General features: G+C 44.6%; 51 protein-coding genes and 1 other annotated feature (1 of these 52 running past the window's edge). Of the genes, 31 read left to right on the top strand and 20 right to left on the bottom strand.

Annotation, left to right across the window (positions count from 1 at the left end; translation table 11 throughout):
* A protein-coding gene (fldB, locus tag R7F67_RS00255; protein ID WP_005381790.1) for a flavodoxin FldB crosses the window boundary here: on the bottom strand, positions 1-66 show its 5' end (the start). Its footprint begins 453 nt before the window's first position; only the first 66 of its 519 coding nucleotides appear in the window; its start codon is at positions 64-66; its stop codon lies beyond the left edge, outside the window.
* Positions 67-223: 157 nt separating this feature from the next.
* On the opposite strand from fldB, the gene xerD reads away from it, so the two are divergent.
* The 7 genes from xerD (at position 224) to R7F67_RS00220 (ending at position 8,954) form a co-directional block, all read left to right on the top strand.
* Complete coding sequence (xerD, locus tag R7F67_RS00250; protein ID WP_005381788.1) at positions 224-1,141, top strand: site-specific tyrosine recombinase XerD; 918 nt, start codon at positions 224-226, stop codon at positions 1,139-1,141.
* Between the two features lie 59 nt (positions 1,142-1,200).
* Positions 1,201-1,989, top strand: coding sequence for a bifunctional protein-disulfide isomerase/oxidoreductase DsbC (gene dsbC / locus R7F67_RS00245; RefSeq protein WP_017635069.1), 789 nt, complete (start codon positions 1,201-1,203; stop codon positions 1,987-1,989).
* 43 nt (positions 1,990-2,032) lie between these two features.
* Positions 2,033-3,772, top strand: coding sequence for a single-stranded-DNA-specific exonuclease RecJ (gene recJ / locus R7F67_RS00240; RefSeq protein ID WP_017635068.1), 1,740 nt, complete (start codon positions 2,033-2,035; stop codon positions 3,770-3,772).
* Positions 3,773-3,945: 173 nt separating this feature from the next.
* A protein-coding gene (gene prfB, locus R7F67_RS00235; protein ID WP_318056722.1) for a peptide chain release factor 2 occupies positions 3,946-5,044 on the top strand; the annotation gives its coding sequence in 2 pieces (ribosomal slippage) (positions 3,946-4,020 and positions 4,022-5,044; 1,098 coding nt in all).
* Positions 5,045-5,078: 34 nt separating this feature from the next.
* On the top strand, positions 5,079-6,596 hold the full coding sequence (gene lysS / locus R7F67_RS00230) for a lysine--tRNA ligase (RefSeq protein ID WP_005382861.1): 1,518 nt from the start codon (positions 5,079-5,081) through the stop codon (positions 6,594-6,596).
* A gap of 242 nt (positions 6,597-6,838) precedes the next feature.
* Entirely contained in the window at positions 6,839-8,173 is a 1,335-nt protein-coding gene (gene vpsR, locus R7F67_RS00225) for a cyclic-di-GMP-binding transcriptional regulator VpsR (RefSeq protein WP_017635067.1), read from the top strand.
* A 529-nt stretch (positions 8,174-8,702) separates the two neighbouring features.
* Complete coding sequence (locus R7F67_RS00220) at positions 8,703-8,954, top strand: hypothetical protein (RefSeq protein WP_005381776.1); 252 nt, start codon at positions 8,703-8,705, stop codon at positions 8,952-8,954.
* A gap of 131 nt (positions 8,955-9,085) precedes the next feature.
* Here R7F67_RS00220 and R7F67_RS00215 read toward each other — a convergent pair whose 3' ends face one another.
* Positions 9,086-10,120: an NADP(H)-dependent aldo-keto reductase gene (locus R7F67_RS00215; RefSeq protein ID WP_005381774.1), complete on the bottom strand. Its 1,035-nt coding sequence runs from the start codon at positions 10,118-10,120 to the stop codon at positions 9,086-9,088.
* Between the two features lie 154 nt (positions 10,121-10,274).
* Here R7F67_RS00215 and R7F67_RS00210 point away from each other — a divergent pair, with 154 nt between their 5' ends.
* Positions 10,275-10,586 carry a DUF6482 family protein gene (locus R7F67_RS00210; protein ID WP_005381772.1) on the top strand — a complete coding sequence of 104 codons (312 nt, stop codon included), beginning with the start codon at positions 10,275-10,277 and terminating at the stop codon, positions 10,584-10,586.
* Positions 10,587-10,601: 15 nt separating this feature from the next.
* On the opposite strand, the gene mutH is transcribed toward R7F67_RS00210, so the two are convergent.
* A complete protein-coding gene (mutH, locus tag R7F67_RS00205) occupies positions 10,602-11,282 on the bottom strand; it encodes a DNA mismatch repair endonuclease MutH (RefSeq protein ID WP_017635066.1) in 681 nt (226 codons plus the stop codon).
* Between the two features lie 619 nt (positions 11,283-11,901).
* Here mutH and rppH point away from each other — a divergent pair.
* From rppH to R7F67_RS00180, 5 genes are all read left to right on the top strand, one after another.
* Complete coding sequence (gene rppH, locus R7F67_RS00200; protein WP_318056721.1) at positions 11,902-12,423, top strand: RNA pyrophosphohydrolase; 522 nt, start codon at positions 11,902-11,904, stop codon at positions 12,421-12,423.
* A gap of 2 nt (positions 12,424-12,425) precedes the next feature.
* A complete protein-coding gene (gene ptsP, locus R7F67_RS00195) occupies positions 12,426-14,672 on the top strand; it encodes a phosphoenolpyruvate--protein phosphotransferase (protein WP_005385966.1) in 2,247 nt (748 codons plus the stop codon).
* 6 nt (positions 14,673-14,678) lie between these two features.
* Complete coding sequence (locus tag R7F67_RS00190; protein WP_005385965.1) at positions 14,679-15,470, top strand: sulfite exporter TauE/SafE family protein; 792 nt, start codon at positions 14,679-14,681, stop codon at positions 15,468-15,470.
* Positions 15,471-15,557: 87 nt separating this feature from the next.
* The gene (gene lgt, locus R7F67_RS00185; RefSeq protein ID WP_005381948.1) at positions 15,558-16,379 is read left to right on the top strand and encodes a prolipoprotein diacylglyceryl transferase; all 822 of its coding nucleotides are present in this window, start codon (positions 15,558-15,560) and stop codon (positions 16,377-16,379) included.
* Between the two features lie 9 nt (positions 16,380-16,388).
* On the top strand, positions 16,389-17,240 hold the full coding sequence (locus tag R7F67_RS00180; protein ID WP_017636170.1) for a thymidylate synthase: 852 nt from the start codon (positions 16,389-16,391) through the stop codon (positions 17,238-17,240).
* 70 nt (positions 17,241-17,310) lie between these two features.
* On the opposite strand, the gene R7F67_RS00175 is transcribed toward R7F67_RS00180, so the two are convergent.
* Together R7F67_RS00175 and R7F67_RS00170 are read right to left on the bottom strand one after the other, a co-directional pair.
* Positions 17,311-18,453 carry a flavohemoglobin expression-modulating QEGLA motif protein gene (locus tag R7F67_RS00175; RefSeq protein ID WP_017636169.1) on the bottom strand — a complete coding sequence of 381 codons (1,143 nt, stop codon included), beginning with the start codon at positions 18,451-18,453 and terminating at the stop codon, positions 17,311-17,313.
* Between the two features lie 147 nt (positions 18,454-18,600).
* Entirely contained in the window at positions 18,601-19,746 is a 1,146-nt protein-coding gene (locus R7F67_RS00170; protein ID WP_025768431.1) for a Na/Pi symporter, read from the bottom strand.
* Positions 19,747-20,132: 386 nt separating this feature from the next.
* Between R7F67_RS00170 and nhaR the strand changes: the two genes are divergently transcribed.
* Both nhaR and R7F67_RS00160 read left to right on the top strand, forming a co-directional pair.
* Entirely contained in the window at positions 20,133-21,023 is an 891-nt protein-coding gene (gene nhaR, locus R7F67_RS00165) for a transcriptional activator NhaR (protein WP_005381942.1), read from the top strand.
* A 288-nt stretch (positions 21,024-21,311) separates the two neighbouring features.
* Positions 21,312-21,620 (top strand): ArsR/SmtB family transcription factor, encoded by a 309-nt coding sequence (locus tag R7F67_RS00160; protein ID WP_005381940.1) that lies wholly within the window; start codon positions 21,312-21,314, stop codon positions 21,618-21,620.
* Positions 21,621-21,924: 304 nt separating this feature from the next.
* On the opposite strand, the gene rpsT is transcribed toward R7F67_RS00160, so the two are convergent.
* A complete protein-coding gene (gene rpsT / locus R7F67_RS00155; protein ID WP_005381938.1) occupies positions 21,925-22,185 on the bottom strand; it encodes a 30S ribosomal protein S20 in 261 nt (86 codons plus the stop codon).
* Between the two features lie 305 nt (positions 22,186-22,490).
* Between rpsT and murJ the strand changes: the two genes are divergently transcribed.
* From murJ to ispH, 6 genes are all read left to right on the top strand, one after another.
* Positions 22,491-24,053 carry a murein biosynthesis integral membrane protein MurJ gene (gene murJ / locus R7F67_RS00150; protein WP_025998736.1) on the top strand — a complete coding sequence of 521 codons (1,563 nt, stop codon included), beginning with the start codon at positions 22,491-22,493 and terminating at the stop codon, positions 24,051-24,053.
* Between the two features lie 69 nt (positions 24,054-24,122).
* Positions 24,123-25,058 carry a bifunctional riboflavin kinase/FAD synthetase gene (ribF, locus tag R7F67_RS00145; RefSeq protein ID WP_017636167.1) on the top strand — a complete coding sequence of 312 codons (936 nt, stop codon included), beginning with the start codon at positions 24,123-24,125 and terminating at the stop codon, positions 25,056-25,058.
* A gap of 64 nt (positions 25,059-25,122) precedes the next feature.
* Positions 25,123-27,951: an isoleucine--tRNA ligase gene (ileS, locus tag R7F67_RS00140; RefSeq protein ID WP_017821497.1), complete on the top strand. Its 2,829-nt coding sequence runs from the start codon at positions 25,123-25,125 to the stop codon at positions 27,949-27,951.
* Between the two features lie 73 nt (positions 27,952-28,024).
* Positions 28,025-28,531, top strand: a complete 507-nt coding sequence (lspA, locus tag R7F67_RS00135) for a signal peptidase II (protein ID WP_005385948.1) — start codon at positions 28,025-28,027, stop codon at positions 28,529-28,531.
* 144 nt (positions 28,532-28,675) lie between these two features.
* Positions 28,676-29,107, top strand: a complete 432-nt coding sequence (gene fkpB, locus R7F67_RS00130) for an FKBP-type peptidyl-prolyl cis-trans isomerase (RefSeq protein WP_005381922.1) — start codon at positions 28,676-28,678, stop codon at positions 29,105-29,107.
* A 24-nt stretch (positions 29,108-29,131) separates the two neighbouring features.
* A complete protein-coding gene (ispH, locus tag R7F67_RS00125; RefSeq protein ID WP_005381920.1) occupies positions 29,132-30,097 on the top strand; it encodes a 4-hydroxy-3-methylbut-2-enyl diphosphate reductase in 966 nt (321 codons plus the stop codon).
* 46 nt (positions 30,098-30,143) lie between these two features.
* Here ispH and R7F67_RS00120 read toward each other — a convergent pair whose 3' ends face one another.
* The 4 genes from R7F67_RS00120 to R7F67_RS00105 form a co-directional block, all read right to left on the bottom strand.
* Positions 30,144-30,617 carry a low molecular weight phosphatase family protein gene (locus tag R7F67_RS00120; protein WP_054576673.1) on the bottom strand — a complete coding sequence of 158 codons (474 nt, stop codon included), beginning with the start codon at positions 30,615-30,617 and terminating at the stop codon, positions 30,144-30,146.
* A 71-nt stretch (positions 30,618-30,688) separates the two neighbouring features.
* Positions 30,689-31,417: a two-component system response regulator BtsR gene (btsR, locus tag R7F67_RS00115; RefSeq protein ID WP_005381917.1), complete on the bottom strand. Its 729-nt coding sequence runs from the start codon at positions 31,415-31,417 to the stop codon at positions 30,689-30,691.
* Between the two features lie 31 nt (positions 31,418-31,448).
* Positions 31,449-33,119 (bottom strand): sensor histidine kinase, encoded by a 1,671-nt coding sequence (locus R7F67_RS00110; RefSeq protein ID WP_005381915.1) that lies wholly within the window; start codon positions 33,117-33,119, stop codon positions 31,449-31,451.
* 193 nt (positions 33,120-33,312) lie between these two features.
* Entirely contained in the window at positions 33,313-34,797 is a 1,485-nt protein-coding gene (locus R7F67_RS00105) for a carbon starvation protein A (protein ID WP_005381914.1), read from the bottom strand.
* Between the two features lie 280 nt (positions 34,798-35,077).
* Here R7F67_RS00105 and R7F67_RS00100 point away from each other — a divergent pair, with 280 nt between their 5' ends.
* Both R7F67_RS00100 and R7F67_RS00095 read left to right on the top strand, forming a co-directional pair.
* On the top strand, positions 35,078-35,419 hold the full coding sequence (locus R7F67_RS00100) for a DUF2799 domain-containing protein (protein ID WP_005381912.1): 342 nt from the start codon (positions 35,078-35,080) through the stop codon (positions 35,417-35,419).
* A gap of 114 nt (positions 35,420-35,533) precedes the next feature.
* Positions 35,534-35,806: a hypothetical protein gene (locus tag R7F67_RS00095; RefSeq protein WP_005381911.1), complete on the top strand. Its 273-nt coding sequence runs from the start codon at positions 35,534-35,536 to the stop codon at positions 35,804-35,806.
* Between the two features lie 51 nt (positions 35,807-35,857).
* On the opposite strand, the gene murQ is transcribed toward R7F67_RS00095, so the two are convergent.
* Both murQ and R7F67_RS00085 read right to left on the bottom strand, forming a co-directional pair.
* The gene (murQ, locus tag R7F67_RS00090) at positions 35,858-36,787 is read right to left on the bottom strand and encodes an N-acetylmuramic acid 6-phosphate etherase (protein ID WP_005381910.1); all 930 of its coding nucleotides are present in this window, start codon (positions 36,785-36,787) and stop codon (positions 35,858-35,860) included.
* A 36-nt stretch (positions 36,788-36,823) separates the two neighbouring features.
* Positions 36,824-37,936: an anhydro-N-acetylmuramic acid kinase gene (locus R7F67_RS00085; RefSeq protein WP_053304359.1), complete on the bottom strand. Its 1,113-nt coding sequence runs from the start codon at positions 37,934-37,936 to the stop codon at positions 36,824-36,826.
* A gap of 99 nt (positions 37,937-38,035) precedes the next feature.
* On the opposite strand from R7F67_RS00085, the gene nagZ reads away from it, so the two are divergent.
* The 3 genes from nagZ (at position 38,036) to tyrA (ending at position 41,452) form a co-directional block, all read left to right on the top strand.
* Positions 38,036-39,019 (top strand): beta-N-acetylhexosaminidase, encoded by a 984-nt coding sequence (nagZ, locus tag R7F67_RS00080; RefSeq protein WP_005381905.1) that lies wholly within the window; start codon positions 38,036-38,038, stop codon positions 39,017-39,019.
* A gap of 207 nt (positions 39,020-39,226) precedes the next feature.
* Positions 39,227-40,303: a 3-deoxy-7-phosphoheptulonate synthase gene (locus R7F67_RS00075; protein ID WP_017636159.1), complete on the top strand. Its 1,077-nt coding sequence runs from the start codon at positions 39,227-39,229 to the stop codon at positions 40,301-40,303.
* Positions 40,304-40,324: 21 nt separating this feature from the next.
* On the top strand, positions 40,325-41,452 hold the full coding sequence (gene tyrA, locus R7F67_RS00070) for a bifunctional chorismate mutase/prephenate dehydrogenase (RefSeq protein ID WP_005381901.1): 1,128 nt from the start codon (positions 40,325-40,327) through the stop codon (positions 41,450-41,452).
* 77 nt (positions 41,453-41,529) lie between these two features.
* Here tyrA and R7F67_RS00065 read toward each other — a convergent pair whose 3' ends face one another.
* The 3 genes from R7F67_RS00065 to ettA all read right to left on the bottom strand — a co-directional run bounded on the left by R7F67_RS00065 (position 41,530) and on the right by ettA (position 44,828).
* The gene (locus tag R7F67_RS00065) at positions 41,530-42,531 is read right to left on the bottom strand and encodes a M23 family metallopeptidase (protein WP_053304360.1); all 1,002 of its coding nucleotides are present in this window, start codon (positions 42,529-42,531) and stop codon (positions 41,530-41,532) included.
* 39 nt (positions 42,532-42,570) lie between these two features.
* Positions 42,571-42,930 (bottom strand): PilZ domain-containing protein, encoded by a 360-nt coding sequence (locus R7F67_RS00060; RefSeq protein ID WP_017636157.1) that lies wholly within the window; start codon positions 42,928-42,930, stop codon positions 42,571-42,573.
* Positions 42,931-43,160: 230 nt separating this feature from the next.
* Positions 43,161-44,828: an energy-dependent translational throttle protein EttA gene (gene ettA, locus R7F67_RS00055; protein ID WP_005381894.1), complete on the bottom strand. Its 1,668-nt coding sequence runs from the start codon at positions 44,826-44,828 to the stop codon at positions 43,161-43,163.
* A 364-nt stretch (positions 44,829-45,192) separates the two neighbouring features.
* Here ettA and sltY point away from each other — a divergent pair, with 364 nt between their 5' ends.
* Positions 45,193-47,139, top strand: coding sequence for a murein transglycosylase (gene sltY / locus R7F67_RS00050; RefSeq protein ID WP_042521869.1), 1,947 nt, complete (start codon positions 45,193-45,195; stop codon positions 47,137-47,139).
* Between the two features lie 13 nt (positions 47,140-47,152).
* Entirely contained in the window at positions 47,153-47,461 is a 309-nt protein-coding gene (gene trpR, locus R7F67_RS00045; protein ID WP_005381892.1) for a trp operon repressor, read from the top strand.
* A 110-nt stretch (positions 47,462-47,571) separates the two neighbouring features.
* Here trpR and yjjX read toward each other — a convergent pair whose 3' ends face one another.
* The 5 genes from yjjX to bamD form a co-directional block, all read right to left on the bottom strand.
* On the bottom strand, positions 47,572-48,105 hold the full coding sequence (gene yjjX / locus R7F67_RS00040; RefSeq protein ID WP_025768441.1) for an inosine/xanthosine triphosphatase: 534 nt from the start codon (positions 48,103-48,105) through the stop codon (positions 47,572-47,574).
* A 24-nt stretch (positions 48,106-48,129) separates the two neighbouring features.
* Entirely contained in the window at positions 48,130-49,308 is a 1,179-nt protein-coding gene (pheA, locus tag R7F67_RS00035; protein WP_017636154.1) for a prephenate dehydratase, read from the bottom strand.
* Between the two features lie 12 nt (positions 49,309-49,320).
* Positions 49,321-49,442: a sequence feature (Phe leader region), on the bottom strand.
* 108 nt (positions 49,443-49,550) lie between these two features.
* A complete protein-coding gene (gene hpf, locus R7F67_RS00030) occupies positions 49,551-49,877 on the bottom strand; it encodes a ribosome hibernation-promoting factor, HPF/YfiA family (RefSeq protein ID WP_005381889.1) in 327 nt (108 codons plus the stop codon).
* A 313-nt stretch (positions 49,878-50,190) separates the two neighbouring features.
* The gene (locus tag R7F67_RS00025) at positions 50,191-51,684 is read right to left on the bottom strand and encodes a lytic transglycosylase F (protein ID WP_309474429.1); all 1,494 of its coding nucleotides are present in this window, start codon (positions 51,682-51,684) and stop codon (positions 50,191-50,193) included.
* A gap of 148 nt (positions 51,685-51,832) precedes the next feature.
* The gene (gene bamD, locus R7F67_RS00020) at positions 51,833-52,561 is read right to left on the bottom strand and encodes an outer membrane protein assembly factor BamD (RefSeq protein WP_005381876.1); all 729 of its coding nucleotides are present in this window, start codon (positions 52,559-52,561) and stop codon (positions 51,833-51,835) included.
* 136 nt (positions 52,562-52,697) lie between these two features.
* Here bamD and rluD point away from each other — a divergent pair, with 136 nt between their 5' ends.
* The 3 genes from rluD (at position 52,698) to clpB (ending at position 57,123) form a co-directional block, all read left to right on the top strand.
* On the top strand, positions 52,698-53,675 hold the full coding sequence (gene rluD, locus R7F67_RS00015) for a 23S rRNA pseudouridine(1911/1915/1917) synthase RluD (RefSeq protein ID WP_005381875.1): 978 nt from the start codon (positions 52,698-52,700) through the stop codon (positions 53,673-53,675).
* A 1-nt stretch (position 53,676) separates the two neighbouring features.
* Positions 53,677-54,405, top strand: a complete 729-nt coding sequence (gene pgeF, locus R7F67_RS00010) for a peptidoglycan editing factor PgeF (RefSeq protein WP_017636152.1) — start codon at positions 53,677-53,679, stop codon at positions 54,403-54,405.
* 144 nt (positions 54,406-54,549) lie between these two features.
* Entirely contained in the window at positions 54,550-57,123 is a 2,574-nt protein-coding gene (clpB, locus tag R7F67_RS00005) for an ATP-dependent chaperone ClpB (RefSeq protein ID WP_005381873.1), read from the top strand.
* The last annotated feature ends 548 nt before the right edge of the window (positions 57,124-57,671 follow it).

The raw sequence follows: 57,671 nt of genomic DNA, 5'->3' as shown, positions 1-57,671 counted from the left end.
ACGAATTTTCTCTGCTGCCATTTCGGTGTAGCAGGTCGTTGAGCCGTAAAAGAGTCCGATTTTCATTATATTCGTCGTTATTTGTGTTGCTGTTGTGGAAGATTCTAACCATAAATTGAGGAAGATTGCAGCGAATATCCTATGTGGGATGATTTTTTATGGTATTGGATTGGCAGGTGCTTTAATCTAAATACTGTAAATATAAACAGATAAGGAAGCATTCATGACGGCACAACAGCCTGTCAATCAACAAGATTTTTCGCTTGTTGAGCAATTCTTAGATGCGATGTGGATGGAGCGTGGTCTATCAGAGAACACGTTGGCTTCCTACCGAAACGATTTAATGAAGCTGCTCGTGTGGATGGAAAAACATCGATACCGTCTTGATTTTATCAGTTTGTCTGGCTTGCAAGAATATCAAAGCCACCTTGTAGACTTAGATTACAAACAGACGTCCCGTGCGCGTATGTTGTCGGCTATTCGTCGTTTATTTCAATACCTGCATCGTGAGAAGGTGCGCGCTGATGACCCGAGTGCGCTCTTGGTTAGCCCTAAACTGCCACAACGTTTACCCAAAGATATTAGTGAAGAGCAAGTGGACGCGTTGCTCGAAGCGCCAGACCCGAATGACCCTATAGAATTGCGCGATAAAGCGATGCTAGAGCTACTCTACGCGACAGGGTTGCGTGTGACAGAGCTCGTCAGTTTGACCATGGAAAATGTTAGCTTGCGCCAAGGGGTGGTGCGCGTGACTGGTAAAGGTGGTAAAGAACGCCTGGTTCCTATGGGGGAAAACGCGGTCGATTGGATCGAGACGTTCATTCAACAAGGGCGCCCTGCGTTACTTGGTGATACATCATCTGATATTGTTTTTCCTAGTAAACGCGCAAGACAGATGACTCGTCAGACGTTTTGGCACCGTATTAAATACTATGCTTTGATAGCAGGGATTGATACTGATCAGCTGTCGCCGCACGTACTGCGTCATGCCTTTGCCACGCATTTATTGAACTATGGCGCAGATCTCAGGGTCGTACAGATGCTTTTAGGACATAGTGACTTATCGACCACGCAAATTTATACTCACGTGGCGACTGAACGATTGAAGCAGATCCACAGTCAACACCACCCAAGAGCATAACAATGGTTAGATTCATCCATGTCCTCTTGGAAAAACGATTTTACATTAAGGTGAATTTCATGAGCGTATTACGCCGACTAACTCTGCTGACTTTACCATTTTTTGTTACCGCTTGTGGTGCAGAAGAAAGTCAGGCTCAAACGGAGACTCCTGCGCAACAAGTGGCGCCAGCTGCACAAAGCGGCTTTGATGAAGCAGCATTAAAAACTAAGTTCTCAAAGCTTGGTTTATCTATCGTTGATATTCAACCATCAGACGTCGCTGGCTTATTGGAAATTCAAACCAATGGCGGGATCCTGTTTGCTTCAAATGATGGTAGCCATTTTATCGCCGGTACGCTTTATGCCATTAATGATGATGGCAGTTACAAAGATGTCATAGCAGAGCGTCAAGCGCCGCTTAACGCCGAGAAAATTGCGCAGTTCTCCGATAGCATGATCGAATACAAAGCCGACGATGAAAAGTACGTTGTGACCGTATTCACCGATATCACATGTGGTTACTGTGTGCGTCTGCATAGCCAAATGCAAGGCTATAATGAGCTAGGTATTACAGTGCGTTACATGGCTTACCCTCGCCAAGGTGCAACTGGCCCTGTGGCAGAACAAATGGCAACGATTTGGTGTGCTGAAGATCCGGCGTCGGCAATGCACAACGCGAAAGTGAATCGTACATTTGATAACCCTGCGAAAGACCTGAAACAGTGTAAAGAAACCATCCAGGCGCATTACAATCTAGGTCGCCAATTGGGTATTTCTGGTACGCCAGCAATCTTCTTACCGAATGGCGAAATGGTTGGTGGCTACCTACCACCTGCAGAGCTATTGAAACGTTTAAAGCAACTATAATCCATTAGGAGCAGAGTCGGCAAAGTTGTCGGCTCTTTTAAGCATGATAGAAATTCAACGACGTCCTGAACCTGATCTTTCCCTTCTTCCTGATTCCATTCCTCCGATTCTTAAACGTATCTACATCAACCGTGGGATAACGGATCTTTCACAATTAGAAACGTCGGCCCGTGGGTTGCATTCATATCAAAAACTCGGGGGGATTGAGCAAGCTGTCGATCTTTTGTTTCAGGGGATAAAAGAACAAAAACGCATCATCGTTGTCGGTGATTTTGACGCTGATGGTGCGACAAGCTCAGCATTATCAGTACTCGCGCTGCGTATGCTTGGTAGTCACAATGTGGATTACCTAGTGCCAAATCGTTTTGAAGACGGTTATGGGTTAAGTCCAGAAGTCGTTGACCAAGCCTTAGAGCTTGGCGCTGAGATGATCATGACGGTGGATAACGGCGTCTCATCAATCGAAGGCGTGCGTTACGCAAAAGAAAATGGCATTACTGTGCTTGTTACCGATCACCACTTGCCAGGACAAGTGTTGCCTGATGTGGATGCAATGGTGAACCCAAACCTTGAGAGCTGTAGCTTTCCATCTAAAGCGCTTGCGGGTGTGGGGGTCGCGTTTTATCTCATGATGGCACTATGCGTTCATATGCGAAAACACAATTGGTTTGCAGAACAGGGGATGCAAGAGCCCAAGTTGATGGAACTGATTGACCTTGTTGCACTGGGTACCGTCGCCGACGTCGTTCCATTGGATGAAAACAACCGCATTCTTGTACACCAAGGTTTGCAACGTATTCGTGCGGGCAAAGCGCGTCCCGGCATCCAAGCGTTAATTGAGGTCGCGAAGCGCGATGCGCGTCGTTTAGTTGCGTCCGATTTTGGCTTTGCTTTAGGTCCACGTATTAATGCTGCAGGTCGTCTTGATGACATGTCTTTCGGTGTTGAACTGCTGATGTGTAACAACATCCACGCTGCTCGTCGCATGGCAAGTGAATTGGATGGCTTGAACCAAACACGTAAAGAGATTGAAGAAGGCATGAAGCAAGAAGCGATGGCTTTCTGTGAGCGCCTTCAGTTTGGTGAAGGCAATGAGCTTCCTTATGGCCTAGCCTTGTTCCAACGTGATTGGCATCAAGGTGTGATTGGTATTTTGGCTTCGCGTATTAAAGAGAAGTTTCACCGTCCAGTCATTGCATTTGCTGATGGCGGAGAAGGGACGATTAAAGGCTCGTGTCGTTCTATTCCGGGGCTACACATGCGCGATGCGTTGGATTTCATCGACACGCAAAACCCGGGTTTGATCATCAAGTTTGGTGGACACGCCATGGCAGCAGGCTTAACGATTAAAGAGCAGGATTTTGAGCGTTTCAGTCGTTTGTTTGATGAAGTGGTAAAAAAGGAACTCGATGAAGCGGCGCTAAAAGGCGTGATCATGTCAGATGGTGAACTTAAGCCGGAAGAGTTCTCTATGCATGTTGCTGAACAGCTGCGATCGGGTGGCCCTTTTGGACAAGCTTTCCCAGAGCCAATCTTTGATGGTGAGTTTAAAGTACTGCATCAAAAGCTGGTGGGTGAGAAGCATCTTAAATTGATGTTAGAGCCGCTTTATAAAGGTCACCCTACCAATGTGATGATCGACGGCATTGCATTCAATGTTGATCTACGCCGATGGCCAGATGCATCGGTTAAAACAGTACGTCTCGCGTATAAGTTGGATGTGAATGAATTTCGTGGTAATCAATCATTGCAATTGATGATCGATCATATCGAAGCTAAGTAATACCTAGATTAACCTTTCTTATAGAGTACGGTTGCCCCGAAGTGGGTGTAAAATTTTATGACCGTGCTCTCTCTCACCGCAATCTGATTTCTCATCCGAAATTTTCCTGTATCTCGGTCACATTTTTCAGTAGAATTTCTCGGTTAAATTCTATTCTAAAATGTTGAGTAAACATGTTTGAAATCAATCCAATTAAAAACCGTCTGCAGGACGTGTCTCAGCGCACAAATGTCCTGAGGGGGTATCTTTGACTATGACGCGAAGAAAGAGCGTCTAGAAGAAGTCAACGCAGAACTTGAACAACCAGATGTATGGAACGAACCTGAGCGTGCGCAAGCACTGGGTAAAGAGCGTGCATCACTAGAAGCGGTTGTTGAAACCATTGATCAACTAGAGCAAGGTGTGGAAGATGTAGAAGGTCTTCTTGAGCTGGCTGTAGAAGAAGAAGATCAAGAAACATTTGACGAAATTGAACCAGAACTTGCTGAGTTGGAAGAGAAGCTAGAAAAGCTTGAATTCCGTCGTATGTTCTCTGGCGACCACGATAGCTCTGATTGTTACATCGATTTGCAAGCTGGCTCTGGTGGTACAGAAGCACAAGACTGGACTAACATGCTGCTGCGTATGTACCTACGTTGGGCAGAAGCGAAGGGCTTCAAATCTGAAGTGATTGAAGTCTCTGAAGGTGAAGTCGCGGGTCTTAAGTCGGCAACAGTTCGCATCTCTGGTGAGTATGCGTACGGTTGGTTACGCACTGAAACGGGCGTTCATCGTCTTGTTCGTAAATCTCCGTTCGATTCAGGCGGTCGTCGCCATACGTCATTTGCTTCTGCGTTCATCTATCCAGAGATTGATGAAAACATCGACATCGACATTAATCCTTCCGACCTACGCATTGACGTTTACCGTGCGTCAGGCGCAGGTGGTCAGCACGTAAACACCACAGAATCTGCGGTACGTATTACGCACGTACCTACGAACACAGTGGTTCAGTGTCAGAATGACCGTTCTCAACATAAGAACAAAGATCAGGCAATGAAACAGCTTCGAGCGAAGCTATTTGAGCTTGAATTGCAAAAGCAAAATGCGGAAAAACAAGCTAATGAAGACGCTAAGTCTGACATTGGCTGGGGTAGCCAGATCCGTTCTTACGTATTGGATGACTCACGTATTAAGGACCTCCGTACGGGCATTGAAAACCGTAATACTCAAGCGGTTCTTGATGGCGATCTGGACAAATTTATTGAAGCTAGCCTGAAATCAGGTCTATAAAGCTTTTCACCGACAAAAACAGGATACATCGAAAATGACTGATGCTGTTCAAAACGAAACTGTACTAGAAGAAAATAAGCTGATTGCTGAACGCCGCGCTAAACTGGATGCAATCCGAAAGAGCTGCAAAGCGAACGGCCATCCAAACGACTTCCGTCGTGACGCACTAGCGGGCGACCTTCAGAAAGAGTTCGGTGAAAAGACGAAGGAAGAGCTAGAAGAGCTTAACCACGTAGTAGCAATCGCAGGCCGTATCATGGCTAAACGTGGTCCATTCTTGGTAATTCAAGAAACTTCTGGCCGTATCCAAGCTTATGCTGACAAAGCGGTTCAAAAAGTACTTAAAGAAAAATACCAAGGTCTAGATATCGGTGACATCATCGGTGTTAAAGGTGCACTTCATAAGTCTGGTAAAGGTGACCTATACGTGAACATGGAAGAGTACGAGTTGCTAACCAAAGCACTACGTCCACTTCCAGAGAAGTTCCACGGTCTAACTGACCAAGAGATGCGTTATCGCCAACGTTACGTTGACCTGATCGTTAACGAAGACTCTCGTCAAGCGTTTGTAGTACGTTCTAAAGTAATGTCTGCAATCCGCAACTTCATGATCTCTAAGCAGTTCATGGAAGTTGAAACGCCAATGATGCACGTTATCCCTGGCGGTGCGAGTGCGCGTCCATTTATCACGCACCACAACGCACTAGACATGCCAATGTACCTACGTATCGCGCCAGAGCTATACCTGAAGCGTCTAGTTGTTGGTGGTTTTGATCGCGTATTCGAAATCAACCGTAACTTCCGTAACGAAGGCCTTTCTCCACGCCACAACCCAGAATTCACAATGATGGAATTCTACATGGCGTACGCAGACTACAAAGATCTGATGGACCTAACTGAAGAACTACTAAGCTCAGTGGCGCAAGAAGTTCTAGGTTCAACGTCAATGCCTTACGGTGATGAAACGGTTGAGTTTGGTGGTACTTACACTCGTATGAGCATGTTCGAAGCAATCAAGCACTACAACCCAGACCACGCGCAAATCCAAGCGCTAACAGAAGAAGACCTACAAAACCGTGATCTAATGGTTTCTATCGCGAAATCTGTTCACGTTGAAGTAGAACCTTTCTGGACATGTGGTCAGCTTCTTGAAGAGATCTTTGGTGAAACAGCAGAACCTAAGCTAATGCAGCCTACGTTCATCACTGGTTACCCAGCAGATATTTCTCCACTAGCTCGTCGTAGCGACGATAACCCGTTCTTTACAGACCGCTTTGAGTTCTTTATCGGTGGCCGTGAAGTAGCGAACGGTTTCTCAGAGCTTAACGATGCTGAAGACCAAGATGCACGCTTTAAAGCACAGGTTGAAGCGAAAGAGTCTGGTGACGACGAAGCAATGTTCTACGATGCAGACTACATCACTGCTCTAGAGCACGGCCTACCGCCAACAGCAGGCCAAGGTATCGGTATCGACCGTTTGGTTATGCTACTGACTAACACGCACACTATCCGTGACGTGATCCTATTCCCTGCAATGCGTCCGCAAGCGTAATTCGATAGGATGAGTAAAAAACCACCTTCGGGTGGTTTTTTTTGCCTTTTAGTTAAGTTAATTCAAGTTGTTGCATTTGCTTTTTAATGGGATATGCAAATAAACATTCGCCAAATCTCAATCTATTGCATAGTCTTAATACTGAGACAGACGTGAGGGGGCGGAGTCTCGATAATGTTACCCGCTCGCAAAGATAAGTTTGTGGCACAAAATTTCTATTAACAATGAAAAAGGGTTAGAGAATGGCTGGGCAGTTTAAGATGGATTCCATCCCGGGATCGCTTGTGGTAGTTGGCGGTACTTATGAGCCTTGGTTATCGGTACTGGAGCAAGTGGGCTGGAAGTGTCACCAAGTAGGTGACTTACGCAAAGCTAATACGCTGTTAGAAGATATTGGTCCATGTATCGGTATTGTTGATCTCAGCCATGACGAGTTCAGCTTGAATGGTTTGGCGAACTTAGTCAGCTCTCACAAACACGTACGTTGGTTAGCGTTTATTCGTGAATCTCAGCTTGGCACTGACACCATATGCCAGTTCATTGTTAACTTTTGTATCGATTTTTTCACAGCGCCGATCCCAGATGCACAGTTATTAAGCACAATAGGTCACCAGCTTGGCATGCTTAAGTTGGAGAAAAAAGTTTGGCCTAGTTTTGGTAGCAGTTTAGATATGGGTTTGATTGGTGAATCTATCCCGATGAAACGTTTACGCGATCAAGTGAAGCGCATTGGTCCAACGGACGTCAGTATTCTGATTTCTGGGGAAAGTGGGACTGGTAAAGAGGCGGTTGCTAGGGCCATCCATAAAGTCTCTTCACGCTCTCATAAACCGTTTATGGCAATTAACTGTCGCGCACTCAATGAACAACGTTTCCAAGCTGAAGTATTTGGTATTAACGCCGATGAAGATATGGAAGCATGCCTGCTTGAACAAGCAGATGGCGGCACCGTGTTGTTTAACGACATTCTTACCATTTCAAAAGAGCAGCAAATGAATCTGCTGAGATTCTTGCAAGAAGGCACCATTGATACCAAAGATGGCGTAAAAGCGGTTAACGTGCGTATTCTTGCTGCTAACTCGTCAGATGTTGAAAAAGCTTTGATTGACGGTGACTTCAATGAAGAGCTTTACCATTACATCAACGTTTTGCGCATCAATGTCCCTAGCTTGAAAGAACGTGCGAGTGACATCGCATTGCTGGCTCGTTTCTACTTACAAGAGTTCTCAAAAGAGTACAACTCGCAAGCAAAAAGCTTTTCTGAGGATGCATTCAAGGCACTGACACGTTATTTCTGGCCTGGAAATGTGCGTGAGCTGATGAACCAAGTGAAGCGAGCGGTATTAATGTCCGACAGCGTAATGATTGAAGAGCATCACTTAGATTTACCTCAACGTAATGACTCAAAGCGCAGCTTGAAATCAATCCGAGAGAAGAGTGAACGTGATGCGTTGCTGGTTGTTTTGGAATCTCATTCTGGTCAAGTTTCAAATGCGGCGAAAGAGCTCGGAGTTTCGCGTGCAACCATGTATCGACTACTTAATAAACATAACTTGATTTCCGAACAAGCCATGTAGTTGGCCTTTCCCTGTGTTAAATAGGCGAATAAATACAATAAAAGAGAGTGGCCACAGAGCCGCTCTTTTTATTTTTTGTTTGGTTTGATTTATAAAATCCGCAAATTTATATATTCCTCAGGTGAATATGTTATACATAAAAGTATATGAAACTAAATTGCGGTGTATTGATTTGTTTTTAATCAAAAAGGCAAAAAATGTTTGATATATATTCATCAAAGCTTACAATTTAACCGTAACTCAGTGAGTTATACCTTTCATAAACGGATTAATTTTTAGCTAGGAGGCGCAAGATGAAACATTACGTTGTTAACACCACTGCTTGCGCTGATCGTATGCCTATCGCTCCGATAACCCTTAAATCGGATGATACCAATACCACTGGCTCACAAGATAAAAATTAATCCGTAACCTATCATATTTATTACTAGGCTGCGGAAAAGTAGCGGCTTAGTATCAACAGAATATTTCTGTTCATTTTACGCACTATTTTTCCCAGTCGAATACATCGATAATCGGAGAAAATATTATGCGTCACTCTATTTACCTACAATTGGCCACTTTGCTATTGAAAGCAGACCTTAAACGCGAAGAAAAGCAATGGCAGCGCACCATACGCCGAACTGCTCATGATATTCCATGGACGAATGTTCATCTATTGAGAGATATTGGTTTAGATCGCGATGGTCGTTCTACACGTGCCAATGTTCCGGATGCAGTAAAAGTTGAACGTCGAGTTCGTCACCTTCGTCGAGTCTTAACGTCGCGAATAATGACGTAATCGTTAGCGTGTTGGGCTGACTGAGTTGCTAACGAGTCATTCAACACGCTTAACTTTTTATATGAAGTATGACTTCATTGGATAAACAGCTGATCTTGAAGATCAGCTGTTTTCGTTTGAAGGTGGTACTGTTAAGGGCAAGGATTCGAGTAAGTTGTACCTATTGCTTGAATTTCAGTAAGTAGTTCGTCGCTAAGTTGCAAATCAATACTGTCGATATTGGCTTTTAATTGGTCTAGGTTTGTTGCTCCGATAATGTTAGAAGCAACAAATGGACGCTGATTGACAAACGCGAGCGCCATTTGTGCAGGGTTTAGACCATGCTCTTGAGCTAAATTGACGTAAGCTTCGGTCGCTTTAACACCTTGTGGAGTGAAGTAGCGCGCAAAACGCTCCCACTTAGTACATCGAGCGCCTTCAGGTTTTGCCCCGTTTAGGTATTTACCACTCAGGCAGCCAAATGCCAAAGGAGAGTAGGCAAGTAACTGAACGCCTTCGTAATGGCTGATTTCAGACAAGCCAACTTCGAAGCTGCGGTTCAATAAGTTATATGGGTTTTGAATGGAGACAATTCTTGGCAAATCGTGTTTTTCTGCCAAACGCAGTAGCGACATTACACCCCAAGGCGTCTCGTTGGATACGCCGATATAGCGCACTTTACCTGCATTCACTAATTCAGTAAGCGCTTCCAACGTTTCAATTAACGTGACTTCTTCTTGTTTGTCAGGGTATGGGTAGTTGAGTTGACCAAAGCAGTTGGTTTGACGCTGCGGCCAATGTAGTTGGTACAAATCGACATAATCGGTTTGTAGACGATTAAGGCTGTCATCAATTGCTGTATGGATGTGGCGACGATTAAGGCTCATGTTGTCTCTAATGTGAGGAACATTGCGAGGGCCTGCCACTTTTGTTGCCAGTACTACTTTTTCTCTTTTGCCGCTTTTTGCCAACCAATTACCGATGTATTGCTCGGTGAGCCCTTGTGTTTCCGAGTTTGGCGGTACAGGGTACATCTCTGCGGTATCGATGAAGTTCACCCCATGATCGAGGGCAAAGTCGAGCTGTTCAAAGGCGTCCTTTTCTGTGTTTTGCTCGCCAAACGTCATAGTGCCGAGGCAGATTTTACTGATCTCAAGTGATGAGTGCGGTAGTTTTGTGTATTGCATATCACGTCCTTGAAGAGTTACCGACTAAATAAGTGACTCCAATATAGGGGATTTTTAGCCGCAATCGCAAATGATTTACGTATAAAGGAAGAGCAAACTCGAAAGCTACAGTTAGCCTAACTACACTTAAATGATCGTGTGAAGGAGGTATGTTATGCAGAAGCATCAATTGGACATGTGGCTACATGGTCCACATAAAGATACTTATAAAACTCCCAAAGTATTTGTGATTGGGTGTTCTGATGTCTCTGACTATCTTTTAGCTGTGGAGTACAAGCATCAACTTGAGCCGATTAAAGACGGTGAAGACCCGATACATTTTGGCTCTCTAGACTTAGTAAAAGAAGAACTATTGAGGCTAGGGGTCGATAAAGCGTATTTAAGGCTGCGCAATGCGTATGACGAATGTGGCACTGAAGAGGCAGCCTCGTACTGCGATATTGAGTTATCGCTCGTGACGCACTAAATAGCTGATATGGTTTTATTCTGGTTGAGTGTTAATGTAGTGCTTGAGTAAGATCTGTTCAGTAAACTGTGTTCTAAGGTAAAAGCCTCGGGGCAGAGTTTTCATCGGCTTACCATTTGAGTTGTATGCTTCGGTGAGCGCTTTTGCATTTGCGGCTTTAGGGCGAAGATGCAGCGCTTCTCCGTGTCTGGCGGAAATTTGATCAAATCTTCCCAAGACGATCATCTCCATTAACTCTTCCCAGTCATTTCGCAAAATCCGCTCTTCTTCTTCATCTGGTGACCAAATGAGTGGACTGCCCACACGTCTTTCAGCGAGTGGGATTTCTCGTTCTCCTTCTACGGGTACCCAAAGCACACGAGATAGCTTGTTTCGAACATGACTTGTTTCCCATGTAAGACCATGAACACCAGTGAGGGGAGCCACAGAAACAAAGGTTGTTTCTAAAGGTTTGCCAGAATAACTGATCGGAATACTTTTCAACTCGATCCCTAGGTTTGCGAAATCTTGTTGAGGTTTACTGCCAGCTGGAGCGCCCAAGTGCCATTCGAGTAATTGACCCACCCAACCTTTATCACGTTTTAAGTTTTCAGGAACAATCATATTCGCCTCGGCGGCCAACTCAGCAAAACTGAGTCCTGCCATATCATGCGCTCGTTCCAATAGCTCTGCTTCTGTTTGTGGTTCTGGTTTCATAGTTACAAGGTGGTATTACAAAAAATATAGTTTATCAAACTCCGACCAAATCTACTGTTTAAGATTTCACCGAGGCGGTGTAAGAACGATCAATTCATAACTTATCCACAGGCGGAGGAGGTATTGATAAGATCCTGGCGGGGTCTGTATGAATAAACAGGGGTTAAAATGCATTTTTGGGGTTGATTTTGTTGTAATCATCTAAACGAATAGCAGGTGAGTGTGGATAAATAGCCTGTTGGTGGATCTTTGACCGATCTGAGTTTGGTGAAAAGATCATCAAGAAATTGAAGATCGAATTATCGTTATTTTTAAAAATAAATACTTTCTTATCAATGTTTTATGTTTATTTTTTTGTTTGTTCATTTGTTTTTCATTTGATGGGATTGAACTGAATTACTCATTTGAATTGAATTCTTCACAAAGTTATTCACAGAAAAGGTGAATAAATGTGGGCGATGTCTCACTCTTGTGTTGATAAGGTATGGTTTGATTAAAAGATATCCAAAAATGGTGAAAAGGTAATAAATCTTGCTCATATCACATCAGTAAGTTTGCTAGTAATGGGGATATGTGGAAAAATCACGGTAATAAAAAATTTATTCATAGAGGTTAGCCAGTGATAGATGGCGATGGTTACCGACTTAATGTTGGTATTGTGATATGTAATAACCATGGTCAGGTCTTCTGGGCTAAACGATACGGGCAACACTCATGGCAATTTCCACAAGGTGGGATTGACGAAGGTGAAACCCCTGAACAAGCCATGTTCAGGGAGTTATATGAAGAAGTCGGTTTAACGAAAAAAGACGTTAAGATCATTGCAACAAGTCGTCATTGGTTAAGATATAAGCTACCAAAGCGATTGGTGCGTTGGGACTCCAAGCCTGTTTGTATCGGCCAAAAACAGAAATGGTTTCTGCTGAGATTAGAATGCGATGAGTCTCGCATTAATATGCAACGCGGAAAACCCCCTGAATTTGATGGTTGGCGCTGGGTAAGTTACTGGTATCCAGTTAGGCAAGTTGTTTCTTTCAAGCGAGATGTTTATCGACGAGCGATGAAAGAATTTGCATCCTTAGCCATGCCTTTTCGAGAGAGAAAAGCGAAAGGGAAAAGAAAAAAGCAACGTAGAGGATAATCATGCTCAGTCAGCTAAGGGAAATAGTTGAGAAAGTCTCCAGGGTCGATGATGTGCATCTGGCACTCGATATATTGGTGAAAGAGACTTGTGCTGCCCTTAGTACTGAGTGCTGTACTATCTATCTTGCTAATGAAGAAATGCAGCGCCTTGAGTTAATGGCAACTCAAGGCCTTATTTTTGAAGGTGATAGTATTCATATCAACTTCAATGAAGGCTTGGTTGGGTTGGTAAAACGAAGCGCTGAGCCTCTTAACCTTGCCGAAGCCTCAAAACATCCCGAGTTCAAATTCTTTCCTCAACTCGGCGAACAGATTTACCACTCTTTTTTAGCTACTCCAATCATTCATCGTAAACAAGTTTTAGGTGTGTTGGTGATCCAACAAAAAACACCGCGCTTGTTTAGTGAAATGGAAGAATCGTTTCTTGTTACCTTATCCGCTCAGTTAGCGGTGCTCATTGCACATGCGCAGAATCTTGGGCATTGGCAGTTAGCATCTAAACCCACGGTATTAAAAGGTTTGCCTGCGTCTACTGGTGTAGCGATTGGAGAGTTTTGGTTCGACAATACCCAGCCGAGTTTATCGGATGTTTTCCCTTCGTCCACGTTAGATAAGGAACGCGAGCACGAGACATTACTGGTGGCCATAGAGCGAGCGTTAAATGACTTTCGCCGTATGCGGAAAAAGCTGGACAGTGAAATCAACAAAGATGCGCTGGCGATCTTCGATCTGTTTACTCACTTACTGAATGATCCGATGCTTCGCGGTGATTTGAAGAAGCAGATTGAAAAAGGAGATAGGGCAGACTGGGCGTTACGCCAAGTTGTAGAGTCATACTCGAATCGATTTGCAAGAATGTCGGATGTATACATGCGTGAAAGAGCGCAAGATATCCGAGAGTTAGGGCAAAGGCTGCTCTATTTTCTGCACAACAGTGAGCAAGAAAATTCTGCAATTGATCGTCCCATTATTTTGGTGGCGAACGAACTCACTGCCACCTTGCTCGCTTCTGTACCTAAAGAGTTTTTGTTAGCCGTCGTATCATTAGAGGGAGGCGCAAACTCTCACGCTGCCATTTTATCTCGAGCTCTTGGGGTCCCTGCAGTCATGGGCGCCAACATTAATCCGGATGTGGTGAATGGCAAACTCGGGATAGTCGACGGCTATACGGGTGAGATCTTCTTAGAGCCAAACCGCCAGTTGTTGCGAGAGTATCGCAGCTTAGTAAGCGAAGAGTCTGAACTGTTTGCCATGGTAAACAAGGACCTCGCACTCCCTGCGGTTACGCAAGATAATCACCATATCGAAATTATGCTGAATGCGGGACTCAGTGCAGACAGTAATATTGCCATCAACACAGGTGTTGATGGTGTTGGGTTGTACCGAACTGAGATTGCATTTTTACTCCAGCATCACTTTCCTTCGGAAGATGAGCAGTATCATCAATACCAAGCAATACTTAACAGCTATCCGAATCAACGAGTAGTGATGCGTACTTTGGATATTGGTGGTGACAAACCTTTGCCGTATTTGCCCATCGAAGAAGATAATCCGTTTCTAGGCTGGCGTGGCATTCGTTTTACATTGGATCATCCAGACATTTTCTTGATCCAGCTGCGTGCAATGTTAAGAGCGAGTGCAGAAAGCGGAAACTTAAGTATCTTATTGCCAATGGTGTCAGGGGTAAAAGAGCTAGACGATGCCATTAGCTTGATTAATCAAGCTCACAGCGAAGCCGTTTTGCTTGATGATAGAATTCAATTCCCACAAATTGGGGTCATGATTGAAGTACCATCGATGGTGTATCTGTTGCCAACGATTGCTCACCGTGTTGATTTTGTTTCTGTCGGGACAAACGATTTAACTCAGTATTTATTAGCGGTAGATAGGAACAATTCGCGCGTAGCGGATGTCTATGAATCTATGCATCCTGCGGTACTGTTAGCGCTTAAGCAAATCCATGAGGTGTGTGATAAATATCAGGTGCCCGTGTGTATTTGTGGTGAGCTAGCGGGTGATCCATTTGGCGCTCTTCTCTTACTTGGGTTAGGGTATACCAGTTTGAGTATGAACACCTCCAATGTGGCTAAGGTGAAATATTTGATTCGTCATAGCCAACAAGAAGAATTAGAAAAATTAGCGGAGCAAGCAATGACAAAGTCCTATGGGGAGGACATTCATCAAATGATGCATGACTTCTTCATTCAACAGGGCTTTGCGGGCTTTATCCGTGCAGGTAAAAAGTAGGAAATCGTGACCGTCTCTTTATTTTTGTTATTGTTGGCGCTAGGCGCTTTTGTGGGTGTGATGGCGGGGTTACTCGGTATCGGTGGTGGTTTGATTGTTGTTCCTGCCTTGTTGTATTTGCTTCCTCTTGCTGGGATCTCTCCAGAAATGAGTATGCACATGGCCTTAGCCACTTCGTTAGCGAGTATTATTGTCACGTCTGGCTCATCGGCGATGAATCACCTTAAGCTCGGCAATGTCGATATGTTTGTCGTAAAATGGTTGATGCCTGGTGTGGTCATTGGTGGCTTTGTTGGTGCCAATATTGCTGAGTGGATCCCTACACACTATTTGCCGAAAGTGTTTGGTGTCATTGTTCTTTGCCTGTCAGTACAAATGTTTCGTTCCATTAAAGTTACGAGCAGTAAACCTATGCCGAGCAGCCCTGTGACTGTAGTTTACGGCACGGGAATTGGTGTCGTATCAAGCCTTGCTGGTATTGGTGGTGGCTCACTGTCGGTACCATTTTTAAATAAACATGGGATAGAGATGCGTAAAGCGGTGGGCTCATCCTCCGTTTGTGGTTGCGTGATTGCTATTTCTGGTATGATCGGCTTCATCTTACATGGCTATAAAGTGGAAGGCTTACCTTCATACAGTATTGGTTATGTTTATCTTCCCGCTTTATTAGCGATTGCTATGGCCTCGATGCTCACAACAAAAGTGGGTGCGAAGCTGGCAACTAACCTTCCAACTGCGGTATTAAAAAAGATATTCGCGGTGTTCTTAATGTTTGTTGCAGCGACCATGCTGCTCTAAGTTTGTACCCAAGTCATTCTCGCTGAACCAAGCATCTAGAGGTTACTTGGGTATATTTATTTTGTTGTGATAAGAAGAGAATGATTTATGTCTCAGGGATATATTGAATTTCCCAATATTGATCCGGTTTTAATCTCTATTGGTCCTGTTTCGGTTCGTTGGTACGGTTTGATGTACCTTGTGGGCTTTATGTTTGCTCTATGGTTAGCGAACCGACGTGCGGATAAGCCTGGAAGTGGTTGGACACGAGAGCAGGTTTCTGATTTGTTGTTCGCAGGCTTCCTTGGCGTGGTGATTGGTGGCCGTGTAGGCTACGTGCTTTTCTACAATTTTGAGCTCTTCCTGGCTGACCCTTTGTATCTATTTAAAGTGTGGACCGGTGGTATGTCTTTCCACGGGGGCTTACTGGGTGTGATTACTGCGATGTTCTGGTATGCACACAAAAACGGGCGAACTTTCTTCGGTGTTGCTGACTTTATCGCGCCGCTTGTGCCATTTGGTTTGGGTATGGGGCGTTTAGGTAACTTCATGAACAGCGAGTTGTGGGGCCGAGTAACGGATGTGCCTTGGGCGATCGTTTTCCCAAATGGCGGTCCACTGCCACGTCATCCATCGCAGCTTTATGAAATGGCGCTTGAAGGTATCGTACTTTTCTTCATCTTGAATTGGTTCATCAAGAAACCTCGTCCTCTAGGTTCTGTTTCAGGGCTATTTTTAGCTGGATATGGTACATTCCGCTTCTTAGTTGAGTACGTGCGCGAACCAGACGCTCATTTGGGTTTATTCGGTGGCTTTATTTCCATGGGACAGATTTTATCCCTGCCAATGGTGGTTATCGGTGTCCTCATGATGGTTTGGGCATACAAACGTGGTCATTACAAAGACGAATTACCACAAAAGACGAAGTAAGGTATTGGTGTGAAACAGTATTTAGATTTGTGTCAACGCATCGTTGACCAAGGTGTTTGGGTTGAAAATGAGCGTACAGGCAAGCGCTGCCTGACCGTAATCAACGCGGATTTAACCTACGATGTTGCGAACAATCAATTTCCGTTGGTCACCACACGTAAAAGTTTTTGGAAAGCAGCCGTTGCAGAGCTACTAGGGTACATTCGTGGTTACGATAATGCGGAAGATTTTCGTAAGCTGGGCACGAAAACCTGGGATGCCAATGCCAACCTAAATGATGCCTGGTTGAATAACCCATACCGTAAAGGCGAAGACGACATGGGCCGTGTCTATGGGGTTCAAGGGCGCGCCTGGGCGAAACCTGATGGTGGTCATGTTGACCAGCTACGTAAGATAGTGGATGACTTAACGCGTGGCGTTGATGACCGCGGTGAAATCTTGAACTTCTACAACCCGGGTGAGTTCCACATGGGGTGCTTGCGTCCTTGTATGTACAGTCACCATTTTTCATTGCTGGATGATACGCTTTACCTGAATAGTACTCAGCGTTCGTGTGATGTACCGCTTGGCTTAAACTTCAATATGGTTCAAGTTTACGTGTTCTTGGCGATTATTGCGCAAATTACGGGCAAGAAACCTGGTCAGGCATTTCATAAGATTGTGAATGCTCACATTTATGAAGACCAGCTTGAACTGATGCGCGATGTTCAGTTGAAACGTGAGCCATTAAAAGCGCCGACGTTCCATATCAACCCAGAGATTAAATCTCTAGAAGATTTGGAAACATGGGTCACACTGGATGACTTTTGGGTTGAAGGGTACGAGCATCACGATCCTATTCGTTACCCATTCTCAGTGTAACGAGTATCGTTCTTCAAGATATAGAAAAAGCTCCGAATGGAGCTTTTTTCTTTTTTGTACTTAGAAGGTATTATTTTAGTGCACTGACAATATAACGGTGAATTGGGTTGGTCTGCATCGGTTTGGACAGTGCCGGGCTAATAAACTTAGGTTGAGTGAATATTTCTTTACTCACTAATGAACGGATAAGCTCAAAGTACTTCAGCTCCGTTTTCCCGCACAACAATAGTGAAAAGTCATCGCCCAATTTATCATAGGCATTGAGCACCTCTCGGAATCCTCTAAGATACAAGTAATCCTTCGTTAAACCTCCACCTCGATACACTCGGGCAGTCGTTGTAAATGCTTGAAGATCAGAAGCTTTATACTGTTCTTTTAATAGCATGAACGTATGGCGGAAATCGCGATCCTTGATCATCGACTCTACTGCCAGAACTCGTAAGGCTAAGGTTCTTAGGCGCTTGATACTGAAATGTCCTGACAGATACTCACATAATATAGCCAGCCCTTCTTGAGTGTTGGTATTGGCAGGACAACCTAAGCTCAGGACTTTTAGCGGTTGTTGACGACCGTTAAGCGTAGTCAGGAGATGTACTCCCATTTCATGATGTGCAAGAGCCTCCAGCTCATCAGTGGTGATGTACGCCGCGTGGTTAATTTTGACTCGAGACCCTGAAACTAGTGCGTTTGCTAACATCCCGTCCAACACCTGTATTTCACATTCATACCCATTGCGTTGAGCAAAATTTTGCATGAAACGTGCTATTGCACGGCTATCGTGCTGAGGTTCTTTTTCTTCTTCTGTAGGAAGGTGCAATATGAAATGGGCGTTGGCAATATCTTTGGCGCTCGGTTCCCCATAATAGCGTAAGGAGTTATAAAGAAACTCTTGCGTGCCGATGGTATTCACTTGATCCAGTTTATCTGCATAAGACTGAATTACATCCGCGTATAGCCTCTGCAGTTGGGTGTCTTGAATGTTTTCTAGAGGTAGCTCATATAGGCGTCGCTTTGCGCTGTGGGTATCTACGTTAGTAATTGAATATTGAAAATTAGGCTCTTGAGAATATTTGTTTTTAATGAAACGTTCTCTTTCTTGAGCATAATTAAGAGGATTCACGCTACTGAGGATATCAATATCAGCAACCAGTTGGGTTAGGTTTTCGTCTATTGCGAGTAGCTGATCAGAAATAGCGTCATTAAGCTGCGTCATGTTGTCGACTCCAAATGAGATAGCTCAGCATAAGCATGCTGATGTGGCTCAAATTATCACCGGACAATCGATTTGAACAGTTTAATTATCATAAAAAAGGCTCCACGATGTGGAGCCTAAACAATAAGCGATGGTATGTCGTTGTTGTTACGTTGTTAGGGCTAGAATTGCACCTGGTAGAATAACGAATACTGACATTAGGTAACCACCAACAACAGCTTTATTCTTAATAGCCATTTCAGAAATCATCTCAGCGCCTTTAACCGGAATCTCACGTAGGAATGGAATTCCAAAGATAAACAGCGTCGCCATGATGTTAAACACTAAGTGGACTAGAGCGATTTGTAGTGCGAATACTGCGAACTCTCCAGATACCGCTGTCGCTGCTAGTAGTGCCGTAATACAAGTACCAATGTTAGCACCCAGAGTGAAAGGGTAGATATCTCGTACTTTCAACACGCCAGTACCAACCAACGGAACCATTAAACTTGTCGTGGTTGAGGAAGATTGTACTAGAACGGTCACGATTGAGCCTGATACGATGCCGTGAATAGGACCACGACCGATGGCGTTTTTCAAAATTTCACGTGCGCGACCAACCATTAGGCTCTTCATCAATTTACCCATCACTGTGATTGCAACGAAGATAGTCGCAATACCCAAAGCAATAAGCATGACGCCGCCAACAGTATCACCGAAGGTAGAAAGTGGCTCTTTAATTGCGCCTACGACTGGCTTTGTAATTGGTTTAATAAAGTTGAAGCCTTTAATGCTCATATCACCAGTAGCAAGCAGTGGAGAAACAAGCCAGTGAGAAACTTTCTCTAAAATGCCGAACATCATTTCCAACGGAAGGAAAATAGCGACAGCAAGCAAGTTGAAGAAGTCGTGAATGGTTGCACTTGCAAATGCACGTTTGAACTCTTCTTTACAGCGCACGTGGCCAAGAGATACAAGCGTATTGGTCACTGTGGTACCAATGTTAGCACCCATCACCATAGGGATAGCGGTTTCTACAGGTAAGCCACCTGCAACCAAGCCTACAATAATAGACGTTACAGTACTTGAAGACTGAATTAAGGCTGTTGCCACCAAGCCGATCATTAGACCTGCAACTGGGTGTGCGGCAAATTCAAATAGCACCTTAGCTTGATCGCCAGTTGCCCATTTAAAGCCACTACCAACCATAGATACTGCTAGAAGAAGCAGATATAACATGAATGCCAAGTTAGCCCAGCGTAACCAACGAGCTGTGCTCGAAATTGGTGCCACTGTTGAAGTAGCTTGGTTCATCATAATTTTCTCCGTTGACCTTTCAGTTCATTTTTCGGTCTGTAGTTGAATCTGCGGGCGATGTTAGAGAATAAATATTTCAGTAATATTACAGATTTCTTGCTGTGAGAGATTTTTATTGTTCTTTTTGATAATGGCGTAAAAGAAGAAGAAAATTAATTTTTAACTTGTTGATTTTAGTGGTTAAATTTTGGTTTCGTTTTGTTTGGTTTTTGCGTTTTTTTTGTAGAGAAAATGCGCCTCAGTTCAACTTTTATGACAGTATTGACTTTATACTTTCGGTAAAACTTATGCTTTTGTAAGGTATTGTATGGTTTTGTCGAGTTTATTGTTTGTCTCTGTCACATTTGGTATAAAAAGTATCACTTTCTTTTCGGGACTCGATCATGTCACATCTAAACTACAACCATCTCTATTATTTCTGGATGGTGTGCAAACAGGGCTCTGTAACTAAGGCGGCTGACGCGCTCTTCCTGACACCGCAAACCGTGACAGGACAGATTAAAGCGCTTGAAGAGCGCATGAAAGGAAAGTTAACCAAGCGCAATGGTCGTACAGTTGAGCCCACTGAGTTAGGTCAGCTTGTGTTTAAGTACGCCGACCGGATGTTCGGTTTGAGCTATGAGATGTTAGATATCGTCAATTACAGCCAGCACTCGAACATTCTATTTGAAGTTGGTGTAGCCGATGCATTATCTAAACGCTTGGTCAGTAAAGTACTGATGACGACCGTCCCGGAAGATAACAGTATTCATTTACGCTGTTATGAATCGACCCACGAACTGCTACTTGAACGCCTTTCTCAGCACAAGCTAGATATGATCCTTTCGGATTGTCCCGTTGATTCTACTCAAAGTCCTGGCCTTTATAGCAAAAAGTTGGGTGAAAGTAGCATGAGCTTTTTTGCTTCTTCTGAAATTGAAAATGTGCGATTCCCTGAGATCTTGGAACAAAAAAAACTTCTGATTCCCGCGAGCCGAACGGCTATGGGGCGTAAAGTTATTCAATGGTTTGATCGTCAAGGCCTTCAACCCAATGTGCTAGGGGAGTTTGATGATGTTGCGTTGATGAAAGCTTTTGCTCGGTACCACGATGATGTGATTTTCTTGGCACCGACCGTATACATGTCGGAGATTGAAGACGACCGAAATTTACAGCTAATTGGCCATGTCGATGGGCTAAAAGAAGAGTACTACGTGATTTTTGCGGAACGAATGATCCAACACCCCGCGGTAAAAAATGTTTGTGATGCTGATTTCAGTCAAATGTTTGAGTAAACCCGTATCGTTGCGTAAATAAATAGATTACTATCAATAAAAATATAATTCTAAATAATATCTAAGTAAGCAAGATACTTGTTTTAGTGAGCAAAACTATTAATTATTGATGGCGCACCAATTAAAATCCTTGGTGGATAATATTGGTGTATCACTAACAACTAAATTAGAGGTTCTAATAATGAAGACTCTGGAAGTGTATCTTGATTTTCTTAGATATATAAATCAGTGCAACACAACAAGCTGGCCAGGGTTGGAATAAGTAAGTTGTAGCTAGAGGTCCAACACATGAATCTACAAGAAATGGAGCAGAACTCCGCAAAAGCCGTCGTGTTGCTCAAAGCGATGGCAAACGAGAGACGCCTACAAATCCTTTGTATGCTGCATAACCAAGAGCTGTCCGTGGGAGAGCTGTGTGCAAAGTTAGAGCTAAGCCAGTCGGCATTATCTCAGCATCTTGCTTGGCTTCGCCGTGATGAGTTAGTCACGACAAGGAAAGAAGCACAGACGGTGTACTACACATTAAAGAGTGATGAAGTGAAAGCGTTAATAAAAACACTGCATAGTCTTTATTGTGCTGAGAGTGCTCAACATTAATTAAATAGTCCTAATATACTGCTCATCTTAGAGTGTGAATCTAACTTGTTGGAATATTTGAGAGTGGCGTTAAACTTTTGATGATAGGGTACTACTCATCGACCAATTTGCTTTGTTCTCAAGTGTTTTATTAGTGCTTTCTAGTTTGAGCGTTATATGGGTAATGAATAAGCTGATGTCTTTAAATGGGACATTCAGAAAAAGAAAAGCTGGCATTGCCAGCTTTTTTTATTAAGAAAACTTTGTAGATATAAAAAAACCGACACAAGGTCGGTTTTTTCTTCACTGTAAAATCAGGACTCTATTAAAGAGCTTTGATTTGTGCAGCGAAACGAGACTTATGGCGAGCTGCTTTATTCTTGTGAATAAGGCCTTTAGTTGCCATGCGGTCTAGGATAGGTGTAACTACAGCGAATGCAGCAGTTGCAGCTTCTTTGTCGCCTGCTTCGATAGCAGCAACAGTTTTCTTCATGTAAGTACGCATCATTGAGCGACGGCTAGCATTGTGCTGACGACGTTTCTCAGCTTGGATAGCGCGCTTCTTAGCAGATTTACTATTTGCCAAGGGTCTAACTCCCAAAAACTTAGTTCTGTGACAATTTAAGGGCGAGGAATATCCCTCATTTGCGCTTAAATGTCAAATGATTTGTGCAAAAACCGATCTAAGCCAAAACAAATTTTGGTAAGAGAGGTTATCGCGGTTAAGATGGCGGGGATTCTAACAGCATTTTTATACCAATGCTAATAATTATCCGCGAAAGGCACACTTATTCCTTACAACCCGCGGATAGATTTTTGACGTCTATTTACAGCACCTGTCAGAGAAACAGTATAGGGTTAGCTGTCTTATGGTGATATTCCGAGGTTACAGTGAGTAAACGACTACTCAAGTCTGGCATGATCGTCAGTGCTATGACATTTATTTCCCGCGTTCTTGGCCTAGTTCGTGATGTTGTAGTGGCAAATTTAATGGGGGCAGGAGCAAGCGCAGACGTCTTTTTCTTCGCCAATAAAATTCCTAATTTTTTACGACGTTTGTTTGCTGAAGGTGCTTTTTCCCAAGCGTTTGTACCTGTTTTAACGGAAAGCCATGCTCAAGGCGACATGAATAAAACTCGGGAGCTCATTGCTCGTGCGGCGGGTACATTAGGGGTGATAGTCTCAATTGTTACCATCTTAGGTGTTCTAGGTTCCGGAGTGGTGACTGCACTGTTTGGTTTTGGTTGGTTCCTAGACTGGATGCATGGTGGTCCCGCGGCTGAGAAGTTCGAACTTGCTAGCGTGATGCTCAAGATTACCTTTCCTTATTTATGGTTCATCACTTTTGTTGCCCTATCGGGAGCCATTCTCAATACACTAGGTAAGTTTGCGGTTTCTTCGTTTACTCCTGTCTTCCTCAATGTGATGATCATTTTGGCAGCATGGTTTATCTCGCCGCAGATGCCACAGCCAGAGATTGGTCTTGCCATCGGTGTTTTCCTTGGTGGTTTGGTTCAGTTCTTATTTCAAATCCCTTTCCTTATTAAAGCGGGGGTTATGGTTAAGCCGAAATGGGGCTGGCGCGATCCGGGCGTGGTGAAGATCCGAACCTTAATGATTCCTGCTTTGTTCGGTGTGTCGGTAAGCCAAATCAACTTGTTGTTTGATACTTTTATTGCCAGCTTTCTGCAAACCGGTTCGATCAGTTGGTTGTACTATTCAGATCGCTTGTTGGAATTCCCGTTAGGTCTGTTTGGTATTGCTATTGCAACGGTGATTTTACCAGCATTATCACGCAAACATGTTGACGCACAAAATGAAGGATTCGCACAAACCATGGACTGGGGGGTGCGCATGGTGATCTTACTTGGCCTTCCTGCAATGCTTGGTTTGATGGTACTGGCAAAACCTATGTTGATGGTGTTATTCATGCGAGGTGAGTTTTCGCCACAAGACGTACATCAAGCATCATTGTCACTCTTTGCTTACGCTTCAGGCTTGTTGAACTTTATGCTGATTAAAGTGCTCGCTCCGGGTTATTACTCGCGTCAAGACACTAAAACGCCAGTGAAATACGGCATCATTGCGATGGTGACCAACATGGTATTTAATGCAATTTTTGCGTACTTCTATGGCTACGTTGGCTTGGCTATCGCGACGGCACTATCGGCATTTGTGAATATGGCACTGCTGTATCGTGGCCTGCACATCGCAGAGGTATACCAAATCACTAAGCGAACCGTCTTCTTTATTATACGTTTAGCTATTGCTGGCGCGGCGATGGTGGCGGCAATCTTATGGCAACTGGAAGATATGTCAGTATGGCTGGGCTGGAGCTTTGCTCACCGAAGCGCGGTGCTAGGGATGTTGATCGGTTTAGGAGCCGTAGTTTACCTAGTGGTTCTATTTTTAACTGGTGCGCGTTTAAAAGACCTAAAAGCTGGGACAGACTGAGGGTGATTAGTATATAATCCGTCAGTTTCACACAGTGTAAAGTAAAACAGAGGCAGAAAGCAGTATCCAATGGAACTGATTAGAGGCATTCACAATATCAACCCGCGACATCATGGTTGTGTGCTGACTATTGGCAATTTCGATGGTGTCCATAAAGGCCATCAACAAGTATTGCAGCAAGTGTCTGAGCAAGCGGACAGGCTATCCTTGCCTTCTGTTGTGATGACCTTTGAACCTCAGCCGATGGAGCTGTTTGCCAAAGACAAGGCACCTGCAAGGTTGACTCGATTACGCGATAAGTTCGTGCAATTGAGTAAGCTCGATATTGACCGCTTACTGTGTGTCAATTTCAATCGCCATTTTGCAAATTTAACCGCGGAAGAGTTTATCCGTGACTTGTTGGTCGAGCGTTTGGGTGTTAAGTTTCTTGTCGTTGGTGATGATTTCTGCTTTGGCAAAGGCCGTACAGGTAACTTTGCAATGCTGCAGGAAGCAGGGGAAAAATACGGCTTTGATGTAGTAAGTACCCAGAGCTTTTGTTTACAACAATTACGTGTCAGCAGTACGGCTATCCGTCAAGCGCTGGCGCGTGACGATTTGCATTCCGCGCAACAGATGCTGGGAAGAAACTACAGCATCAGCGGTCGTGTTTCTCATGGAAGAAAGCTAGGTCGAACCATTGGGTTCCCTACTGCAAATATTCCTTTGAAACGCTGTGTTTCTCCGGTTTCCGGAGTCTATGTTGTTCAAGCGCTTGGCTTAGGAAATAAGCCAGTTGGTGGTGTTGCTAATATTGGTCAAAGACCAACCGTCAATGGTGTTCGCCAACAGTTAGAAGTGCACTTATTCGACTTTCATGCCAATTTATATGGCAAGCAACTAGAAGTGGAACTTTTGCATAAACTTCGAGATGAGCAAAAGTTTGAGTCGTTTGAAGCACTTAAACAACAAATTGAATTGGATGCTGAAGCAGCAAGGGTGTGGCTGCGTCAGCTTAAGCGTTGAGCGGTTTATTCCACCGTTCAACATAATGTCTAATTTTCGCCCAATATAACGGAATTAAGAATCGATGAGTGAGTATAAAGATACCCTGAACTTACCTGAAACAGGGTTTCCAATGCGCGGCAACCTGGCCAATCGTGAGCCAGAAATGCTTAAGCGTTGGTACAAAGAAGATCTTTACGGTGAAATCCGTAAAGCTAAGAAAGGCAAAAAGTCATTCGTATTGCACGATGGCCCTCCTTACGCAAATGGTGACATTCATATTGGTCACGCACTAAACAAGATTCTTAAAGACATTATTATTAAATCCAAAACACTTTCAGGTTTTGACGCACCTTACATCCCAGGCTGGGACTGCCACGGTCTACCAATCGAATTAATGGTAGAGAAGAAAGTAGGTAAGCCAGGCCAAAAAGTGACAGCAGCGGAATTCCGCGAGAAATGTCGTGAATACGCAGCAGGTCAGGTTGAAGGTCAGAAAGAGAGCTTCAAACGCCTTGGTATCATGGGTGAGTGGGACAAGCCATACCGCACTATGGATTTCGCAACTGAAGCGAACATTATTCGTGCTCTTGGTAAGATCGCAAGCAATGGTCACCTGCTAAAAGGTTTCAAACCTGTTCACTGGTGTACAGACTGTGGTTCTGCTCTTGCTGAAGCGGAAGTAGAATACAAAGATAAAGTATCGCCATCTATCGACGTTCGTTTTAAAGCGGCTGACGAAGCGGCACTGCTATCTAAATTTGAACTGACAGAAGGTCATGAAGGTCACGGTGACGTATCTATCGTTATCTGGACAACAACACCTTGGACACTGCCTGCAAACCGCGCAGTATGTCTACGTGATGATCTAGAGTACGTGCTTATCCAAACAGAAGGCGACAACGCTGAGCGTATCATCGTTGCTGCTGAGCTAGCGAAAGACGTAATGGACCGTGCGGGTATCGAGCACTTCCACAACCTTGGCTTTGCTAAAGGTGCGGACCTAGAGCTTTCTCAATTCCAACACCCATTCTACGATTTCACTGTACCGGCGATCCTTGGTGATCACGTTACGACTGATTCAGGTACTGGTGTTGTTCACACTGCTCCTGGTCACGGTCAAGAAGACTTCGCGGTTGGTAACAAGTACAACCTAGAAGTAGCAAACCCAGTTGGCTCAAACGGTGTTTACCTACCAGATACAGAGCTATTTGCTGGTCAGCACGTATTTAAAGCGAACGATGCAGTAGTAGAAGTACTAAAAGAAAAAGGTGCACTACTACACCACCACGCTTACGAGCACAGCTACCCACACTGTTGGCGTCATAAGACCCCAATCATCTTCCGTGCTACACCTCAATGGTTCGTTTCTATGGACCAAGCTGGCCTACGTGCTAAAGCATTAGAGTCAATCAAGAATGTAGAGTGGATGCCTGAGTGGGGTCAAAGCCGCATCGAAGGTATGATCGAAGGTCGCCCTGAGTGGTGTATCTCTCGTCAACGTACTTGGGGTGTGCCAATTGCTCTGTTTGTTCATAAAGAAACAGCAGAACTTCATCCAAACACGCTAGAGCTGATCGAGAAAGTCGCTAAGCTGGTTGAAGAGAAAGGCATCCAAGCATGGTGGGATGTAGATGCCGCTGAACTACTAGGTGCTGACGCTGACCAATACGAAAAAGTGCTAGATACGCTAGACGTATGGTTCGATTCAGGTGTCACTCACTTCTCTGTTGTTGATGCTCGTGAAGAGTACAACGGCAACAGTGCAGACCTATACCTAGAAGGTTCTGACCAACACCGCGGTTGGTTCCAATCTTCTTTAATTTCATCTATTGCGATGAAAGACGAAGCACCTTACAAACAAGTACTGACACACGGTTTCGTGGTTGACGGTCAGGGTCGTAAGATGTCTAAATCTATCGGTAACGTGGTTGCGCCAAAAGACGTAACCAACAAGCTAGGTGCTGACATTCTTCGTCTATGGGTTGCTTCTACAGACTACACTGGTGAAGTTGCGGTTTCTGATGAAATCCTAAAACGCAGCGCAGATGCGTACCGTCGTATCCGTAACACAGCGCGTTTCTTCCTAGCTAACTTGAGCGGCTTCAACCCTGAAACAGACATCGTTCCTGTTGAAGAGATGGTTGCGCTAGATCGCTGGGCGGTTGGTCGTGCACTAGCAGCACAAGAAGAGATTGTTAAAGCATACGAAGAGTACAACACACACGGTGTAACTCAGCGTCTAATGCAATTCTGTTCAATCGAAATGGGCTCTTTCTACTTAGACGTAATTAAAGACCGTCAGTACACAGCAAAACGTGGCGGCAACGCTCAACGTAGCTGTCAGACTGCACTTTACTACATCGTAGAAGCGCTAGTTCGTTGGATGGCGCCAATCATGTCGTTCACTGCAGATGAAATCTGGAACGAAATGCCAGGTCAACGCGACAAGTTCGTATTCACTGGTGAGTGGTTCGACGGTCTATTCGGTCTTGCTGAAGGTGAAGAGCTGAACAACGAATTCTGGTCTGAGATCCAAGCGGTTCGTGGTGCGGTAAACAAACTTCTAGAAGATGCGCGTAAAGAGAAAACCATTGGTGGTGCACTACAAGCTGAAGTGACTCTGTTTGCTGATGACGCACTAGCGGCGAAGATCAACAAACTTGAAGATGAACTGCGCTTTGTTCTACTAACCTCTGCGGCGAAAGTTAAGCCTCTAGGTGAGAAGACGGATGCAGCACAAGCCACAGATATCGAAGGCTTGTTTGTAGAAGTAGCAGCAGCTGAAGGCGAGAAGTGTGACCGTTGTTGGCACCACACGCCAGACGTAGGCACAATTGAAGGTCACGAGAAGATCTGTGGTCGTTGTGTGTCTAACGTAGACGGCGAAGGTGAAGTACGTAAATTCGCGTAATTGCCTAGAACGACTGAACTTTTTTTAAAATTAACAGCCCCAGTATTTACTGGGGCTGTTTGTAGGTAAAGTAATGAGTGAAAAAGCACTGACGTTAAAGCAATCTGGAGTTCGCTGGCTGTGGTTAGCAATTCTGGTATTTATTGCAGATATTGGCATCAAATTGGTGGTGATGGACAACATGGGCTACGGATGGGCAAACCGAATTGAGGTGTTGCCATTCTTCAACCTACTTTATGTTCATAACTACGGTGCTGCATTCAGCTTCTTGAGCGATCAAGCCGGTTGGCAGCGTTGGTTATTTACAGGTATCGCGTTTGTTGTGACGGGTCTTTTGACCTACTGGATGAGCAAGCTTCCAGCAAAAGAAAAATGGAACAACATTGCTTATGCACTGATTATTGGTGGTGCAGTGGGCAACGTGTTTGACCGCGTCGTTCATGGCTTTGTTGTTGATTACCTAGACTTCTTCTGGGGTAACTACCACTGGCCAGCATTCAACCTTGCTGACATGGCGATCTGTATTGGTGCGGCAATGATTATTCTGGATGGCTTCCGTAAAAAAGACGCTGACAAGTAATCTTTTGCGGTATATCGAATAACCCTAAGCGTCGTCCGTTGATTCGAGCGACGCTTTTTATTATGTTGGAGCGCCAATCAGCATATCAATGTATAAAAAGACCAAGCTGACAGCGTAATAACCCAAGAACAAGGAAGCATTAACGTGACAACAATAACCAATGAATCGGTAGTAACCCTTCACTTTACGATTAAAATGAAAGACGGATCGGTTGCAGATAGTACTCATAACATGGGTAAACCAGCGAAATTTGTTATGGGTGATGGCAGCTTGAGTGAAAACTTTGAGCAGTGCTTGATAGGCCTCGAAACAGGCGCACAAAAAGCGATTGAGCTAAAGGCAGAAGACGCGTTTGGTATGCCAAACCCTGATCATATTCACTATATGGATCGCACTAAATTTGTAGGTGATGCAGAAGTGGAAGTTGGTACAATCATGGCCTTCAGTGGCCCTGATGGCATGGAAATCCCGGGCATTATTACAGAGATTGCAGGCGATTCAGTCACTGTGGACTTCAACCATCCTCTAGCGGGACAAGACGTGACTTTCGAAGTTGAAATTTTGTCAGTAGAATAGCGAACCAAATAAAAGATAACTTCCATGAGCAATGAAATGAAAATCCTGTTAGCTAACCCACGTGGTTTCTGTGCTGGTGTTGACCGCGCGATTAGCATCGTAGAGCGTGCGCTAGAGATGTATCAGCCACCGATTTATGTGCGTCATGAAGTGGTGCATAACCGTTTTGTGGTTGAAGGTCTAAAACAGCGTGGTGCTATCTTCGTTGAAGAACTGCACGAAGTGCCAGACAACAACATTGTGATTTTCTCCGCTCATGGTGTATCGCAGGCAGTTCGTCAGGAAGCCAAGCAGCGTGATTTGACCGTATTTGACGCAACGTGTCCTTTAGTAACCAAAGTGCATATGGAAGTGGCGCGTGCGAGCCGTCGTAATATGGAAGTGGTTCTGATTGGTCACGCAGGTCACCCTGAAGTCGAAGGTACGATGGGGCAATACGCCAGTGAAACCGGTGGTATGTACTTGGTTGAAACTCCAGCCGATGTTGAGAAACTGAAGGCGATTGTGAAAGATCCATCCGATCTTCATTACGTAAGCCAAACGACGCTTTCTGTCGATGAAACTGCCGATGTTATCGAAGAGCTACGCCGCGTGTTCCCAGATATCCAAGGTCCACGTAAAGACGATATCTGTTATGCGACACAAAACCGCCAAGATGCCGTACGTGAACTAGCTGGTGACGTAGATGTGATGGTTGTGGTGGGTTCTAAAAACTCATCAAACTCTACACGTCTTAAAGAGCTAGCTGAAAAGCTAGGGACACCTGGCTACTTAACCGACTGTCCGGAAGATATCAAACCTGAGTGGTTCGAAGGCAAAACAAAGGTCGGCGTGACTGCGGGAGCATCTGCTCCGGAAGAGCTCGTTAATCAGATTCTAGAGCGAATCAAAGAACTCGTTGGTGCCGAAGCGGTTGATGAAGTACTTGGCCGTGAAGAGAATATGTTCTTTGAAGTACCTAAAGAACTTCAAATCAAGCAAGTGGATTAGTCTCTATTTATCGAATATTCAAAAGGCGACCTGTGGGTCGCCTTTTTTACATCTCTCTTAACTCATTTAGGTAATCACGAATTTGGTCTTTTCCTAAACCATCGATAATCATATCAGACATCTTCGTGATTCTTCGCTCAAGCGATTGAGCAACCTTTTCGCAATGTGCGTACATGTCTTCATCAGAACCATAGGTCGGAAAAGCATCAACTTGCCAGTTTACTCGAACGCCCCCCGCAAGCCACTGAGGAGCGGTTTCTTGATGTAAAGAATCACAGAGAATAATAACGATGTCGGGAAGAAACTGAGTTCGCTCCTCCCATGAATGCGTGTGGATATGCGGAATGGGGAGTCGGTGGTCATCTAAATATTTTTGCACCACTGGGTGCACCTTGCCTGTGGGATGTGAGCCTCCACTGGTGACACTAAAATCTGCTGGCAGGATATTGGTTGCGATTGACTCCGCGAGGACGCTTCGTCCAGCGTTGTGCTTACATATGAATAAAACTTTATACATCATCGCCTCGTCTTTTCAGAGCGTCCTATTTATACGCTAGCGGAAACTCAGCGATGATGTGTGAAGTTTTTGTGTTAGTGGCTAATGCCGAGCATCTCTTTGAGCACCTTTAAGTAGCGGCGGCTTACTGGTATCTCAAAGCCTGTTTTGGTGATGATTTCCGCTAACCCATTTTCCAGTAACTTGATTTCGCTAATCGCTTTAATACTGACTAAGTATTGACGATGGCAGCGGACTAGAGGGGTTTTCTCTTCCAACGTTTTTAATGTCAGTTGGGTGCTCGCGGTCTGGCTGGTGGAGCGTACATGTACGCCGCTGATATCACTGTAAGCACATTCCACCGTGTCGGTGGCCATGATAACGATGCGGTTGTGTCCGATGCACGGTATCTGATCTAAAGTGTCAGGCGTAATAGCAGACAGTTGTTGCGTTAGGGCGGATTGGCTAATGACTTTGTTTAGTCGTTTTACCGTTTTAGTTAGCCGGCATGGGTCGACAGGTTTGAGCAAGTAATCAAAGGCATTGTCTTCAAATGCTTGAATCGCATACTGATCATAAGCCGTGACAAAAACCACATAAGGCATGGTTTCTGGATCAAGCATCCCTAGTAATTCAATCCCCGTGACTTGAGGCATTTGGATATCGAGAAACACCACATCAGGCTTGAGTTCATTGATTTTTTTTAGGCCGAGGATTGCGTTTGAGGCATCGCCCACGACCTCAACTTGGCCTGTTTCATCCAGTAACTCTGCTAGCTCTTCACGAGCAAACTGTTCATCATCAATGACGAGTGCGGTTAACATCCAACATTACCTTTATTGCTTCAGCGTGCTTTTATGATTTTGGGGGAATGATAAAGCTCATTTTAGTAAATTGATGTGGCTCGCACGTAATTTTTAGCGCTGCATCACGTCCAAATTGATTAGTGAGACGCTTGTCGACAATTTCTAAACCTAGCCCTGAGTGGTTTTCTTTTGGCGGCTCAAAACTGCCTGCGTTGTCTTCGACGGTAATCAAGTGACCTTGTGGGTGTGCTTCGCTGTATATATGAACTTTACCACCTTCAAGCATGTTTGAAATGCCATGCTTAATGGCATTCTCAACCAAAGGCTGGAGTGTAAAGCTTGGTAATTTGATGTCCAGCAATTCAGGTTGAATATCGATTTCAACCTCTAAGCGGTCCGTAAAACGCGCTTTTTCGATGCTCAAGTACGAGTTCACATGTGCAAGCTCTTCCTTTAACGTCACGGTATTAATGTTCTGCTTTAAATTGCTGCGGAAGAAGTGCGATAGATTTTGGATTAGCTCGCGCGCTTTGTCAGGGTCACGACGAGTAATCGCACTAATAGTATTGAGTGCATTAAACAAAAAGTGTGGATTCACCTGAGCGTGAAGCAATTTTATTTCTGCTTGGGCGAGTAAGGCTTGTTGTTGTTGGTAATCGCCATAAAGGATTTGGCTAGATAGAAGCTGGGCTATTCCTTCCGCCATCGACATGTTGGCCGTCGAGAACAATTTACGCTTCGGTTCATACAGCTTTATGGTACCAATGACCTCTTTCCCTGCACGCAGTGGGATGATCAGCGCAGATCCGAGCTTGCAATCTTTTGCAATGGAGCATTGGTATGGACGCTCCGCACCATCAAGATAAATGATGTCGTTTTTCTCCATGGAGTCTAATGTGCTTTGCGATGAAATCGGCGTGTTCGGTTTATGGTGATCATCGCCAATGCCCACAAACGCCAAGATCTTTTCTTGGTCAGTAATCGCGACAGCGCCCACTTTGGTTTCTTCGTAAATAATACGTGCGATTTTCTCTGCGTTTTCGGTGTTGAAGCCGTTGCTTAGAATTCCCACTGAGCGATCAGCAATGGTGAGCGCTCGACGCGAAAACGTCGCAGAAAACTTTTCAAAGATTGCTTTTCTGTCTTGCAGGATACTCATGAACAACGCCGCACCAAATGAGTTCGCGATGATCATAGGCGCTGCAATAGCGGACACCAGTTCATAGGCTTGATCAAAAGGTTTCGCGACGGCGAGCAGCAAAATCATTTGCACCACTTCTGCAACAAACGTGACGCTGAATACGACGCTTGGATTAAACAGCAATGCGCCTTTATTTCGCTTGATAAGGTAAACGTGGAGCAAGCCACCAATTACGCCCTCGGCGGTGGTTGAAATTGCGCAGGCTAGGTCAGTAAAGCCACCAAGAGAGTATCGATGGATGCCACCAGTAAATCCGACGGCGAAACCTACAACAGGTCCACCAAACAGCCCGCCCATAACTGCGCCGATCGCACGAGTATTGGCAATAGCATCGTTGATGTGCAGACCGAAATAGGTGCCGAGAATACAAAAGCCAGAGAAGAGTACGTAACAAATTAGGCGGTGGCTTAAGCGCGAAGAAATACTCAGCAAAGGTAAGATGATTGGCGTTTTACTTAGCATGTAAGCCAAAACTAAGTACACACACATCTGTTGTAAAAGGGAGATGACCAGTTCCATAGTGAACCTAACCTAGAATCAATGTTGTTATTGTATACCTAAGTAACCTCAAGATGCTTGGCTCAGATAGATAAGAACAGCTAAGTAAATGATGCTGCGCTGTGCTTTCTGAACCTTAAAGTGACTTGGGTATAAAACAAAAAGAGCCTGCAATTGGCAGGCTCCTATCTTAGTCACTCAGATGTGACGAGTATTACGCTGTTTCTGATACGGCTTGTGGTTTCTCTTCGTCAGCCAGTTCAGTTTCACCTTTACCCTTAGAGGTTTTGATAACGTAACCTGTCACAGCTAGGGCAAACACAATACCTACGATAGTTGATAGTTGCATTGGCAGACCAAAACCTAGCGAGCTGTTGTTTAAGATGAACGTGACACATACCGTGGTCATGAAGATAGCTGGGATAGTGGTAATCCAGTGCAGCTTGTTGTGACGCAGTAGGTAAGCGGACGCAGTCCAAAGCATCATTACCGCTGTTGTTTGGTTTGCAAAACCGAAGTAGCGCCAGATAATGCCGAAGTCTACTTGAGTTAAGATACCGCCGATAACGAACAGTGGAAGTGCCATCAGTAGACGGTTACGTAGCGTTTTTTGTTCCATGTTGAAGTATTCAGCAAGGATCAAGCGGCTTGAACGGAACGCTGTATCGCCAGACGTAATTGGTAGGATAACCACACCCAGGAACGCAAGGATACCACCGAACACACCTAGCAGACCAAATGATGCGCTGTATACCACGTTACCAGGGCCACCGTTTTTCACAGCTTCTGATAGAGCGTCTAGAGAGCCGAAGAAAGACAGAGCGATAGCACACCAAATTAGCGCGATAACACCTTCACCAATCATTGCACCGTAGAATACGAAGCGACCGTTTTTCTCATTTTCCATACAACGCGCCATCAGTGGAGACTGAGTTGCGTGGAAGCCAGAGATAGCGCCACATGCGATAGTGATGAACAATGCAGGCCATAACGGCATGTCATTTGGGTTGAGGTTAGAGAACATGTCCGAAACTTGGAAGTCACCCATTACTGTGTGTTCGCTAGAGAAAGCAACGGCTGTCATTAGACCAACAGACATAAAGATAAGTAGGGCGCCAAACAGTGGGTAGAAACGACCAATGATTTTATCGACAGGAACAATCGTCGCAATGATGTAGTAAGCAAAAATAGCAATAACCATTGTAGTCATGCTTACGCTCAAGCTTGTTTGATCATTGATGAGGTTAGTAATCATGCCAGCAGGGGCTGAAACGAACACTACGCCAACTAGAAGCAATAGGACAATGGCAAAAATATTCATAAAGTGTTTTGCGCCATTACCTAGGTAGCGACCTGTAATGGTAGGTACAGATGCACCGCCGTTACGCACTGAAAGCATGCCTGAGAAGTAATCGTGTACTGCACCAGCAAAAATACAACCGACTACAATCCAAAGCATCGCCGCAGGACCGTATAGTGCCCCCATGATCGGGCCAAAAATTGGACCAACACCTGCGATGTTAAGTAGTTGAACTAGGTAAACTTTCTTTGTTGACATTGGAACGAAGTCAACACCGTCCGATTTGGTGTGAGCTGGCGTTTGGCGTTTTTCATTGATGCCGAAAATCTTCTCGACGAAAGCGCCGTAGATGAAGTATCCGCCGATTAGGGCTGCGACACAGGTTAGAAACCACATCATAGCAATTGTCCTTGGTCTTAGTTGGGTAGGGTAATTTTTTAATCTCAGGATGCATGTTATGCGTCACTTGTGTTAAATGCATTCGGTTAGTAGATGAGTGGTCGAATAGAGCACTGAGTGGTCGATATGCTGCTTGAGCGGTTTTTAAAAATGGCGAAAGGTTGATGACAGTCTTGAGCGGCTGATTTGAGTCATCAGTGGTTAAATCTGCAAGCTCAGCGGCAAGCGCCAATAATTAGTGGTAAGCTTATTTTTGAAAACAATTACTTAAGGAAGAACCATGAAAAAGGTAACGGTAGGTCTGGCACTGGCTTTACTTGCAGGATGCACAGCAACGACAGCAGATCTTGCCAAGTCGGGAGATTGGCATCAGATCGGATATCAAGATGGCATAACCGGACACACATCGCGCACGATGAGCGAGCTTCGTGAGTTGGGTAGTGTTAAGCAAAGTGACTACGACCAAGGTTATTTAGAAGGTTTACGTGAGTACTGTAATCCTGCTTTTGCGTATCAAATGGGGTTATCTGGTCAGTATTACGAAGGGGTTTGTGAAGGTACTGAGCAAGCGCAAAAATTCCGCATGGAATGGCAACGTGGTTGGAATGAATACTCAAATTAATAGTCAATAAAGCCGTTGTTACACTGTCTGCATCACATAAATGTGGCAAAATCCCCCTTATTAAACTATGTTCATATTGCTTGATAGTGAGCACAGAAAAAAAGGAATCACATTATGTCAACGCAAATGGCTGGTGGCTGGAGTCCATTTCATGAACTCACAGCAGAGAATAAAGAAGTATTTGCTAAAGGTATCGAGGGGTTTGTCGGTGTCAAATACTCCCCTTTGGTTGTGGCTACTCAAGTCGTAGCCGGACAAAACTATGCGTTTTTCTGTAATGCAGAAGTTGTCTACCCTGGAGCACAACCATACCCAGCAATGGTTCATATGTTCAGTGACCTTGAAGGTAAAGTCGGTATTACTCACATTGAACGATTGAACTACTAAATTAAGCCATAAAAGGCGCCTGACTTTTAAATAAGTGAGGCGCTTTATTGATTAAGATTGATTAGTTTGCGCGATCACGACTTTTCTTAAATATCCTTGCTTGGCGTTCAGTTGCTCAGTCGCGCTTTCTCTATCCAGCCCGGTTAAAATCATCAAAATCGCTAACTTGGCGTCGTAGTCCGTTTCTTTGAGCGCCGTTTTAGCCTCTTGGTTAGTACAATCTGTTGCTTGCATAACAATACGAGCCGCTCTTGCAACTAGCTTTGCATTCGTCGCTTTCACATCTACCATTAAGTTCTGATAACTTTTGCCTAGGCGAATCATGCTTGCGGTAGTGAGCATGTTCAGTACGAGTTTTTGTGCTGTCCCTGATTTTAAGCGAGTGGATCCCGTTAACGCTTCAGGTCCAACAACGGGGCTAATCGCAATATCAGCAATATCTGCAATCGGAGAGTCAGGGTTACAAGATAGTGCTACAGTGGTGGCACCAAGCTCGTTCGCATACTCTAAGCCACCAATCACGTAAGGTGTTCGTCCACTTGCCGCAATACCAACGACGACATCGCGTTGTGTTAGCGTATTCTCTTTAAGATCTTGCTCGCCTAATGTAGGGTCGTCCTCCGCCCCTTCTTTTGCACGGAACATTGCCTCTTTTCCACCGGCAATAATACCAACGACCATCTCTGGATCTGTGCCAAAAGTTGGTGGGCATTCTGAAGCGTCCAAAACGCCAAGTCGACCACTGGTACCCGCACCGATGTAAAACAACCGACCTCCGACCTTAAATGCTTCCGTGATCTTATCAACGGCTTCAGCGATCTCAGGCAACACTTTTTCAACGGCAAGAGGAACGAGTTTGTCCTGTTGGTTGATGCGTTGAACAATATCGAGAGAAGGCAGCAAGTCGATGTCCATGGTGTCTGGGTTTCGCCCTTCAGATACCAGATGGGATAAAGCTGCGATAAGTGCATCGTTCGTCATAATGAATTAAGCCTTTTTGTTTAGGATATATTGCCCTTAATTTTTTGAATAGAGTACACCCAGTGAAGCGAGACGACTTGCCCCCGTAACTTCCGGTAAGTTGCTAGGGAGGCCGTGAATATGGCGCTGCGCAAGCCAAGCAAACGCCATTGCTTCCATGTAATCGCCATCAACACCTTTTTCTGCCGTTGTCGCAACGCTCCATTGTGGCAATAACTTAGCTAGTCGCTGCATCAAAAGCGGGTTTCTTGCTCCACCGCCACAGACTAATAGTTGAGGTGTGATGCCATGAGAAAACTTGTCGACTTCGTTGGCAATGGTAATTGCAGAATACTCGCAAAGTGTACGTTGTACGTCTTCGATTGGTAAATTGTGATGGGCCAGTTGTTGATGCAGCCAGTCAATATTGAACAGTTCTCGCCCGGTACTTTTAGGGGCAGGCATGGCGAGGTAAGCTTCTTTGAGTAATTGAGTCAACAAAGTAGCGTTTACCGTTCCTTTAAGTGCAAATTGTGCATCTTCGTCGAAGCTTTGCCCAGTATGCAGCGCACACCATGCGTCCATCAACATATTGCCCGGGCCTGTGTCATAGCCAATGACTGGTTGTTCTGGATGCAGTACCGAGATATTGGCAATGCCTCCAATGTTAAGTACCACAGTTGTGGAATCCTGCATCGCAAAAATGCTTTTATGGAAAGCAGGGACGAGTGGGGCACCTTGTCCACCTAGCGCCATGTCTTTACGACGAAAATCCGCTACCGTATCAATGCCTGTCTTGACCGCGATAATGTTGGCATCGCCCAATTGAGTGGTAAACGGCAAGTTTCCGGTAGGCTGATGGAACACTGTTTGACCGTGATTACCAATCGCACGAATTTGCTCTGCGACGTAACCAGACTTATTGAGCAGCTGTAACACGGCATCTGCAAATAGGTGGCCGAGCTGGTGGTCAAGTTCACCTATGGCTTTTAAATTTGTTGCTTGACCGGTACAAACAGATAACAGCATGTCTTTTAGTGCTGCGGGCATTGGGTAGTCGTCGTGCGCAATCAGACGAACGTGCTCATCGCTTATTTCAACTAGAGCGGTATCAACACCATCCATACTCGTTCCAGACATCACACCAATGTACAGTTCGTTAAATTTCATAGCCGATCTCGTCAATTCTTCATTCACTTATTGTAAAGCAAATCTGAAGCGAATAACCTCATCGAATACGAGATATTCAGCCGATTTTGAGGAGAAAACATGGGACCGTTATGGGTTGACGTTGCGGGGTATGAACTGACCGCTGAAGACAAAGAAATCTTGGAGCATCCTACGGTTGGTGGCTTAATTCTATTTGCTCGCAACTATCATGATAGCGAACAGCTTCAAGCACTTACTCAATCCATCCGAAAGGCGGCTAAGCGCCCGTTTTTGATCGGTGTGGATCAAGAAGGCGGCCGAGTGCAGCGCTTTCGTGAAGGTTTCTCATTAATTCCTGCTGCTGATGAGTACGCTAAACATCAAAATGGCGAAGAGCTTGCTCGTATGGGCGGTTGGTTAATGGCAGCAGAGCTGATTGCCCATGATATTGATTTAAGCTTTGCCCCGGTACTTGACCAAGGCCATCAATGTAAAGCGATCGGTAACCGTGCATTCGGTGAAGATGCCGATACCATTCTTCGCTATAGCACTGCTTATATGCAAGGAATGAAGAGTGTTGGCATGGCAACGACAGGCAAACACTTCCCTGGACATGGTGGCGTGATTGCAGACTCACATCTAGAAACACCATACGACGAGCGCAGTGATATTTTTGAACAAGATATGGCGATCTTCAAAGCGCAAATTGATGCCGGTATTTTAGATGCCATGATGCCTGCTCACGTGATTTTCCCACATTATGATGCTCAACCAGCCAGCGGTTCTGAATACTGGTTAAAACAGGTTCTGCGTCAGCAATTGGGTTTTAAAGGTTTGGTTTTTTCGGATGACTTGACCATGGAAGGCGCTGCGATTATGGGCAGCCCAGCCGAGCGAGGTGCTCAAGCATTGAGAGCTGGCTGCGATATGTTGTTAATGTGTAATAAACGAGAAGCGCACGTTGAAGTATTAGACAACTTACCGGTTTCAACCGTGCCACTCGCGGATGGATTACTGAAAAAACAGTCATTTTCTCCAAGCGAACTTAAGCTATCTCAAGAGTGGAAAGCGGCGAGTGAAGCGATGAAACGCTTGACTAGCTAAACCTCTTGTAAAAGATTCAAAACAGCGATTAGAAGCCAAAGTTAATTATGCTTTGGCTTTTTATTTAACTGTAAACTTTTATTTACAATAAATGTTTTTTATTCTGTACGCTTGTTTTTCTTTTTTAGCCTGTTATCTTGTCGTTAAAGCTTAGTTGTCTCACCAAGGGTTTGGTTGGGTGTAAAAATAAATATACAGGTTAGAGTTATGCAGAAAAGTGAGTTGAGCAATATTAATATTATCGAAGAACAGGTTCTTATTACTCCGGAGGAACTAAAAACCAAGCTTCCTTTGAGTGAAAAAGCACGTCGCTTTATTCAAGAGTCTCGTCAAACTATCGCTAATATTATTCACAAGAAGGATCACCGCCTGCTTGTTGTATGCGGTCCATGTTCTATCCACGACGTAGAAGCGGCGAAGGATTACGCAAAGCGCCTTAAAGCACTCTCTGAACAACTAAGTGACCAACTGTATATTGTTATGCGTGTTTACTTTGAGAAGCCGCGCACCACGGTCGGCTGGAAAGGCCTGATCAATGACCCACACCTAGACGGCAGTTTCGATATTGAACACGGTCTGCATGTTGGACGCGAACTTCTGGTGGAGCTGGCAGAGATGGAAATCCCGCTCGCGACTGAGGCTCTAGACCCAATTAGCCCACAATACTTGGCGGATACTTTTAGCTGGGCAGCCATCGGTGCTCGTACGACGGAGTCACAAACTCACCGTGAAATGGCAAGCGGCCTGTCTATGCCAATCGGTTTTAAGAATGGCACGGATGGCAGTTTGGCAACCGCAATTAACGCGATGCAAGCTGCGTCCTCTAGCCACCGTTTTATGGGAATTAATCGTGAGGGACAAGTCGCACTATTAACCACCCAGGGCAATGCTAATGGACATGTGATCTTACGTGGCGGCAAGCAAACTAACTACGATTCGGTATCAGTCACTGAGTGTGAGCAAGAGATGGCGAAATCTGGTCTTGATGCTTCATTAATGGTGGATTGCAGTCACGCCAACTCACGTAAAGATTACCGTCGCCAGCCATTAGTCGCGGAGGATGTGATTCATCAAATCCGTGAAGGCAATAAATCTATTATCGGTCTTATGATTGAAAGCCATATCAATGAAGGAAATCAATCTTCTGACGTAGCTCTTGAAGAGATGAAATACGGTGTATCTATCACTGACGCATGTATCAATTGGGATTCAACTGAGGCACTATTACGTCATGCACATGAAGAGCTAGTGCCTTTCTTAGAAAATCGTCTAAAGGCTAATTAATACAGGATTTAAGGAACATCAATGGCAGTTGAACTTAACGCATTACGCGATCAGATTGATGCAGTCGACAAGCAAATGTTGGAGCTATTGGCTCAGCGTTTAGCGCTCGTAGAGAAAGTTGGGGAAGTAAAAAGCGAACATGGTTTGCCAATTTATGCTCCAGACCGCGAAGCGGCGATGTTAGCTTCTCGTCGCGCTGAAGCTGAAAAAATGGGAATTCCTCCACAGCTTATTGAAGATATTCTGCGTCGAACAATGCGTGAGTCTTATGCCAGCGAGAAAGATTCCGGTTTTAAGTGTTTGAACCCTGATTTACGCTCAGTTGTTATTATTGGTGGTAATGGTCAATTGGGTGGCCTGTTTGGGCGTATGTTCAAATTGTCGGGCTACCAGGTCAAAGTTCTCGGCAGTAAAGACTGGGATCATGCGGACGAGATTCTAGACAACGCGGGTTTAGTCGTGGTCACGGTGCCGATTCATCTAACGGAAGGGGTGATCGAAAAACTGGGGAACTTGCCGCAAGACTGTATTCTGTGTGACCTGACTTCTATCAAGTCGAAGCCTCTGCAAGCAATGTTGAATGTGCACCAAGGTCCTGTGGTTGGTTTACACCCAATGTTTGGCCCAGATGTTCCGAGCCTTGCCAAGCAGGTTATTGTGTACTGTGATGGCCGTGGTCACGAGCATTACCAATGGCTATTGCAACAGTTTGGGATTTGGGGCGCAAGCTTGTGCCAAATCGATGCACAAGAGCACGATCATGGCATGACGTTGATTCAGGCGCTGCGCCACTTCACGTCGTTTGCTTACGGTATGCACCTTAGCAAAGAGAATCCGAACATCGATCAGTTGTTGAAGTTAAGCTCGCCAATCTACCGCCTTGAATTGGCGATGGTGGGACGACTGTTTGGTCAGGATCCGAACTTGTACGGTGATATCATTTTCTCTTCTCAAGAGAATATCGATATGATCAAGCGATTCCATCAGCGTTTAGGTGATGCGGTAGCGATTCTGGATAGCAGAGACAAAGCGCGATTCATCGAAAGCTTTAAGCAGGTGAGTGATTGGTTTGGTACTTATTCTCAACAATTTATGAATGAGAGCCAAAACTTACTCAAACAGGCGAATGATAATATTCATCGCGGCTAATCACGGGTCATTTAGCCGTGCAGAGTCCGAAACAAAAAGAGCAGCGTAAGCTGCTCTTTTTCGTGTTGATGGACAAATCAGTTCGTCGCAGTATTACTCGTATCTTCACTTGATACTGTGTTGATACTGGTATCGCGATAGGGTGAATTGGTTAAATTGACTTGTAGACGTACAACGTTATCAATCAATTGAACCAAAGGTCCCCATTTCACTTTTTTCTCTTTTTCAAAGACGTCATTGAAGTTTTCTGGCGTCCACTCCATTAAGTATTGAGGGTTGAGTGCTCGTCCGAGGAAGCGTACTTCATAGTGCAAGTGTGGCCCTGTGGAGTTGCCAGAGTTACCGCATTGAGCAATGATGTCGCCTTTACTAACAAACTGACCGCTTTTCACTTTGAAGCGTTGTAGATGAGCAAAGGAGCTCATAAAGCCAAATGAGTGACGAATGGTGACATAGTTACCATAACCACGATTGCTCGGGCGAACGGTTTCCACCACACCGTCAGCCGGTGCCAGGATCTCTTCTCCTCTTTTACAAGTCAGATCGATACCAGTATGAACATGTCTCTTACCTGAAATCGGATTAATACGACTGCCGTAAGAAGAAGAAATACGTTGGTATGTGACTGGACTGTCATTTGGTATCAAACGGAACATCGTCGCTCGAACAGCAGAATCGATAGCGGCTGCGTCAATTCGCTCCTCTAACCCCATGCTGTTCTCATCGATCATCAACTCTTCGTCTGCGAGACCTAAAACCGATTCAACGTCGAATACCCGTTTGCCCAATAGCTGAATTTGATTGTTTTTGTCAGTCAAAGACTGGGAAAGTGAATGATTGGTATCAAGCTGCTCTTCGTAAAGAGCCGTCACTTCGGCCTTTTCACTTTCCAGTTTGGCGATGATTTGTGTTAGTTCGTCTTTATTGTGCATCTGCTGCTGATTAAGGTACCACGCGCCACAAACGACGGCGGGTAATGCCAATACTGAAGCAAATACTGCTAGGACCGAACTGCGGCCCAAATAGAACTGCTGATCGCCGTCTTTCGTCGGGATCTGCATGATGATTTTTTTAGACATAGTTATTGTTACTTAAATAGGCGTTCATTTATTTTTCTCCTAAAAACCAGAGAGGTGCTCTAACTCTCGATTCAGAAGGTCGTTATTGCCTACATTCAATTCTATAAATCGTTTTAGTTGGCTAATGCTTTCGATGTCTATCTTAGCGATCTTCAACCTCACCTCACACTTAGAGACATTCACAATTTGCGCTTTTAACGTAATCACTTGTTCGGATTGATCAAATGAAAAAGTCACATGGACTGGAAGGGTTGGATCCAAAGCCTCAGTCTCTTCCACTTTCATGAGTAAACCATGCAAGGAAAGATCTTGAATCCTAGCTTCAATTACCAAGTCACGTTGTTCTATCTTAGCTGGAGCTTGATGGAGAATACGTGAAAAGCGTCGTCTCTCTGTCATATGAATATTCTCGTCAGGTCGTCAAACAGAATTGAATAGTATATCAATACGAACAAAAAATGTTCGATTGTTGTTTGAAAAGTGTCGAGGTCGCTACAGAGTGACGTAAGTGCTATGTCATGTTCTTAACGAACGAGACGGGCTAATGAGCTCTTTTTATAACAAAGAAAACAAAGGCCGCTATGATAGCGGCCTTTGTACAAATTACAATCAAACTTTGTGGGTTGCGATTACTTCGCAATACGCTTGTATTTGATACGGTGTGGTTCTGCGGCTTCAGGACCCAATGTTTTCTTCAACCAATCCATGTACTCTGTGTAGTTACCTTCGTAGAAGTTAACTTGGCCTTCGTCACGGTAGTCAATGATGTGGGTTGCGATACGGTCAAGGAACCAGCGGTCGTGCGAGATAACCATTGCACAACCAGGGAACTCTAGTAATGCTTCTTCTAGAGCACGCAGTGTTTCAACGTCAAGGTCGTTGGTTGGTTCGTCGAGTAGCAACACGTTGCCGCCCGCTTTAAGAAGCTTCGCAAGGTGGACACGGTTACGCTCACCCCCCGATAGTTCACCAATAATCTTTTGTTGGTCACTGCCTTTAAAGTTAAAGCGTGAACAGTATGCACGAGCTGGGATTTCGAAGTTGTTGATCTTAATGATATCAGCACCTTCAGAGATCTCTTGGAATACGGTTTTAGAATCGTCCATGCTGTCACGGAACTGATCGACAGATGCTAGTTTTACTGTATCGCCCATCTCAATTGTGCCCGAGTCTGGTTGTTCAGTACCACTTAACATCTTGAATAGCGTCGATTTACCTGCGCCGTTAGCACCGATGATACCAACAATTGCACCTTTAGGGATGCTGAATGACAGGTCATCAATTAGAACTCGACCGTCAAATGACTTGGTCAGGTTCTTCACTTCAATAACCTTATCACCTAGACGCTCACCTGGTGGGATAAATAGTTCATTGGTTTCATTACGTTTTTGATGATCAGAGCTTTGCAGTTCTTCAAAGCGAGCCATACGTGCTTTTGACTTCGCTTGACGACCTTTAGGGTTTTTACGTACCCACTCAAGCTCTTTCTCGATAGTCTTTTGGCGAGCACTCTCTTGGGAGGCTTCTTGTTGTAGACGAGCGTCTTTTTGCTCCAGCCATGAGGTGTAGTTGCCTTCCCATGGGATACCTTCACCACGGTCCAGTTCTAAGATCCAGCCCGCAGCGTTATCTAGGAAGTAACGGTCGTGGGTGATGGCCACTACGGTACCTGTGTAATCCACTAAGAAGCGCTCTAGCCAAGCCACTGATTCTGCATCTAGGTGGTTGGTAGGTTCATCAAGCAATAGCATGTCTGGCTTAGAAAGTAGCAAGCGACAAATAGCCACACGGCGGCGTTCACCACCTGATAGGTGCGCAATTTTTTGGTCCCATTCAGGTAAACGTAGTGCGTTTGCTGCACGCTCAAGCGCATTTTCTAGGTTATGACCATCTTTCGCTTGGATAAGGGCTTCTAGCTCGCCTTGCTCTTTTGCAAGTGCGTCGAAGTCTGCATCTGGTTCAGCGTAAGCTGCGTAGACTGCGTCCAAACGTTTCAGAGCGTCAGCAACGTCAGCAACCGCTTCTTCAACAACTTCACGAACGGTTTTTGATTCGTCTAATACTGGTTCCTGAGGTAGGTAACCTACGTTTAGACCAGGTTGTGGACGCGCTTCACCGTCGATATCCGTGTCGATACCTGCCATGATACGTAGCAGTGTGGATTTACCTGCACCGTTCAGACCTAAAACACCGATTTTCGCACCAGGGAAGAAGCTCAGAGAGATGTCTTTAAGAATTTGACGCTTAGGTGGCACAATTTTGCTCACCCGCGACATGGTATATACGTATTCAGCCATTGCCGATCGTTCCTAAATTAACTGTCATTCAAACCCATCATTTTATACCAACTGCTTTGTTTTTGTTACCGCATTGCAAGAATTTCCCTAACGAATGGATTTCTTATTTTGAGCTGACCGGAAACTTACACGGTTAGGGTATACACTTTTGTTATTCGTTAAGAATGACGAAGTGTTTTCTATGCGAGTTAGAAACGCTTTGTCTCCATCGTCTTAAAAGTTTGACGAGTACAATTTTTAATACACTAAGTTGCTTTACATGGACATCTGCATTCTGTGTAAATAGATGCATGTGTGAAAATTGCCTTAACATCACATGAACTCTAACAAAACTAGGCTTTAGGGCAGTATATGTCTGGGGAAAATGACACAAATGAGATTCAACGTATCTGAATTGGCTAAAAACGTATGCTGCGCCGCCGCGTTGTGTGCTATGAGTTTGAGTGCTAATGCCGCGCTGAGTTTGGAAAAGCAGCGCGAAGTATATGAGCAAGCTCAAGATTTATTAGATAAAAATGACATCGATGGATACCTTTCGATTCGTCCTAAAATTTCTGACTATCCACTAACGCCTTATGTGGATTACCGCACTTTTATTAGACAGTTACCGGAAAAGTCACCACAACAGGTAAACGAGTTTATTTCTGAGCACGAGTCTTTTCCATTTTCTCGTCGAGTTCGCGCTCCATACCTCAATCATCTTTATAAGCAAAAAGATTGGAAAACTATTACTGAGTTTCAAAAAGTCATTCCTAGTGGTGAGCGTTACCAATGTATTTTCTACGTCGCCCAGTTAAAGCAAGGCAAGAAAGTCGCGGCATTTAAAGGGGCTGAACATATGTGGTTACGTGGCATCAGCATTGCTGATGAGTGTGACCCATTATTTGCGGCATGGGACAAGGCGGGTGAGCGTACCGATGAACTGATTCTACAGCGTATGTTACTGGCGTTTGATGCTCGTAATGGCGGTTTGATGAGTTACTTGCTCAAACTGCCTAAATCAGCGCAGGCAAAGCAACAAGCCAAAGAAATGAAAGCGTTGTTTGATAATCCTTCAAGTGTTGCGGAATTCGCGAAGAAAAAACCTGCGAATGATTTTAATCGAGCGCAAAGTGAATATGCGTTAGAAAAGTTGGCTCGTATGAACACTAGCCAAGCACAAGGTGCGTACGATGCCGTCATTAAAGGACAGAAGTTTTCTCCAGAAAAAGCGCAAGAACTTGCCGACTATATTGCATTTCGATTGACTCGTACGGAGTCTGAGTCATTAGCTAAATGGCGCGATGATAAAACGAAAACCAGTCAGTACTTACCGTTGATTGAAACGCGCATCCGCTTAGCGATTCAAAATGCAGATTGGAAAGGCGTACAAGAGTGGATTGCTGTTCTAAATAAAGAAGAACAAGCCACGCTACGCTGGCAATATTGGCTTGGAAGAAGTGAAATAGCGTTAGGTGATGACATCGCGGGGAAACAGCGTTTAGCAACTCTGCTTGGGCAACGAAACTTCTACAGTGTGGCTGCCGCCAATGCAATCGGACAATCAATCAAATACCCAACGCATACGGTTAAGTTGGATAAGAAAGTTGTTCAACCCTATCAAGACTCGTTAGCTCGTATCGAAGAGTTGATCGCGACGGATAAAATCGCAGCAGCGAAGAGTGAATGGGCACACTTACTGCGCCGCGTAGGAAAAGATGAAAAGGCGATGTTGGCGGCTTATGCATCATTTAAACGTTGGCATCACCTAACGGTGACCGCGAGCATTCAAGCGCAGATGTGGGATAATATCGAACTTAGGTTCCCAATAGCACACCGCTGGTGGTTTAACTTTTATGCGAAAAAGCACAACATTGATCCCGTCACGATGATGTCTCTCGCTCGACAGGAAAGTGCGTTAGATGTTGAAGCCCGCTCTCCAGTTGGCGCTCGTGGTCTTATGCAGATCATGCCTGCGACGGCGAAGTACACGGCACGTAAATATAAGTTGAGTTATCAAGGTACGCAGGATCTCTACAATGTAGGAAAAAATATCGAAATTGGTAGCCATTATTTGCAAGGTTTATTAGAGGATTACGATAATAATCGTATTTTTGCTCTTGCTGCTTATAATGCAGGTCCTAACAGAGTAAAAACGTGGCGAGAGCGTACCCAAGGAAAAGTGGATGCTTATGCCTTTATTGAGGCAATTCCATTTAAAGAGACGCGCGGTTATGTACAAAACATCTTGATGTTTGAAACATACTATCGTGATCTTTTGGGTATCGATGGCGCGTTCTTGAATCAACATGAGATCAATACCAAGTATTGAGTGAGGTAACTTGATGTCGCACGAACCCGAGTACAAAGACTGGCAACAGATTATTGAGCTAATTCGAACAAGTATGGGCACCCAGCAAGATGACATGCTGTTAACTATGCTGATGTCACGTGATGAGAGAGAGTCATTAATATCACGCGTTAATATAATTAACGAACTTCTTAAAGGAGAATTATCTCAACGTCAGATCAGTCAGATGCTTGGTGTGGGCATTGCCACCATTACTCGTGGCTCTAACGAACTAAAGTCGAAATCTGATGAAGAAAAAGACAAGTTGAAAGTCTTGTTAGAACAAGTTGCGGTATCTAAGTAGACAGTATATCCAATTTGCTTTTAGGCCTTGGTGTTACAATTGACTAAGATAACGTATTACAAAGGGCGGAAATATCCGCCCTTTTGCGTATCTAGAGAATAGGCTGAGTGTTATAAATTTGAAGGAAAGTGCTCAGGGTTTGTGAATGGAATCAAAGCCAGAATCAAGGCTTGGTGATAGACCGAGCTTCGAGTTAGCTGGTTTTGGGTTAGTAGGCTAATAGCGCCACCTTTCTGTTTGATGTTATCAGTACCAAACACTTTGTCCATTACATCTCCCAACTCATTCGCATCCTTGAGTTTTTCCAAGACTTTTGGCGGCAACATTAAGCTTGCAGAACGAGATTCACCGCGGTGAGTCTCTGACTCAACCACCATCCAAGCAAACGTCACGTTTGCTTCAATTCCCGCTTCGAGACCGACATAGTAATCCGCGTTTGGCATCTCTACTTTTGCGTTTTTAACGCGGTTTAGCGCACCACGATGAGTTTCTTCATTCGTCATGGGCTGATCTGCGACCTCACTCGGTACACTGATGCCAACGAAGTTGAACTCTTGATGCGGAAATGCATTACGAAATGCACTTTGAACTGCATTAATTTTGGCTGGGTTTAGCGATGCGATTACGACTTTTTGGGTTGCCATGATCTTTTTACTCACTGGTGTCTATTAACTCAATTTTACTTGCGTAGGCTTTACGTTCTCACTCGGGTAACAGCCTAATACTTTCAAGTGCTTAGTGATTTTTGTTAGCTCTTCAAGTGCCTGTTGCATTTCTGTCGAAGCAAGATGTGATGTCAAGTCTACGTAGAACATCTCTTCCCACGGGTTCCCCATAATTGGGCGTGATTCCAGCTTGGTCATATTGATGCCGTAACGTTGCAGCACTAATAGTGTTTCAACCAATGAGCCTGCCTCTTGGGAGGTCGACATGATCAATGTGGTTTTTGCTGGAATCTGAGTAGAAACTTCAACCGGTTTACGAGCAACCACGATAAAGCGAGTATGGTTTTCGGTTTGGTTTGCGATGTTGCCTTGAATTGCTTGCAAGCCATATAGCTTACCGCTTGATGCATTACCAATTGCAGCCACATCATCACGATCCATCTCTTGGACTTTCTGCATTGCATCTGCTGTGCTCGCGCAGGATTCCAGCTTTACCCCTTTCATACGGCTTAAAAACTCACTGCACTGTTGGTGTGGCTGAGGGTGAGAATACAGCGTTTTAATATCTTCCAGACGAATGTCTTTTTTCGCAACCAAGCAGTGTTCGATTGGTTGAGTTAGCTCTCCAACGATGTAAAGCGTCGTGTGTTGTAGTAAGTCATACACTTCATTAATAGAGCCAGAGCTGGTGTTTTCGATTGGCAGAACGCCATAATCAGCATGGCCAGATTCAACCGTTTGAGTCACTTCTTTAAAGTGCTCGCAGTTGAGCTCGATAAGCTCCGTATTTTTACGACTGAAGTATTCGCGACTTGCCAAGTGCGAATAAGAGCCTTTGGCTCCTAAAAAAGCGACGCGAGCAAGTGGCTTACGGCTTTGCTGTGGGTTAACGAGATTTTGCAGATAACTTTGTTGAAGCAGAACTGAGTCTTCAATGATGGTATGGAAAAGTTTGGTGATGTACTGCGCGTCAAGTTCGTATTTATCTTGGCCATTAGAAATCAGCTTGACCAATAATTGCTGTTCACGGACGGCGTCGCGAACAGGCTTTGAGGTTTGTACTTTGCTTTTGGCTACTTCAATGCTGAGTTTACGGCGCTCAGACAATAAGCTGAGAAGTTGGTCATCCAACTCATTCAAGCGTAAACGAATTTCTTCGAGGGAAATAGGTTGGTCAGTCATCAATTCTTTCCTTATAAAAAAGCCTCCCGATTTGGGAGGCTTTCTGTTTGTTTTTGACTTTTCTTTCACAAACGAGTTCGCCCCTCCAACTATGGGAGGAAAAAGAAGTCAAAAATAAACAGTGAGGTTAAATGCATAAATAGTGCTTAATTTATGAGTGTTTAAACACAATAAGCAAGGCTGGGGAGAGCGTCAAGCAAAAAAATAGCGCCTTTCGGCGCTATTTCCTCAATCTGTTCAGTTTACTCTTCTTCTTCCACTAGCTCAGGCTTACTTGCACGTCGAGCTTCAGGTTTGTGGGTCAGCTTGTTCAATTGTCGTTCTAGTTTTTGCTCCACTTCGTTGATAGCTGCGTAAAGATCTTCGTGAGTTGCTGAGGCAATGAGCTGGCCTTTAGGAACTTTGATAACCGCTTCGAATTTTTTCTGTTTGTTTGGTTCCTCACTGAAAGTTGCTTGGCAACCAATTAGGTCTACTTGCCATTTCTCCAGTTTTTTAAATTTGCTCTCAATATGAGCTCGGATTGCAGAGGTGATTTCGATGTTTTTGCCAGTGATATTCATTGTCATAAGTGTTTTTCCTCTGTTGCATCCCTCATGGGTTGAGTTCAGATTACCGCTTTAAGCATAAAAAAATGTGATTCAGATCATTATTTTGCTCGGGTTTTTTATGATGAAAAATGAATGTGATCTCACTCAAGAACTTCTGAGATTTATCGTGAAATTGCTTGTTATCGGTTAGTAAATCCGTAGATTGGATAGAGTACTCAGCTGAAAACGGCCTCGTTTTTAGGGAAGTTTTACGGCCTAATATTTGAGGTGGTTAAAATTTAACTACACGTAAGGTGTGATGACGATCACTGAGTCTCTCCAATGAATCCATTTAAAAAGCCGCTTGCTGTACAAGCGGCTTTTTACTGTCTGGCATTTGGCTGACTTTTCGTAGCGGTATCATGAAAATGGGGTCTTTTGGGGCTAGTGAAACCCCTTCTAAACTTTTGACTTGGTCCAAACTTTCTAGTTGTTTGTATATTATGTAGTAGCGATTAATGCTTGTGACGTACCCAACCGTTGAGCTTAAACTTTTCCGCATAACGACTTCCACGTTATTAAACCAAACATTAGGATCGTAACCTTGTTGGGCTGCACGCTTACGAATACGCTCTACATTGCCGGGGCCCGCATTGTAAGCCGCCAATGTAAAGTAGAGTTTATTTTGTGCAGTAATATCAGGATCACTGAAGTACTGCTTACGCAAAAAAGCTAAGTATTTCACTCCAGCATGAATGTTGTTTTCTAATTGTCGAACATTTTTGATATTGATATTCGGATCTTGAGCGGTGCTGGGTAGGACTTGCATTATGCCAACGGCACCTCGGCTTCCAACTAGGTCGTTATTAAATCCTGATTCCTTGTAAGCGATTGCAGCGATCAGTAAATAGTCGATATCGTATTTCTCACCATAGCGTGAAAATAGCGCCGCGAGTTTTTCTAGTTGAGCAATTTTCTTAGGGTTAAGAGCTCTGTTCAACCATCCCGTGTTATCGATGTATTTACCGTAAATAACGTTACCGAGTAGTGTCCCAGAGCGAGACTTCTGGATGAACTTATTCACGACGGCTTTTAATTTGGGACTATTTTCTCGCATTGCCCAAGCAATTTTGCCATTTTTGCGGATAGGGATTTTTTTATGCACCCGAATATCATCCATCACTTTCAGCCAAAGCTTGGCTTTATGGCTATCGAGAACAATGGCTCTGACGTAACCATTGTTGAGCATTCCGACCAGCTCATAATCTTGAAGTGTTTCTTCAATAAAGTGCACGATAACAGGCGGTAAGCCTTTTTTGTTTAGTTTCTTATTTAGTGTCTGAATGCTTTCAAAGTAGCTAGAGCTGGCGCGCACCCAAATCTCTTTGCCGCTCAGTTGTTCGATTTTCGTCATCGTTGGTGTGCTTTTGTTTGTCACTACCCACTCATGAATGTCAGTGAGAATGGGTGAACTGAACTCCACTTTCTGTTTGCGCGTGTCGGTAATAGTCAGGTTGGCGACAACTAAGTCACCTGAACCGTTTTCTAAAGCTGGCAGTAGCTGGTCGCGGGCAACAGGAATAATTTGTACGTTAAGTTTTGGTTTGAGTTTACGAAGGTCTTTTTCGAAATGCGCCAGCAATTCCGCGCCTATGCCTTTTGGTGTGCCGCCCTCAATGTAGTAAAAGCCTAAATCAGCAGAAACTAAGACGCGCAGTACATTCTTCTCCTTGATGACATCGAGGTCTCCGGTATAAGGAGGCTGTTTGAGCGGCGAGATTTGCAGTGCGCAAACGGAAGTAGACAATAGGAGCAGCATAACTGCGCAAAGCTTAGATATCGTCACGTTCACATCCTTTTTATAAAGGGGGGAGGAGAACTTTAAGCATATGTGGAGCTAGGAAGATCATCAAGAAAGGGCTGAATACACTATTGAGAGTAATAAAAAACCGCCACGGTAAAAACGGTGGCGGTTCAGTTTAAAGCAAGTTCAATTACTTCACAGGGTTGAGCTCTATAAGCTTTTCAGTTCTTGCTACGGCGTCTTCCAAACCAAGTTGCTTGTAGGCCTCTAGCTGGATAGTCAGTGACTTACGTGCAGCTTCTGTGTCTGGATACGCTTTTTGTAGCTCTTGGCTGCGATTAATAGCAGCGACCCAAGCTTCACGGCGAAGGTAGAAGTCAGCAGTCGCTAAATCATAGTTCGCTAGACGGTTTTTCAGCGCAACCATACGTTTTTGTGAATCTTCTGCATATGGGCTATTCGGGTAGCGTTGAAGTAGTTTTTTGAAGTCATCAAACGCTTTTTTTACCGGTTCAGGATCGCGATCGCTTCGATCTACGCTGAATAAATCATGCATAAAGTTACGATCTTGCGCCATGTGGCTTAGACCTCGCATGTACAGCACCCAATCCATCTTTTCATGGGTTGGGTTTAAACGCATAAAGCGAGAAATGGTTGCCAAGCCCAAAGCAAGGTCGTCGTTTTTGTAGTACGCATAGATTAGGTCAAGCTGCACCTGTTCAGAGTAGGCACCGAATGGGTAACGTGAGTCTAATGCTTCCAGTTTCTCAATTGCAGAAAGCCAATTACCACTTTGAAGAGAAATCTGTGCGTCTGCATACAGTTCCGAAGGCGGCACATCAGGAACGATTTCTTCTTTGCTTGCACATCCAAACAGAAGGGATACCGCTAAAAGGCCTGTTAAAGTCTGACGTTTCATATCAGGAGTCTGTTCCTTGAATCTAAATATTTCTTAAGCTGCCGTTACTTTCTTTCCAGTAACAGATACAATGACGTAATAGTCTATTTTTTCACAGTCGTGAGCATTAGTCTCACAGTTTTTAAAAAAGTTCGATATGGCTCAGCAGATTGTATTAACAAATACCGTAAAAGATAGCCAGTTAGGTCAACGTTTAGACCAAGCTATCGCCGAATTATTCGCGGACTTCTCTCGCTCGCGCCTAAAAGAGTGGCTGCTTGATGGGAAAGTTCAAGTTGATGGTGAAGTTGTCACTAAACCTCGTACCAAAGTAATGGGTGGCGAGGAAATTACATTGCAAGCCGAGTTAGAAGATGAAGAACGCTGGGAAGCGCAAGATATCCCGCTAGATATCGTCTATGAAGATGAAGATATTATCGTTATCAACAAACCTCGTGACTTTGTGGTTCATCCGGGCGCTGGTACGCCTGATGGCACTGTACTTAATGCGTTGTTGCATCATTACCCTGATATTGCAGAAGTACCTCGTGCAGGTATCGTGCACCGTTTGGATAAAGACACAACGGGTTTGATGGTGGTGGCGAAAACTGTTCCTGCACAAACTCGTCTGGTTCGCGCACTGCAAAAACGTAATATTACTCGTGAGTACGAAGCGATCGCTATTGGTCGTATGACTGCGGGCGGTAAAGTGGATCAACCGATTGGTCGTCACTCTACTAAGCGCACGCTTATGGCGGTAGCACCAATGGGCAAACCAGCAGTAACGCACTACCGTGTTGCTGAACGCTTCCGCGAACACACGCGTATTCGCTTGCGTCTAGAAACGGGTCGTACGCACCAGATTCGTGTGCACATGTCTTACCTTCAGCATCCGTTGCTCGGTGATATTGCATATGGTGGACGTGCTCGCATCCCGACAGGTGCGTCTGAAGAGCTAACGGCAATGATCCGGGGTTTCGATCGCCAAGCATTGCACGCAGTAATGCTGCGCTTTGAGCACCCAATTACGGGCGAAGTTCTTGAGTTTCATGCTCCAGTGCCTGATGACATGGTTGTGATGACTGAAGCGCTTCGTCAAGATACAGAAGAGCACGGCTTACCGGAAGAGTTCTAATATGAAGAGAATCATTCCGAATTGGCCAGCGCCTAAAAATGTCAAAGCTTTCGCCTCAACACGCATAGGCGGATTTTCGACAGGCCCTTACCAAGGGCTAAATTTAGGTGCTCACGTTGGGGATGATTTGTCTTTAGTAGAGAAGAACCGAGCTTGGTTGGCGCAACAGGCAAGCATGCCAAATGCGCCAATCTGGTTAAACCAAACGCATTCAACCGTTGTGGCTCAAGCAAATGAACCAACAACACAGGTGCTTGATGCGGATGGTGTATTTACTTCTTCAAGCCATGTTATTTGTTCAGCGATGACCGCCGATTGTTTACCTGTATTATTGACTAATACACAAGGTACGCAAGTAGCCGCTGTTCACGCAGGTTGGCGCGGCTTAGCAAATGGCATTGTCGAAAATGCGTTAGCGTTGTTTTCTGGTGAAGTGATAGCGTGGCTTGGCCCCGCCATTGGCCCTCAAGCCTTCGAAGTGGGTGAAGATGTTCTGCAAGCTTTTGTTGATTTTGATTCACAGGCGAATCAAGCATTTGCTCCACGCGATATCGACGGTAAATGGTTTGCTGACATGTCGGTGCTGGCAACGCAACGTCTAAACCGGGCTGGTGTGACACAAGTGTTTGATTCTGGACTTTGTACTTACCAAGATAAAGCCTCTTTTTACTCTTATCGCCGTGATGGTAAGACTGGTCGACAAGCAACCTTTATTTGGATCGAAGACTAGCTATAAGCACCAAAGTGCTAAGATGCATACTACTATTTTTGCAAAGCTATCTTTATTCATTCACTCCCTTGAAATTCCCCACCCGAGTATCCATCTTTCTAACTGTCAAAAGAATTTCCTTTAGTTGAGGTTAGGAAGGTAGATATGCGTCTTGATCGATTCACAAGTAAGTTTCAAATCGCTATCTCTGATGCTCAATCACTAGCGTTAGGGCGCGATCATCAATATATCGAGCCAGTTCACCTCATGGTGGCTTTGCTTGATCAAAATGGCAGTCCAATTCGTCCATTGCTTACTATGCTGGATGTGGACGTAACGCATTTACGCTCTAAATTGAGTGAAATGTTAGATCGATTACCAAAAGTCAGTGGCATCGGTGGGGATGTTCAGCTCTCTAGCTCGATGGGCACATTGTTTAACCTGTGTGACAAAGTGGCGCAAAAGCGTCAAGACTCCTATATCTCGTCTGAAGTCTTCCTGCTTGCCGCTTTAGAAGATCGCGGACCATTGGGGCAATTGCTCAAAGAGATCGGCTTAACAGAGCAAAAAGTCAGCCAGGCAATCGAAAAGATCAGAGGTGGTCAAAAGGTCAATGATCCGAATGCAGAAGAGCTTCGTCAAGCATTGGAAAAGTTCACCATAGACCTTACCGAACGTGCAGAGCAAGGTAAATTGGATCCGGTTATCGGCCGTGATGATGAAATCCGTCGTACTATCCAGGTATTGCAGCGTCGTACTAAAAACAACCCTGTGATTATCGGTGAACCAGGCGTAGGTAAGACAGCAATTGTTGAAGGCTTAGCGCAGCGCATAGTTAACAATGAAGTACCTGAAGGTCTGCGTGGTCGCCGTGTGCTATCACTGGATATGGGCGCACTGGTTGCTGGCGCGAAATACCGTGGGGAATTTGAAGAGCGTTTAAAATCAGTATTGAATGAACTTGCTAAAGAAGAAGGCAACGTCATCCTCTTCATTGATGAACTACACACTATGGTCGGTGCTGGTAAAGGTGAAGGCTCAATGGATGCGGGCAACATGCTAAAACCGGCATTAGCTCGTGGTGAGCTGCACTGTGTTGGCGCAACAACATTGGATGAATATCGTCAGTACATCGAAAAAGATGCAGCATTAGAACGTCGTTTCCAAAAAGTGCTGGTGGATGAGCCGACCGTTGAGGATACCGTGGCGATTTTACGTGGCTTGAAGGAGCGTTATGAGCTTCATCATCACGTCGAAATTACTGACCCAGCGATTGTTGCTGCGGCGAGCTTGTCACATCGCTATGTCTCCGACCGTCAGTTGCCGGATAAAGCGATCGACTTAATCGACGAAGCGGCTTCAAGCATTCGTTTACAAATTGACTCTAAGCCGGAGTCCTTGGATAAGCTTGAGCGTAAAATCATCCAACTCAAAATTGAGCAGCAAGCACTAAGTAACGAGCACGATGAAGCGAGTGAAAAGCGTTTGAAAGCGCTTAATGAAGAACTCAATGAAAAAGAACGTGAGTACGCTGAACTAGAAGAGGTTTGGAATACAGAAAAAGCAGCTCTTTCTGGCACTCAACATATTAAGTCTGAGCTTGAACAAGCTCGTATGGACATGGAGTTTGCTCGCCGTGCTGGCGATCTAAACCGTATGTCGGAGCTTCAATATGGTCGTATTCCTGAACTTGAGAAGCAGTTAGATCTTGCAACCCAAGCTGAAATGCAGGAAATGACGCTATTGCGTAATAAAGTAACCGACAACGAGATTGCAGAAGTACTTTCTAAGCAAACCGGCATTCCGGTATCCAAGATGCTAGAAGCGGAAAAAGAGAAACTACTTCGTATGGAAGACGTGCTGCATAATCGTGTGGTAGGGCAAAGCGAAGCGGTCTCTGTTGTATCGAATGCCATTCGTCGTAGTCGAGCTGGGCTTTCTGATCCAAACCGACCAATTGGCTCCTTCTTATTTTTAGGTCCAACTGGTGTGGGCAAAACAGAGCTTTGTAAGACACTTGCGAGCTTTATGTTCGACAGTGAAGATGCGATGGTCCGTATCGATATGTCTGAGTTCATGGAGAAACACTCAGTGGCAAGGTTGGTTGGTGCACCTCCAGGCTATGTCGGATATGAAGAGGGTGGTTACTTAACTGAAGCGGTTCGTCGCAAGCCGTATTCGGTAATTTTGTTAGACGAAGTAGAGAAAGCGCATCCGGATGTATTTAACATTCTGCTGCAAGTTCTCGATGATGGGCGTTTAACGGATGGTCAAGGTCGTACTGTTGACTTCCGTAATACGGTTGTGATCATGACATCTAACTTGGGTTCATCTCGTATCCAAGAGAATTTCGCAACATTAGACTATCAAGGTATCAAGAGTGAAGTGATGGATGTGGTTAGCAAACACTTCCGCCCAGAGTTCTTGAACCGTGTTGACGAAATCGTGGTGTTCCATCCACTTGGTCAAGAACACATTAAGTCCATTGCTTCTATTCAATTGGAACGTTTGGCGAAACGACTAGAGGAGAAAGGCTATCAACTAGAAGTTTCCGACAAAGCGCTCGATTTGATCGCTCAAGTTGGTTTCGATCCTGTGTATGGTGCGCGTCCTTTAAAACGTGCAATTCAGCAGAATGTCGAGAACCCGTTAGCCAAATCAATTCTTTCTGGTGAAATCGTTCCAGACAAGACAGTGCAGCTAATTGTTACTAATGACCAAATTTGTGCTCATCAATAATTGTATGGATACAGTAAAATTGAGATAAAAATCACACTAAAGGGGCCGTTTGGCCCCTTTTCTATAGTTTTTTAGAGTCTTTTGTCTGTTTTCTATACGAATAAACTAAAAAGGTGAGTTTTTTTAAAAAATGCACTTGTGTTCTTTAATGAACTCCCTATAATGCGCCTCCGTTGTCACGGGAAAGCAAGTGAAGCGGAACCTAAACAACTACGGTTAGTGAGTTAAAATTAACTCGCAGATAAATAACTTAAAAAAGTGTTTGACACGATAAGTTATCTAGCTAAAATAGCCGTCCACTTTGAAGAGAACTTCGAAGTGTGCTCTTTAAAAATATAAACCTATCAATCTGTGTGGGCACTCGTTGATGATAATCCAATTAGAAGCTTAGGCTTCAAATTAGGTTTCAATGATACGAAGTGACCATTGAATCTTCGGATTCAGCACAGTCAATTCAAACATTACTTATGTAATGTTCAGTATTCATTGAGCCGAACAAAATCTTAAATTGAAGAGTTTGATCATGGCTCAGATTGAACGCTGGCGGC

Source organism: Vibrio sp. YT-17, assembly GCF_033337375.1.
Lineage (GTDB): Bacteria > Pseudomonadota > Gammaproteobacteria > Enterobacterales > Vibrionaceae > Vibrio > Vibrio alginolyticus.
This window is presented reverse-complemented; position numbering and strand designations above follow the sequence as displayed.

Bases quoted from the DNA above. Each gene is read 5' to 3' on its own strand.
- xerD (WP_005381788.1), top strand. From the start codon at position 224: ATGACGGCACAACAGCCTGTCAATCAACAAGATTTTTCGCTTGTTGAG.
- dsbC (WP_017635069.1), top strand. From the start codon at position 1,201: ATGAGCGTATTACGCCGACTAACTCTGCTGACTTTACCATTTTTTGTT.
- recJ (WP_017635068.1), top strand. From the start codon at position 2,033: ATGATAGAAATTCAACGACGTCCTGAACCTGATCTTTCCCTTCTTCCT.
- lysS (WP_005382861.1), top strand. From the start codon at position 5,079: ATGACTGATGCTGTTCAAAACGAAACTGTACTAGAAGAAAATAAGCTG.
- vpsR (WP_017635067.1), top strand. From the start codon at position 6,839: ATGGCTGGGCAGTTTAAGATGGATTCCATCCCGGGATCGCTTGTGGTA.
- R7F67_RS00220 (WP_005381776.1), top strand. From the start codon at position 8,703: ATGCGTCACTCTATTTACCTACAATTGGCCACTTTGCTATTGAAAGCA.
- R7F67_RS00215 (WP_005381774.1), bottom strand. From the start codon at position 10,120: ATGCAATACACAAAACTACCGCACTCATCACTTGAGATCAGTAAAATC.
- R7F67_RS00210 (WP_005381772.1), top strand. From the start codon at position 10,275: ATGCAGAAGCATCAATTGGACATGTGGCTACATGGTCCACATAAAGAT.
- mutH (WP_017635066.1), bottom strand. From the start codon at position 11,282: ATGAAACCAGAACCACAAACAGAAGCAGAGCTATTGGAACGAGCGCAT.
- ptsP (WP_005385966.1), top strand. From the start codon at position 12,426: ATGCTCAGTCAGCTAAGGGAAATAGTTGAGAAAGTCTCCAGGGTCGAT.
- lgt (WP_005381948.1), top strand. From the start codon at position 15,558: ATGTCTCAGGGATATATTGAATTTCCCAATATTGATCCGGTTTTAATC.
- R7F67_RS00175 (WP_017636169.1), bottom strand. From the start codon at position 18,453: ATGACGCAGCTTAATGACGCTATTTCTGATCAGCTACTCGCAATAGAC.
- R7F67_RS00170 (WP_025768431.1), bottom strand. From the start codon at position 19,746: ATGAACCAAGCTACTTCAACAGTGGCACCAATTTCGAGCACAGCTCGT.
- nhaR (WP_005381942.1), top strand. From the start codon at position 20,133: ATGTCACATCTAAACTACAACCATCTCTATTATTTCTGGATGGTGTGC.
- R7F67_RS00160 (WP_005381940.1), top strand. From the start codon at position 21,312: ATGAATCTACAAGAAATGGAGCAGAACTCCGCAAAAGCCGTCGTGTTG.
- ribF (WP_017636167.1), top strand. From the start codon at position 24,123: ATGGAACTGATTAGAGGCATTCACAATATCAACCCGCGACATCATGGT.
- ileS (WP_017821497.1), top strand. From the start codon at position 25,123: ATGAGTGAGTATAAAGATACCCTGAACTTACCTGAAACAGGGTTTCCA.
- lspA (WP_005385948.1), top strand. From the start codon at position 28,025: ATGAGTGAAAAAGCACTGACGTTAAAGCAATCTGGAGTTCGCTGGCTG.
- ispH (WP_005381920.1), top strand. From the start codon at position 29,132: ATGAGCAATGAAATGAAAATCCTGTTAGCTAACCCACGTGGTTTCTGT.
- R7F67_RS00120 (WP_054576673.1), bottom strand. From the start codon at position 30,617: ATGATGTATAAAGTTTTATTCATATGTAAGCACAACGCTGGACGAAGC.
- btsR (WP_005381917.1), bottom strand. From the start codon at position 31,417: ATGTTAACCGCACTCGTCATTGATGATGAACAGTTTGCTCGTGAAGAG.
- R7F67_RS00110 (WP_005381915.1), bottom strand. From the start codon at position 33,119: ATGGAACTGGTCATCTCCCTTTTACAACAGATGTGTGTGTACTTAGTT.
- R7F67_RS00105 (WP_005381914.1), bottom strand. From the start codon at position 34,797: ATGATGTGGTTTCTAACCTGTGTCGCAGCCCTAATCGGCGGATACTTC.
- R7F67_RS00100 (WP_005381912.1), top strand. From the start codon at position 35,078: ATGAAAAAGGTAACGGTAGGTCTGGCACTGGCTTTACTTGCAGGATGC.
- R7F67_RS00095 (WP_005381911.1), top strand. From the start codon at position 35,534: ATGTCAACGCAAATGGCTGGTGGCTGGAGTCCATTTCATGAACTCACA.
- murQ (WP_005381910.1), bottom strand. From the start codon at position 36,787: ATGACGAACGATGCACTTATCGCAGCTTTATCCCATCTGGTATCTGAA.
- R7F67_RS00085 (WP_053304359.1), bottom strand. From the start codon at position 37,936: ATGAAATTTAACGAACTGTACATTGGTGTGATGTCTGGAACGAGTATG.
- nagZ (WP_005381905.1), top strand. From the start codon at position 38,036: ATGGGACCGTTATGGGTTGACGTTGCGGGGTATGAACTGACCGCTGAA.
- R7F67_RS00075 (WP_017636159.1), top strand. From the start codon at position 39,227: ATGCAGAAAAGTGAGTTGAGCAATATTAATATTATCGAAGAACAGGTT.
- tyrA (WP_005381901.1), top strand. From the start codon at position 40,325: ATGGCAGTTGAACTTAACGCATTACGCGATCAGATTGATGCAGTCGAC.
- R7F67_RS00065 (WP_053304360.1), bottom strand. From the start codon at position 42,531: ATGTCTAAAAAAATCATCATGCAGATCCCGACGAAAGACGGCGATCAG.
- R7F67_RS00060 (WP_017636157.1), bottom strand. From the start codon at position 42,930: ATGACAGAGAGACGACGCTTTTCACGTATTCTCCATCAAGCTCCAGCT.
- ettA (WP_005381894.1), bottom strand. From the start codon at position 44,828: ATGGCTGAATACGTATATACCATGTCGCGGGTGAGCAAAATTGTGCCA.
- sltY (WP_042521869.1), top strand. From the start codon at position 45,193: ATGACACAAATGAGATTCAACGTATCTGAATTGGCTAAAAACGTATGC.
- trpR (WP_005381892.1), top strand. From the start codon at position 47,153: ATGTCGCACGAACCCGAGTACAAAGACTGGCAACAGATTATTGAGCTA.
- yjjX (WP_025768441.1), bottom strand. From the start codon at position 48,105: ATGGCAACCCAAAAAGTCGTAATCGCATCGCTAAACCCAGCCAAAATT.
- pheA (WP_017636154.1), bottom strand. From the start codon at position 49,308: ATGACTGACCAACCTATTTCCCTCGAAGAAATTCGTTTACGCTTGAAT.
- hpf (WP_005381889.1), bottom strand. From the start codon at position 49,877: ATGACAATGAATATCACTGGCAAAAACATCGAAATCACCTCTGCAATC.
- bamD (WP_005381876.1), bottom strand. From the start codon at position 52,561: ATGAAACGTCAGACTTTAACAGGCCTTTTAGCGGTATCCCTTCTGTTT.
- rluD (WP_005381875.1), top strand. From the start codon at position 52,698: ATGGCTCAGCAGATTGTATTAACAAATACCGTAAAAGATAGCCAGTTA.
- pgeF (WP_017636152.1), top strand. From the start codon at position 53,677: ATGAAGAGAATCATTCCGAATTGGCCAGCGCCTAAAAATGTCAAAGCT.
- clpB (WP_005381873.1), top strand. From the start codon at position 54,550: ATGCGTCTTGATCGATTCACAAGTAAGTTTCAAATCGCTATCTCTGAT.